We start from the raw sequence: 57174 nt of genomic DNA, 5'->3' as shown, positions 1-57174 counted from the left end.
CGATCCCGATCGCCAGCTTCGCGATGATGCGGGCGATGAGTACCCGCAACGACGAACCCGGCCTGGCCTCACGGCCGTTCGACCGCGATCGCGACGGATTCGTCTTCGGAGAAGCGGGTGCGCTGCTGGTCCTGGAATCGGAGGAGTTCGCCAGAGCCCGCGGGGCCACCGTGCACGGCCGAATTCTCGGCGCGGGAATCACTTCCGACGGCTACCACATCACCGGCACCGACCCCGACGGCGCGGGCGCGGCCCGGGCGATGCGCAAGGCCATCGCCACCGCGGAGCTGACCGCTGCCGATATCGACCACATCGACGCGCACGCCACCTCGACACCGATCGGTGATGCCTCGGAGGCCAATGCCATTGCGGCCGTGGCCGAGCACGCCTCGGTGTACGCACCGAAATCCGCGCTCGGCCATTCCATCGGTGCGGTGGGTGCGCTCGAGGCCATCCTCACCCTGTGCACACTGCGCGACCAGACCGTGCCTCCCACACTGAATTTCGACAATCCGGACCCCGGTGTGGAACTCGACATCGTGCACGGGATCGCTCGTCCACAGCGAATCTCACAGGCGTTGAGCAATTCCTTCGGCTTCGGAGGACACAACGTCACACTCGCATTCGGACGCGCTTGAGGCCTTCGAACCGGGCAGCTCCGGCGATGTGGAACAACCGCTGTTCACGCTTGTCCACCGGTTGTTGTGGATGACACGCCGACTGTGGAAAACCACTCCGGAACTGCGGTAACGGCAGGACATTTCGCCCATACGGCGACGGAAAACCTTGACCGGCAGCGTCTTCGAGCGAGGTTCGGCGAAGGGATGGTTCGGGGCCGGTCGGCCGTGATGCCGCCGACTGCTTCACCATGGGCCGGCGAGTGCGCCCGGCGAGATCGGCGTGCCGACAGCACTGGGTCGCGCCGCCGGCGCGTGCCGCCGAGGTGTCCCGCAGACGTTGTCACTGCGGTCCGCGCCGGGCGGTGGCCGACGCCATCACTGCGCTGCGCGCCGACGGGTACAGACGGCCACTCGCTGCGCCCACATGCCGGGTCGCGACGAGCGCCACAGGGGGAGTCGGACCCCCTGCCGCCGTGCACGCGGTGCACGTTTGCACACACTGCCGTTGTCAGGAGTGCTCACGACCGCCGGCGGCAGCCAGGGGATCGGATCCGGGCGAGGGTAAACCTGGTGCGGGCCGATGGCCTCTGATTCGCTACCGTTTGAGGGGTAGCAGGGTCGAGTGGTGAGGGTTGTGCGCGGAATGGGTGAAAGTTCGATCACGTGGGTCGACGGTGCCGTGGTGACGATCGATCAGCGCGCGCTGCCGCACGAGGTGCGCACGCTGCGGCTGACGACGGTCGACCAGGTGATCGACGCGATCGCGACCCTGGCCGTGCGCGGCGCCCCCGCGATCGGCGTGACCGGGGCCTTCGGAGTCGCCCTCGCCGCGCTCGCCCATCCCGGCGATCCCGAACGGGTCCGAGCCGAGGCCGTCCGGATCGAGGCCGCCCGGCCCACCGCGGTGAATCTGTCCTGGGGCGTGCGACGAGCCCTGGCGAAATTCGACGACGGCGGCCAGGCGGGGGTGCTCGCCGAGGCGCAGGCTCTGCTCGCCGAAGACGGCCGGGTCAACCGGGCCGCCGCCGAACACGCCGCCGACCTGGTGCAACGGCTGTGCCCGGACCGTCCACTGCGGATGCTCACCCACTGCAACACCGGCCGCCTGGCCACCACCGCGTTCGGCACGGCGATCGGGGCGCTGCGGGTGCTGCACGCGCGCGGCGTGATCGACAGCGTTCTGGTCGACGAAACCCGCCCGCTGCTGCAGGGCGCGCGCCTGACCACGTGGGAACTGGCCGAGGCCGGCATTCCGCATCGGCTCACGGTCGACTCCGCCGCCGCCTGGGCGATGGCGACCGGGCAGGTGGACTGCGTGATCGTCGGAGCGGACCGCATCACCGCCGACGGCTCGGTGGCCAACAAGATCGGCACATACGGACTGGCACTGGCCGCTCGCCATCACGGCATCCCGTTCATCGTGGTGGCCCCCGAATCCACGCGCGACGCGGCGACCGCGACCGGCGCCGGCATCGTCGTCGAACAGCGCGGGTCGGCCGAGATCACCCACGTCGGCGACTACGCCGCCGCCCCCGAGGGCACCGCGGTCTTCAACCCGGCCTTCGACGTCACACCGCCCGAACTGGTGACGGCCGTGGTCACCGAGAACGGCTTGATCGACGAGGCGAATCCGCTTGCGGCGCAGGCGATCGTGGCCCCCGATCCCCGCGCCGCCGATTCCGGTGCCCAGGACCCCGCCGATTCGCCGAACGCCGCCGCGATCGCGACTCTGGCGCGCGACCTCTACGCCCGCGGCTGGATGCCGGGCACCGCCGGCAACATCTCCGTCCGTGACGGCGCTTCCGGAGTGGTATCCAACACGGCCTCGGATTCCACCGCGGTCGTCACCGGTAGCGGCCTGTCCAAAGGCGAGTTGACCGCCGCGGATATGGTCCGGGTGCGGATCGAGAACTCCGAACCGATCGCCGGAGACCGCCGTCCCTCCGCGGAGACCGCGATCCACACCGCGATCTACCGCACGACCGAGGCCGCGGCGGTGGTGCACGTACATTCACCGCGGGCCACCGCGGCCTCCGTCGGCGCCCCGAACCCGATGCGGTTCACCGGTTTCGAACTGATCAAGGGTCTGCGCTCCGGCGACACCATCGACATTCCAGTATTTCCCAACCACGCCGACGTGTCGCTGATCGGCGCGGAGATCGACCGGTATCTGCGCGCACATCCGGCGGCCCCGCCGGTGCTGTTCATCGCCGGGCACGGCATCACCGCCTGGGGCGCCGATCTCGCACAGGCCCGCGACCGCGCGGAATGCCTGGAAGCCCTGTGCGAACTGGTGTCGCTCACCGGGCGCCGCGACATCTCCACCGACCGCATCCTCGAGGAGCAACCGCAATGACCCTGTTGCATATCGCGGCCGATACCGATCCGGCCGACGTGCGCCTGCACACCACCGACCCGGATCGCATCGCGGCCGAGCTCGCCACGCGCGGAATCGTTTTCGACCGCTGGCCCGCTCAGGCCGTGACCGCCGACATCGCGTCCGAGGAGATTCTCGGCCACTACCGCGATCGGATCGGCGATCTCAACGCCGACGGCCGGTACCGCCACATCGACCTGGCCCGGCTGCATCCCGACGACAGCGATCCGCAGTGGCCCGAACAGGCGCGCGCGGCGCGGCAGAAGTTCCTGTCCGAGCATCGCCACGCCGAGGACGAGGTGCGCTTCTTCGTCTCCGGTCGCGGCTGCTTCTACCTGCACCTGGAACCGGAAGTTGTCGCGGTGGTCTGCGAGGGCGGTGATCTGGTGTCGGTGCCCGCGGGGACGCGACACTGGTTCGATATGGGAACCCAGCCGGACTTCGTGGCGATCCGGTTCTTCGAAGAGGCCGACGGGTGGATCGGCGATTTCACCGGCGACCCCATCGCACAGGGCTTTCCGACGCTGGACGAGCTCGTCGCCGCATGAGCGACGAGCAGCGAGACGACAGCCAGGCACGGCCGATCCGGGCGGTCGTCGTGGATATCGAGGGCACCACCAGCCCCACCAGCTCGGTCCGCGAAGATCTGTACGGCTACACCCGCCGCCGACTGCCGCAGTGGCTGGCCGAGGACGCCGACGGCACCGCGAAGACCGTAATCGAGCAGACCCGTGACCTGGCCGGGCGGCCCGACGCCGACCTCGACGAGATCGCCGGAATCTTGCGCGGCTGGCTCGATTCCGACGTCAAGGCGGCGCCGCTGAAGACCGCGCAAGGGGTGATCTGCGCTCGGGGATTCCGCGAGGGCGCCCTATTCGGCGAGTTCTTCCCCGACGCACCCGTGGCGCTGCGTGCCTGGCACGGCGCCGGACTCACCCTCTGGGTGTATTCGTCGGGTTCGGTGCGCAATCAACAGGATTGGTTCGCGTACGCGCGCGGGGGCGAGCTGGCGTCGCTGATCAGCGGCTGGTTCGACCTGGCCAATGCCGGGCCGAAGCGCGAGGAGCAGTCCTACCGCCGCATCGCGGCGGAGATCGGCATGCCGACGCGGGAGATCCTGTTCCTGTCCGACCATCCCGACGAGTTGGACGCCGCGGTGGCCGCGGGCTGGCAAGCGGTCGGCGTCACCCGTGCCGGGGAGCCGAATGCGCCGCGGCCGCCGCACAGGTGGATCGGCAGCTTCGCCGAGCTGGATCCGGTCGCGGCCGCCCGCTGAGCGGCCGCGCCGATCCGACACTCGGGACGCTCAGGCCACCGAGCTGGTGGCTCGCGCGATGAGATGTTCGACCAGCGTCATCAGCACCGTCTTGCAGGAGCTGCGGTCGCGCGCATCGCAGAGCACCACGGGAATGTGGGCGTCGAGATCGAGCGCGTCGCGCACCTCCTCGGTGGTGTAGACCGGGGCGTTGTCGAAGCAGTTCACCGCGACCGCGAACGAGAGCCCGCGCCGTTCGAAGAAATCGATGGCGGCGAAGGAGTTCTCCAGCCGGCGGGTGTCGGCGATGACCACCGCGCCGAGAGCGCCGCGCGCCAATTCGTCCCACAGGAACCAGAATCTGTCCTGGCCGGGTGTGCCGAACAGGTACAGCACCAGGTTCTGGTCGATGGTGATGCGACCGAAGTCCAGCGCCACGGTGGTGGTGGTCTTGCCCTCCACGCCCGACAGATCGTCGATGCCGGTGGACAATTCGGTGATCAATTCCTCGGTGCGCAGCGGCGTGATCTCGCTGATCGAGGACACCATGGTGGTCTTCCCGACGCCGAAACCGCCGGCTACGAGGATTTTGACCGAGGCAGCCAGGTCGGCCGAGGACGAAATATCAGGCACGGTGTTCTACAGCTTTCGGATTCCATCGAGTACTGCTCGCAAAATGTTCAGTTCGCCGGTCCCGCCGGTATCGGTGTCGGTCCGGGCGGGGGCCCGGAAATTCAGCAGACCCTCGCCGATGAGATCACCGACGAGGATCTTGGTCACCGCCAACGGTAGCTTGAGTCTCGCCGAGACTTCGGCTACCGATTGCGGGGTCCGGCACAGCCGAACGATTTCCGCGTATTCGGGTTCGACGCGCCGCAGCGGCGGACCCGGTGACACGGTCACCACCAGGGTGAGCATGTCCAGATCGTGTCCCGCCCCCATGGTGCGGCCCCGCGTCACGGCGTACGGTCGGACCAGAGGGCCGGCCGCATCGTCGAACCACGGTTGACCGAAGCGCGTCATGACAATCTATGCTCCACGTGCTCGGCCAGACCGTTACGCGGATCGGTGGACAGGTAACCACCGACTCGCTGCACGGTCAGATTCATTTCGTAGGCCACCATACCCAGATTCGCGTTCTCGTTGGCCTGCAATGCGATACATGCGTTGTCACCGGCCGCGGTGACGAACAGTACCGCACGGTCGAGTTCGATGACGGCCTGGCGTACGCCGCCCCCGTCGAACCGGTTTCCGGCGCTGCGCGCCAGCCCGTACAGCGTGGCCGACATGGCGCCGAAGTGTTCGGCGTCCTCGCGGCTCATCGATGTGGAGCGGCCCAGCAGCAGCCCGTCGGTGGAATGGACCACCGCGTAGCGCACCCCGGCCAGGCGATCGACCAGATCGTCGAGCAGCCAGTTCAGATCACCTGCGTTGGAAGAAGTCACCTTCGCCTTCCTGTTCGTCCGGGGTGGGGCCGGGCTGCGATCGCCGCCCCTGCCTGGTTCCGTTCTCGATGGCGGACATCAGGTCTCGTGCCTGTTCCGCCGAGCGCGGCCGCTGCGGGGACGCAGCGTCGGGTTGGGGGTCGTGCGCCAATTCCGGTGCCAGACTGGCCTGTCGGCGACGGCGGGGCAACGGTGGGCGAGCATCGCTGCCAGTGTAGGACGGGCGCTGCGGACTGCGACGGGCCGGTTGGTCGGTGGGCGTCGCGGGCAGTTCGTGGCGCGGCGGAGCCTCGCGCCGGGCCGGGGTGTCGGCCCAGCTCCGGTCGTCGGTGCGTGGCGCGCTGTCGGTGCGCGGGTAATCGGACCAGGCCTGCGGTTGCGGCGGCGACAGGGTCGCCAGCGACGTTGCGGCCGAGGTCGTTTCGGCCGCGGGGATGGCCGGCATCTCACCGGTCATCGCGGGCTCGGGACGGCGGCCGGCGAAGCGTTCGGGCAGATGGTCGGCCAGCGGCGCATCGGCGGCGACGACGGCGGTCGGCACCAGCACGATGGCGCGGATGCCGCCGTAGTCGGATTCCGACAGCCGCACCGTGATGCCGTGGCGAGCACCCAGCTGGGCGACCACGAACAGGCCCAGGCGCGAATTGGCCGACAGTGTGGCCACACCGAAATCCGGTGGGTTGCGCAGCATCTCGTTGGCGCGTTCGAGTTCGTCGGCGGGCATGCCCATGCCCTGATCGCTGATCTCGATCGCCACGCCCTTGCCGACCACGTTGCTGCTCACCTCGACCCGCGATTGCGGCGGGGAGAAGGAGGTGGCGTTGTCGACCAGCTCGGCGAGCAGGTGGATGAGGTCGGCGACCACGTTGCCGACGATGAACACCTGCGGCATCCGATGCGCGCGAACCCGCGCGTAGTCGAGGGTTTCACCGATCGCACTGCGTACCAGCTCGACCAGCGGCACCGGGCGCCGCCACTGCCGGCCGGGTTCGCCGCCGCCGAGGATGATCAGATTCTCAGCGTTGCGGCGTTCGCGAGTGGCCAGGTGGTCGAGCCGGAAGAAGGTCTCGAGCAGCGCCGGATCCTCCTGGCGCTGTTCGGCTTCGTCGAGAATCTCGAGCTGGCGGTGCACCACGATCTGGCTGCGGTGCGCGATGTTGAGGAATACCGCGCGCACGCCCTCACGGGTGCGCGCCTCGGTGACCGCGGCGGCGACGGCCGCGGTGTGGGCGCGGTTGAACGCGTTGGCCACCGAACCGATCTCGTCGTGACCGAAGTCCAGCCGGGCCGCCTCGATCTCGGGATCGACGTTCTCGCCCTCGCTCAGGCGGCGCATCGTTTCGGGCAGACGCACCTCGGCCAGCGCGAGGGTTTCGGTGCGCAGCCGCTTGAGCCGCCCGATCAACCGGTTGGCCAGCCACAGCGAGAGCAGGAAGGCGATGATCGCAATCGCCAGCACGCCGGCGCCGGCCCACAGCGAGTTGGTCGCGGTGCGGTCGCCGTCGTCGACGGCGGTCTGGTTGGCGTGGTCGTTCTGATACTGCCAGGCGGCGAGCAGCTGGTCGCCGAGTTGTTCGGCCGAGCTGCGCCAATCGGCGAAACTCATCGGTGGCGGCGGCAATTCGCCGTTCTTGTTGGGCGCCGGCGGATGGATGAGGTAGTCCTCCATCGCGGCCAGCTGCTGCCAGGCCGGGGAGGCGATGACGGTCTTGATCTTGTCCGCCGGGGGCCCGGTGAGATCAGCGGCGAGCTGGGGGAGTTCGGTGCGGTAGTAGCCGACCAGGTTGCGGTAGTCATCGCGCATCTGCCCGGCCAAGATCTGGCCGTTGAGTTCGGCGGCGGTCAGGGCGGCGCTGCGCGACATGCCCTCCATCGCGTGCAGCGTGCGCAGACCGCCGGCGAGTTGCTGGGCGACCGCGGCGTCGGGCGCGGTCGGGATGGTGAGATTGGTGCCGACGACGACGGCATCCAGAATGCGGTTGTAGATGGCGTAGGTTTCGGGAATCGGCAGCGCGCCCGCGTCGATCCCGCCGCGAATGGCCGGAAGTTGCTTCTTGAGGGTTTCGAATCCGCCGGTGTCGTCACCCATCGGATTCGAACCGCTGGTCATCAGTTTGTTCTCGGTGGCGGCCAGGGCCTGCAGGGCATTGTCCACTCGCGTGCGCGCCGCGCCGAGAGCGGCGGGGTCGCCGTGCTCACCGGCCAGATGCCACAGCGACAGCATCCGTTCCTGTTCGACCGCGGCGATCATCTCGCGAGTGTGCACATTGGCATTGCCCAGGATCGATGCCCAGTCCTTGGCGTGTTGCCCCTCCCGTACCAGATAACCCGCTGTGCCCACACCGATTCCGAGCAACGTCAAGCTCGGAATCACGGCGATGGCCAGGATGCGGGTTCGGATACCGAGCCTCGCTCTCAACATCGGCACAACATAACGGGCGATGTTTCAAACTTCAGGGCGGATACCACTGAGCGAGACCTATATTGACTTTCGTTGTCCGGCATGAGTTCGCAGGTCAGGAGCGAATTAGCGAGTGTGGCGAAGATGACTGCCGCCGAGACATTGTGGCAAGTCACACGTTTGAACAGTGTTAGGTATATCAGTGCTCGAATCCAGCTGTGAGCCGGCGAGTTCTGCTATCGGCCCGCCGCTGGGCGTCGGCGGGCGGCGAGGGCGGACAGGACGACCACGGCCGCGCACTCGACCACGACGACGGTGGCGATCAATGCCGAATACGATGTGTCGGAGAGGAATCCGGTGATCGCGCCACCGGCGGCGGTAGCGGCGCCGAGGACGGCGGCGTAGATGCCGTAGGCGGTGGCGCGGCGATCGGCCGGAACCAGATCGGCCACCACGGCGCGCAACGTGGATTCCTGCACACCGACCGTCGCACCCCACAACAGCGCACCCGCCAGTACCGCGCCCATGCCACCCGCGAAACCGAAGACCGGCACCAGTGCCGTCGAAACTGGCAGGACGAGTAACGTTTTCGCGCCCACGCGGTCGTACAGCCAGCCGGAGGCCAGCGCGGCGACGGCATCGGCGCCCATGGCCGCGGCATAGACCACCGGCACTGTGGCCGCCGTGAACACCCCGGCCGCCACCATGTGCAGTGACAGCACGCCGTAGGTGGTGGCGCCGAGCATCGAGACGGCGGTGAACAGGCAATACAGCCAGAACCGGCGCGGCAGCGGAACTGTCGAGATTCCGGGCCGGGGCGCCGCGGCGGCCGGTTCGTATCGTGCCGGATCGGGAACGCGGATTCGGATGCGTACCAACAACAGCAGCGTCGCCACACCCGGGATTGCCAGCATGGTGAGGGCGGGAGTGAAATCGTCGCCGGTCGCGGACAGAACCGCCGCGACGGTCAGCGGCCCGGCGACCGCGCCCACCTGATCGAGCGCCTCGTGGACGGCGAAGCCGCGACCGCGCCCGGTGACCGCGGTCGCATGCGAGAGCAACGTGTCCTTGGCCGGACTTCGCACCGCCTTGCCGACCCGTTCGGCGATCACCAATGCGGCCGCCGCCCACAGCACCCCCGCGAGGCCCAGGAGCGGGACGCTGACCACGGTGAGCACATAGCCGGAGATGGTCCACGCCCAGAACCGCCGCGTCCGGTCGGTCAGCGGGCCGGAGACCAGGCGCAGTACCAGCGCGGCCGCCTCGCCCACTCCGGTCACCACGCCCACGACGAATCCGGACGCGCCCAATGACCCGAGGAGCGGCCCGGTGATCGACCGCGCCCCTTCGTACACGAAATCCGCCAGCAAGCTGACGATGCCGAACCGGACGACGAAGCCCCAGGCGCTCAGCGGCGCAGCCGCAGCCCGCGCCACCCGCCGAGCCGCCATGAACCGCCTCCGGTCGTCGCCGATCTGCCGCCGCCCCGAACGGCTCCATGATCGCATCGGAACGCGGCCGAGACAGCGGGAACGACCGGAAGTACGTCAGCGCGGGTCGGAGGGCAGCGAAGAACTCGGCGCGGCACCCAGATGGGTGGCCGTCCAGCTGGCTAGCAGGCTCAGCGAATCGGCGGGCGGGCTGCTCGGCTCGGCTACCGGCCTACGCGCCGTGCGCCTTCGGGCCACACCACGTCCACCGGCACACCTCTCTCCCGCGCGAACTTCACCACAGAACCAGTTCCGCTGCGCTCGCCAGGCTGACCGTCCCACACCGCCACGAGACGATCGCATGTCCCCACCACGGCCTCATTGGCGGCCCCATACGCTTCCGGTCCTGTGTCATCGAACGGCATCACGCTCACCACTTCGGCGCGCTTGGACAGCTCATCGAACACCGGCGCATGGTCGGGTTTGACCTTCTTCTCGCGATAGTTTCGCGACGGTATCACCACCTCGAGCTGGCCGCCCGAGTCCAAAACCGCCTCGGCAAATACGGAATCAGCGCCCCTCGCAATACAACTGATGCCCGTCACATCATCGTAGCGAGCCAGCAGGCTGGTGATCTCCCCGTACACCAGACGCCGTGTGTCGTCAGTGATGTCCATATGTCCGGTGACACCGATTCGAACCATGCAAGATTTCTACACCGTGTCGATGATCAGTGGACGCACTCGATCCCTCAGCTCGGCGACGCACCGTACCCCCGCGAGTTGGTCGGTGCGGCCGTACACGTTCCACAGCTTCTTTCGAACGCGATCGGACGCGGTCTGCTCAACCATGTTCAAAGCCTCGTGCCCGAGCCGTGCCGCCTCGTCCAACTCGCCCTGGAGTAGGCGCGCCTCCACGATCCCCAGTTTGTCCAGAGCCGAGCTGCGCAACCGTCCTGGCACCCTCAACTCGATCGCACGCTCGATTTCACACGCGGCCTCCGCAGCGAAACACGAGTCGTGGCGAGCCATCTCGAGCAGCCTTCCGCCCAACGTCCCAGAAAGCTCGGCCGCATCGAAGTACCGAATCCAGTACGGATCACTGGCGGTGTCGGCGCGGGCAAATGCCCGATAGACCTTATCGCATGTCCGGCGGAACGCCGACGGTCGTTCGAGTTTCCCGTACGCCCACGCCTCGCGGGCGTAAAGCATCGCCTGCACCCTTGGCGTCACCACATCACCGAATTCGTCCTGCGCCAGCCGGATTATCTCCAGCGCATCCATCGCGCGCTGATGTACGAGGTTCCTGCGCCTGGACACTGTGCCGTAATGGTCCAGAGACAGAAGCTGTCTGGCCATGCCTGCCATCGCGTTCGCGCACAGAGCTGGATCGCCCGCAGCTTTCGCCGCCCCCACGGCCAGCATGTAGTACTCCTGGGCCGCCGTCTGCAGCCCTGAATCCCAGGACATCGTCGCTGCCGTTTCGGCAAGCAAGGCCAATACACGCCGCAGTCGGCGCCGGATCTCTGCTGGATGGCTGTCTTGCAGCAGTTCATTGACCTCGCTCAATTGACCGATCACGGCCTTGCGGCGCAACCCGCCGCCGAATTGGTCGTCCCACTCGCGAAACATCTGCGCCGCGTTCTCCAGCTGCTCGACCTCTTGAAGGCCGATATTGCCGCGGCCGATAGCGGCCACCGGCTCGTCGCTTACGCGCTGTAGCCACTGTTCCAGCGGTTCGATCAGCTTCGCACCGACCACCACGCCGATCAGGGCGCGGGTTGCCTGGCGTCGGTCCAACATCAAATCTCTCCTGGTGAGTTCTGCCGTCACGGTGGCGCAATCGGTACTCCACGATGTCGGATCCCACTCGGCGACATCCAGACTCTTTTCGGCAACGCCAGGTTCAGGCGTTGCGACCTGTTGGCGTCTCGCATAGAAGTGCCCGCGTTGTTCCGGGGTAGCGCCGTCGAGCAGTGTCGTCATCAGACCCGCGTAAAACTCGTCCAGTCGGATTGTTGTCCCTCGGCTGGCCCATTTTTTCACTGTCTGTACATGAATCCCGAGCCGGTCGGCGAATCGCTTCTGGGGGAGTCCCAGGGCTTTCCGCAACGCGGTTGCGTCGGCACCTGTCCACGTGACATGCATACCCAATCCTGGCCCCTCGGTGCTGGGTGCGTATACCACCGTGAACCCAGCGTATACCGCCATGTACCGCGTGCACCTTCTGTCGCGGAATTCCCCGAGCCACGCTTGGTTCCAGCTTCCGATGCCCAATGCCTCAGCCCCACAGGGGTTTCCGGCACCGATCGAGTTTATAACTTCGAATTGGTCGGCGGGCCAGGCATCGGGAGAGTCCATCCGGCCGACACACAAACCGAAGGTTCCGATGCTGACGACATCGCTCTTGATCGGCGGTCTCGCCGCCGTACGGATAGGGCTGGCCGCCGCTGCCTACCTCATGCCGGCACGACCGCGTCCCACCACATTTGCCTGCGACAACCCGCAGGATCCGGAGTATCCACACCACGCACCGCTGATGCTGTTCACCGAGGCCCAAGCGCACCTGGAGATGCAACTCCACCGCGAGTGCCGCCGTGGTGATTGTGCGCGCAAAGACGCGGCCTGGATGGTCCTGGTCGACGCAGGTCGCATTCACCCGCGTGTGCCCCTCATCGGAGGCATCCGGTGAGCCCGAGTGTCGCGCATCAGCTCCCGCAGTCGGACATCATCCACCGGTTCTGCGAAGACTGCCTTGCTCCGATCAACAGTCTGGAAGAGGCTCGTCGCGTTCTGACAGTTCATGCCGATCACGGGGCGCGATGCCCCCAGTACCTGGCAGCCCTGTCGTGGGCATCGGAGGTGACGGCGTGAACGCCACAACCGACGACGACTGGTGCGACCGGTGCGCCCTCGAGATCCCCGGCGAACCGCTTCGCGCGGACGGTCGTGTCTTCTGCACCCCAACGTGTCTCGGCGCATACCGCAATCGTTCGGACTCGTCCTCCGTGATCGACATGCCGCAGCGTCGTGCCCCTGGTGCCGGCTCCGAAACCGCTGACAGGTTGGCACGGTCGGAAGCCGAGGGGCCGTCGCGATGACCGAGCAGCTTCCACGCCGCGAGCCCGGTGAATCCGGGTTCCTGCGCTACCCAACCACGCTGGCGTCCGCAGCGCTGCTGATCCGCGTCGCGCAAGGGCTCGATGAATGGAGCGAACGCGACCGCCACGAATCCAGGCCCCAGGAGCCGTAGCTCCGCTGAGAGATTCCCCTGCACAATTCTCAGTTCAGGAAGAACCGATGCCTACAGTGAATACGTTTGCCCATCAACAGAAATCGGATGCTGGTTACCTCGACATCGCCGCGAACGATCACGGCGACGAGAAAGGCGCACTCGTCCACCATGCCATCACACGTCTGCAGACGGCCGAACCTGACCTGGTCGAAATCGGACCTGGTGGGGGCGCAGCCGTGCGATACCTTGCCTCGAGACTCACCGCCGACAGTCGGGCACGGCTCACGTTGATCGAGGCCCCTGGGGTGACATCACATTCGCTGGGAGAAGCGATGGAAGCATTCGCGGCTGTGGGCACCTGTCATCTTGTCCAAGGCTGGGCGAAGGACCTTTCTACACTGATCGCCGACCCTGTAGATGTGATCAGCGCCTCGGCGCTCATGCACGAGGTGTACTCCTATGGGGGTGCGTACACGGGGCTTCACACGATGATGCGGGTGCTGCCGACCGTGATCCGGCATTACGGATTCTTCGTCTACCGCGACGTTTATGCCGTCGACGCGCCGACCCTGCACGAACGTGTCGTGCATTGCTACAGCTCGCAATCCTGGCTGCAGTTCCTGCGGATGTTCGTACCTCATTACCTCGTCGAAGGCGCGCATCCCTACCATCACCACGACGACGAGGTCGTCGCGCGACAGAACTCGCGGATAGTGCCCGTCGCAGAACTCGACACCAACGTCTGCGCCGTCATCGAGGCACCGGTTGGGGTGTTCCGGGAGGTGCAGCGCCACTACATCACCCTGCGCGACCATGTCTGGAGGTCCGGGATACTCGGGTTCACGCCGATACTGGACGGCGAGTTGTCGGTGGACTGGGTTGATTTCCGTTCCGGTCACAAGCGCGTTCACTACACCCTCACGGACTCGGAAATGGTCTCACCGCATCCGGACGCGCTGCTCGCGGTCAGTGAGCGGTACAGCGACCATTACGTGATCGACGGCGACATCTTCGATGCGGTCACCGACGCTGCTCTCATGGCATTCCTCTCTGGTGCCGAACTCGCCGACTCCCGATGTGAACCGACATGGCGTGGATGGCTGGCACGCGAAGGCCACGAGACCTACGCGTACCTGACCGCAGACGACCTACTCACCGCGTTCGCCGTGAACTCGCTGGAAGGTCGGCCGGATCAAGACACGGTGTTGATGCCGGTCTCCGTCGAGGACGTGTTCACGCGAGATCGCCTCTACTACAATCGTTTTCTTGCCAAGCAGCTTGCGAACCCTCTGGTCGACGCGAAACAGCTGATCTTGTTTCAAAACATCCCGACCCACGACATCCATACCATGCAACGAGCGCTGGCCACGCTGCAACAGCTGTGCTCCAAGCCCAACGTCGCCCGGCTGCATACTGCCATCCATTGGAAAGGCTGAACCCCAATGCATTTGATCGAGGTCGAGCGCAAACGCGTCCTGACCGACGCTCCCGCCCTGCGCGACCGGCTCATCGCGCTGGGCTACTGCGAGAACGCCCGAGTCACCGAGACCGACGTCTACTACAGCAGGCCCGATGTGGATTACATGCAGACCGTCGAATGCCTTCGAGTACGCCGCCGTGGCGACTTCTGCGAGATCACCTACAAACCGCCGTCGAATTCCGGCACTCATGGCGCGAGCCACATCATCGCCAAACGGGAAATCAATGTCGCTCTCGCGGGAGTCGCGGACAGCGACGCGGCACGCGCGCTGCTCGAGGCTGTCGGGATGCGAGAACTCGCGGTCGTGGAGAAGAATCGGTACGTATTCCGCCGTCCCGATCGCGAGGGCACAGTGGTCGCTCTCGACAGTGTCATCGGCGCGGGCGAATTCGTCGAAACCGAGGTCTGCGCGAGCGACCCGCACGACGCAGCCGCGCACCTCGAGCAGGTCGAGCTCGAGCTGAGTATCGATACACTGCCAATTGTCACGCTGCCATACCGCGACCTGGTGATGATGGCTGCGCGATGACGGTTGGCCCGGATAGTCCTCCCCATCGGCCGTCCACCGCTGTCGTTCGCATTTCCAGCGCACCGGCGGAAAGAGCACCCCGATGATCCTGGCCTCGAGCGGCGAGGAAGCACCTGCATGGTGAACCCGCCCCGGGGCGGCGCTTCCTGCCCGAACTGATCCGGCTGATCCGGGACCGCACCATCGACCCGGGCAAGGTCTTCGACCTCACGCTTCCGCTCGGGGACGCCGTCGAAGGCCACCGGGCCAGGACGAACGCCGCGCCGTCAAGGCCTTGCTGACCCTGTGAGCCGTCGGGCTCGAGGGCGTCGCACAATATCCGTCCCAGGGCGGAGATATGCCCGCGCAGCGCGCGGTAGATTATGTGTATCGGAGGGTTACATTACTCACAAGTAGGAGGCGACGATGCCCGTGCCGGAAGCTGCGGTGTTCGAGCGTCTGCGGGCGTTCGCGTCCGTCGACGGTTCCCGTGAACACGCGAACAAGACCATCGCCGAGACGTTCACCGGGCGGCCGCTGGGCGAGGTGCCGGTGGGTACCGCCGATGATGTGAGCGCCGCGTTCACCCGCGCCCGCGCCGCGCAGGCGGAATGGGCGAAACGCACGCCCAAGGAACGGGCGGCGGTGCTGGAGCGCTTCCGCGAACTGATCATCAGCGAGCGCGAATACCTGATGGACGTGATCCAGGCCGAAACCGGCAAGGCCCGGTGGGCGGCGCAGGAAGAAATTCTGGGCATGATGTTCGCGGCCCGCTACTTCTCGCGCGTCGCGCCGAAATTGCTGGCACCGCATTCGGTGCCCGGTGCGTTCCCGGTGCTCAACCGCGCGCAGGTACGCACCCAGCCCAAGGGTGTGGTCGGCGTCATCGCGCCGTGGAACTATCCGATGGTGCTGTCGATCGGCGATTCGATCCCGGCGCTGCTGGCCGGTAACGCGGTCGTGGTCAAACCCGACAGCCAGACACCGTACTCGTCGCTGGCCAGCGTGGAGTTGCTGCTGCGGGCGGGTCTGCCCCGCGATGTGCTGCAGGTGATTCCGGGCCCGGGCGGCGTGGTCGGCACCGCGATCGTCGACCGGTGCGACTACCTGATGTTCACCGGCTCCTCGGCGACCGGGCGCGAACTGGCCCAGCAGTGCGGCAAGCGGCTGATCGGATTCTCCGCCGAGCTCGGCGGTAAGAACCCGATGATCGTGACCCGCGGCGCGAATCTGGACAAGGTCGCCAAGGCGGCCGTGCGTGCCTGCTTCTCCAACGCCGGCCAGCTGTGCATCTCGATCGAGCGGATCTACGTCGAGGAGTCGATCGCGGCGGAGTTCAGCGAGAAGTTCGTCAAGGCGGTCGGCGCCGCGAAACTCGGTGCGGCCTACGACTTCTCGACCGATATCGGCAGCCTGATCTCACCGGCGCAGCTCGAGACCGTCACCAAGCATGTCGCCGACGCCACGTCCAAGGGCGCCGAAATTCTCGCCGGCGGCAACGCGCGCCCCGATCTGGGGCCGCTGTTCTTCGAGCCGACCGTCCTGAGCAAGGTCACCGACGAGATGGAATGCGGCCGCAACGAGACCTTCGGTCCGCTGGTCTCGATCTATCCGGTCGCCGATGTCGAGGAGGCGATCGCCCGCGCCAACGACACCGAATACGGGCTCAACGCCAGCGTATGGGCGAGCAGCGCGTCCGAGGGCCAGGCCATCGCGGCCCGGCTGCGCACCGGAACCGTCTGTGTCGACGAGGGTTACGCACCGGCGTGGGGGAGCACCGGCGCACCGATGGGAGGTATGGGCATCTCCGGTGTCGGTCGCCGCCACGGCCCCGACGGACTGCTGAAGTTCACCGAGCCGCAGACGGTGGTCGTCACCCGCGGAATGAATCTGGATGCGCCGCTGGGGATTCCGCAGTCGAAGTGGCAGGCGTTGCTGATGACGCTCGCGCGCAGCTTCCGCTACCTGCCCGGACGCTGAGTAACACCGGGTCGGTCACCGGAGCCCCCGGTGACCGACCCGGCGCGCACCTACTGGTTGAAGAAGATTCCGGTCAGATTCGCGTTCTTGATCGGTGTGTCGGCGTTGCGCTGGTTGGCGCACAGGAAGTCCACCGCCGCCATGGTGGCGTCGACCTGGGTGCCGGCGGGCTCGTGATCGTTGTTCGTCTGCTGTTTCACGAATTTGGTGATCGTGACCCGCTTGGTGTCGGCGTCCTGTTTGACGTAGTCGCTGCACGGGGTGTCGCCACCCTTGTTGATCGCGCGCTGCACGTCCGAGCATCCACTCAGCAGGCCCGCGGTCACCGCGGCCGCTGCGATGGTGCCGAACAGCGCGGCGATGCTGCGATGGGCCCTGGGTGTCATCTGGTCTCCTCGTCGAGGCCGCGTGCCGGGCCGATCCCGGCAATTCGACCGCAAGCCTAAGCGTTCACCGGCCGAATACCCCGTCGTATCCGGCCGAATCGGACGGACCGCTACCCTACGGCGGTGCAGCTGTCTCGAACGGCCGATGCGGTGTCGTCGGTAACCGATAAATTGACGACGATCTCTCCGCAGCCGCCGGTATGGGTGGTGCTGGCGACGGCAGCGGCGGCACTGGCGGTGGTGCTCTACCGGCCGGTGTGGCGAGTGCTGCGGACCTGTGTGACGATCGCCCACGAGATCGGCCACGCGGTGGTGGCGATCTGCACGGGCCGCACCCTCAGCGGTATCCGGCTGCATTCGGACACCTCGGGGGTGACCGTATCTCGGGGCAAGCCGCGAGGTTTCGGGATGGTGCTGACCACCCTGGCCGGCTATCCGGCCCCCTCGGCGGTGGGGCTGGGATTCGCGATCCTGCTCGGCACAGGACGCCAGACGATGATGCTGTGGATCCTCATCGTGGCGCTGGTGGTGCTGATCGTGGTGATCCGCAACCTGTTCGGCTTCCTCGCCGTGATCTGCGTGGGCGGGGCCGCCTTCGCGGTGTCCTGGTACGGAACCGCTGTGTGGCAGGGTGTCTTCGGTTATGTGGTCACGTGGTTCCTGCTGTTCGGCGGCGTGCGCGCGGTGATCGAACTGTGGCAGGTGTCGGTGCGCGGCGACGGATCCGATGCCGATCAGCTGGCCTGGCTCACCCGCATTCCCGCGCGGCTGTGGGTCGTCGTGTTCGGCCTGCTGACTCTCGCGGCGCTGGCGCTGGGTGCGGGGCAGCTACTGGGGATTCAGCCGTCCTGAGCCTGTGCACGCCACCGGCGGGCCGCATCCGAATCACCCCGGCGTTCGAGCACTTCCGCGAGACCGGCCATCGCGCGCGGGTCGCCCTGCTCGGCAGCGACACGCCACCAGCGTTGCGCCTCGTCGAATTCGCGTGTGCGGTAACCGAGTACGCCGAGATCGTAGGCCGCTCCGGTATGGCCGAGATCGGCCGCCTGCCGCCACAGCCGCCGGGCCTGGTCGAGGTCGCCGCGAGTGTGCGCCTCCACGCCGAGGTGGTAGAGCGCGGACCGGAAGCGGTCCTGATCGCCGGCGGCGTCGACGGTGGCGGTCACCGCCACCACCAGTTCGCCGAAATCGGGTTCTCCGACGCCGGTACTGCAGCGCAGCACCATGGTCGCACCCGAGCCGCGTTCGATGACGAGTCCGTAGTTGCCCGTCCACGATTCGACCGCGCCCGCGGCCGTCATCCACACCGGGGTGAGGGTGTAGGCGGCCGCCGGGCCGGTTCCCGACAGGCGTAGATCGATCCCCTCGGCGAGGGCATCGCTCCACACATCGACGCCCGGCAGCCTGCTCCCGCGCACCATCACAGAGCCGTCGATCACCGACAACCCGATGCCCAGGCCCAGCAATCCCGGCGGGGGCGCCGCGGCGCGCAGCGACAACCGCACCACCGTCGGTTCCGCTCCCAGGCGCTGCGAGTACATCGGATGGACCGTGACACCGCGCCACTCGACCGGCTCGGTGCCCGGATATCGCTCGGCCAGGGGGCGATTCGCCTCACCGGTACCGGCCATCGCGCCGCCTTTCGCCGCAGCTGTAGGGGGAATCGATGCGCTGCCGCGCACACCGTAGTCCCTGCGGCCGGAAAATGGCGCCGAACCGGCGGGTTCAGTCCTCGCTGCTGCCGCGCTGTCCGACGAACGCCCGCAGGGCCGGGTCCGCGGAGACGATGCGGTCCACCTCGTCTCCGCCGGTGCATTCGAACAATCCGACGGTCACATGCGTGCCGCGCCGGCCCAGCACGCGCCAGACGCCGCCGCTGTCCTGCCAGCGGATCAGCGCGGCGACGGCGGGGGAGATCTGCGAATCCGGCACTCCACCATTGTGACTGCCGAATCCGTCAGGCGAATTCGTCGTACAGCTCGGGCAGGAAGCGAGCCAGATGGTTCATCTCCTGCCCGCAGTGCACCAGCAGATCACGAGCGAGGTCGAGTCCTGGTACGAGGTCGTCGACGTCGGCGGCGGCACCGCGCTGCACCGCACGCGCGGTGTGCACCGGATCCAGGGTGTGGACTCCGTAGATGCGCAGATAGAAGCGGCTGCGCATCTCGCATCCACCGGCAACGGGGCGGACCTGGTGGGCCAGCCAGCCCAGGTCGACGGGCGCGACGCTGCTGCCGACCCGTCCGAGCACCACGGTGTGGTCGTCGGGGACGGTGAACCCGTAGGCGACCGGATCGTGGAAGGCGATGGCGAGCTGCTGCAACTTCGGGCCGATGTATTCATCGACGTAGGAGATATTGCCGACATACCGCTGCCGGTCCGGCATCGCCCCTCCCGTCCGGTCGGCCGCGACCTCCGCGTACATGTGCGCATCCGGATGCCACAGCTTGTACCGGGCGGATTCGGCCAGATGCCACCCGAACCACCAATCCCACATGGCGGCGGTCACGCGCGGCATCTCCGTGCGTACCGCCACCCAGATAATTCCGGAATCGGTGTGCCCGTATCCGGTTTCTATCGGCGCGTAGCCGGACGGGCCCAGTTCCGCGGTCAGCGCGGAGAAGGGCGGAATACGTTCCGCCGGGGTGGGTGGCCCTGCGTACGCGGCGGTGACCGCCGGTTGCGGTGGGGCGGTGTGCTCGGTCATGAAGTGGGCATAGGGCTGGGCGCGGTCCTGCGCGGAATACCCGCCGTAGCGGACGTTGTCGGGACCGTCGGCGTGAGCCGGTGACGACCGGACCACGGCGAACGCCCCCGCGCCGACGGCCGCGAGGGCCAATGCCCTGCGCCGCGAGAGAGCCGACGATTTCACCATGCGACGAGGCTACTGCCGGCCGCGCCGAGCGGGCGCGCCGATCATGGCGGCTCCCAACAGGATTCGTGAATGCCGGTGGGGTCACCGGCCCGGCGGCGACATGATCATGACATGTCCCAGTGTGGCCGCATATGGCAATCGGGCGGCCCGTCGCGGGCCGTGCGGGTTCGCCGGGCGAGGGACCGCACGGCCGCGCGAGGTGCCGGCTACGGCGTGGAGTAGCCGATCAGGGCTCCGATCCCGGCGCCGATCGGAATGGTGACCAGGGCGCCGACACCACCGAGGAAGAAGCCCAGGACCGCACCGATTCCGGCGCCGACCAGGGCGCCGACGCCCGCGTTGTACTGCTTGCGAGCGAGCGTGTCGGAGGCCTGGTCGATGGCCTGTGCGGTCCGATCGGTGGCCGACTGCGGTGTCAGTGTGAGGGTCCGGCCGGCGTTGTCGATGCGCGGTGTGAGGCCGACCGTTCCGGACGCCGTGCGCAGACCGAGCGGCACCGACGCGACGGCACGGCCGGCGGCATCGGTGAGGGTGACCGCATCACCGGTGACGGTGAAGGATCCGGCGTCCACGGTGGTTGTCAGACCGGTGTGGTCGGTGGTCGGCGCGGTGACGAAGCCGACGCCCTGTTCGACCCCGCGCACAGCGATCTCGGAGGCCGTGGCCGGTGCGGCCTGCGCGACGCCGGCGGCCGCGGTGGTGGCACCGACGGCCAGTAGCGCGGTAGCGGCGAATTTCTTGGCTCTCATGATCTTTCCCCACATTCCGTCGGCCCGGCCGGGCCGACATGTCCCCTGTGGCCGGATCTCGGCCGTTCTCATTCTTACCCAGATAGCGCGCCGGTGTTCGGTTTCCGATTCGCGGTTCCCGAAATCGCTTCGCGCACAGTGGGTTTGCCTGCTGTTCGCGGGGAATGTGAATCGTCGCGACCGGCCCGGAAGCAGACGTCCACCGGAAGCGCAGCCGGGCGAACGCCGCGGCCGGTCCGAACCGCGCATCCCGGCGATGCTCCCGGCTCCCGCGGCGTACCCCGACCGCTCCGGAATCCGCGCCACGTCCACACCGACACCGGATCGACTCGGCACCACCGATTCGATGTCGCGAAGGCCCGGGTACTGCGACAACGGATTCCTTCCGGCTCGGCGGCCCGACCGCGAACACCTTCGGTGCCGCACCCGCGCGCCGTATTGTCGATCGATGTGAGCGACGACGACGGTTCGACGCCCCTGCGATTGCCCCCCTCCGCGATCGGCGATTCCGTCGAGCTGGCCGACCACATCTGTACCCGGCTGCAGCGGGAGATTCCGGCGTACCGGGGGATTGCCGCCGCCAGCCTGACGCCGTCGATCGCCGCCGTGATCGATCGTCTGATCACCGCCACCGCGGCCGATCGGCCACTCGACGAGCAGGAGCTCGCGGAATTCCGAGCCTACGGCGCGTTGCGGGCCGAACTCGGTGTGCCGCTCGACGCGATGCTGCGCGGATGGCAGATCGTGGTGGGGGAGGTGATCGAACGCATCAGTGCCTCCGAACACTGGGCGACCCGGCGCGGCTCGGCGCTGCTGTCGGTCCTCGGTTCCCTGCTGCGCGCCTCGGACGCGGCCACCGTCGCATTCACCTCCGCCCACCGCGAAGCCGAAGCGCAGATCACCCGCCGCCTCGATATCCGGCGCGACGATATGGTGCGGGCGCTGACCGAGGGCGTCTTGCCCGCCGGTGAGTTGCGCCGCCGTGCCCAACACATCGGACTCCGCCTGGACGCGACGTATTCGGCTTTCCGCGCGATCACCGGGGAGCCGGAACAGACGGAGTGGGAGCTGCGGCAACGGCCGGGATTCCGGCCGCCAGGTGGTGTGGTGGCAATCCTGGAACGCGATGTGGTCGGCATCTGCGATCCGGGCGACGATTCCGCACCCTCGGCCGGAGTATTCCTCGGGGTGGGCCCGGCCTGTCCGCTCGAGCGGGTCCCCCATTCGCTGCATATCGCCGGCCGGGTCGCCGAGACCGCGCGCCTGTTCGGGCGCCCGGGGCGCCACACGCTCACCGACCTCGGCCTCCTACCGGCCGTCGTCGGCGACAGCGATGTCGGGGCCGCAATGGTCCGCCGCTACATCGACCCGCTCGTCGACGTCGACGCCGACGCGATCCTCGAGACCGTCGATGCGTATCTGGCGGCCGGCTGCAATGCCAGCGAGACCGGTCATCGGCTGTATCTGCATCACAACACGGTCCGCTATCGGCTGTCCCGGTTCGAGGAGCTCACGGCTGCGTCGCTGAAGGATCCGCACGTGATGCAGCAGGTGTGGTGGGCGTTGCGCTACCGGGAACTGTCTTCCGGTCACCCGGGCTCGTGAGTCGATTAATAAGGAGAATCGTCCACATTTTGTCAACTATTACGAAACTCTGCGCCCGGGCCGGCGGTTGATCGATACAAGCGAACGACGCGGGCCCGAGATCCGGGCGCCGCGCCCAGATGTCCGTGCGACGCTCGAAAGGAAAGGACCGGCACCATGACATTCGCCGATCCGGTCACCGCGGTATTCGCCGACGCCGTCGATATGGCCGTGCGCGCACCCTCGATGCACAACACCCAACCGTGGCGGTGGTCGGTGCGCGAGGACGCCGCCCACCTGTACGCCGACCGGTCGCGGCAGTTGGTCGTGACCGATCCCGCCCAGCGCGCACTGCTACTGAGCTGCGGTGCGGCACTGCATCATATGCGGACGGCGCTGGCCGTGCTCGGCTGGTCCGCGCAGGTCACCTACCTTCCCGACCACGCCGATCCCGACCACCTCGCGGCCATCACCGTGCGGCCGTACCGGCCGTCGCCGCGCGATATCGAGCTCGCCGCGGCGATCGGCCACCGGCAGTCGGATCGCCGCCGCTACAGCGCGCGACCGGTGCCGCAGGCGTTCGTGCGGGAGGTGTCCGCCGCCGCCCGGTCCTACGGCGCCGCCGCCCGGCAGGTGCCGCGGGAGTTGCGCCCGGAACTGGCCGAAGCTGCCCGGGTCGCCGCTCTGCGTCACGCCGCCGACCCCGCATATCTGCACGAGCTGGCGGTCTGGAGCGGTCGGCACGGGACCTCGGACGGTGTCCCGGCCGCGAATACGCCGGCCCCGCGTCCCGATGACGAGATCGCCAGGCGCCGGTTCGAGTCACCGGAGCTGGCAGATCCGGCCACCGAACCCGAGGCCGCCGAATGGCTGGTGGTGTGCACGACCGGCGATGATCGGCTCGCTCGGCTGCGAGCGGGGGAGGCGATCAGCGCGCTGCTGTTGTCGGCGACCACGCTGGGCCTGTCGTCCAGTCTGCAGTCCGAACCGCTGGCCCTGCCCGACCTGCGCGCCCAAATTCGCGACAGCGTGCTGTCGAAGTGCGCCTACCCGCAGACGATGGTGCGACTGGGCTGGTCGCCCGCCGGCGCCGCGGCGCTGCCGCAGACGCCGCGACGGCCCGTCACCGAGGTGCTCGCGACCCCTGTGGCGATCTGAGCGATCCGCGGCTAGAGCCCCGCGGCCGCCGCGATCTCGCGGGCGTGGGCGATGATCGCGTCGATGCGTTCGACGGTCGGCGTGCCCGCGGCGGCCTTGTTGCTCGGCGTATCGGCCGCGCGCCGCATCACGCCCTCGGCGATGATCGCGAGCTTCCACAAGCCCAGTACATGCCAGAAGGTGAGGGCGTCACGGTCGCGGCCGGTTTCGTCGAGGTAGGCGCGCGCCATCTCGGCTCGGTTCGGGAAACCCGGCAGTGCCGACGCCGGGAAGTCACCGCCGAGGTCTTCGCCGGGCTGGACCCAGTAGGCGAGCAGACTTCCCATATCCGCGAGGGGATCGCCGAGGGTGGACAATTCCCAGTCCAGCGCGGCCACCACCGCGCCGGTCTCCCGCGAGGTGATCACGTTGCGCAGGTGGAAGTCACCGTGCACCAATGTCGTTTCCCGTTGCGGCGGAATCGATCCGGCGAGCCGGCGGGTGAGATCGTCGAGTTCGGGCACCTCGCGGGTACGTGACTGCTCCCACTGCCGCGACCATCGATTCAGCTGCCGCTGCGCATAGGGTTTGTGACTGGCCAGATCCGCCAGCCCCACCGCCTCGAGATCGACCGCGTGAATACGCGCCAGCGTGCGGGTCAGGGACCGGGCGATGGCCAGGCGCCGCTGCGGAGTCAGCGACTCCGCGACCTCCATGGTGTCCACGACTTGTCCGTCGACGTATTCCATCAGTACCACCGGTGCGTCGCAAACTTCGGAATCCGTTGTGACGGAAAGGATTGCGGGCACCGGGACATCGGTTCCGGCCAGCGCGGACATGATCCGCGACTCGCGCACCACATCGTGCGCGGAGGCCAGCAGCCGGCCGAGGGGTGGCCTCCGCAGCACCCAGCGGTGGCCGGCGTCGTCGCGCACCAGGTAGGTGAGATTGGACTGGCCGAGACCGATCCGGGTGAAGGTCGGGGCGCCGGTCAGCCCGACCCCCAGACCGTCGATCCACCGGGTGACGGCGGCGGTGTCGATGCCCCCGGCCTGCTCCGGCGTGGCGGTCACGGCGCCGCCCGGAATGCCGCCGGGTGGCCGAGACGCTGCCCACCGTCGACGACCATCACCTCACCGGTGATCCAGCGCGCAGCGTCGGATACCAGGAACGCGATCGCCGACCCGATATCGTCGGGTTCGCCGATCCGGGCCAGTGCGGTCGCGTCGGCCACCAGATTCTCGTGCTCGCGCCACAGGGCCTCGGCGAGCTTGGTCCGCACCACGCCGGGCGCGACGGCGTTGACCCGGACCCGCGGCGACAGTTCCAGCGCCATCTGCTTGGTGAGGTGGATGAGCGCCGCCTTGGAGGCGTTGTAGAGACCGAGGTTCGCCTCGAAACCCATACCGCCGATCGAGGCGGTGTTCACGACCGCGCCGCCGTGCTCACCCATCCACGCCTTGGTCGCCAGCGACGTCCACAGGATCGGCGCCCACAGGTTGACGTCGAAGATCTTGGCGAACCGGCCGTGGTCCTGATCGATCACCGGGCCGAACGCCGGATTGGTGCCCGCGTTGTTGACCAGGATGTCGACGCTGCCGAACCGCTCGAGGGTGCGGTCGATGCAGCTGCGCGCGGCCTCCTCGTCGACGGCGTGCGCGGCGATGCCGAGCGCGTTGCCCTCCACCTGTGCGGCCGCCGCGTCTGCCGATTCCTGATCCCGCGAGGTCAGCACCACGTTGGCCCCGGCCGCGGCGAGGGCCTGCGCGGTCGCGAGGCCGATGCCGCGCGAGGCGCCGGTGACGATCGCGGTGTGGCCGGTCAGATCCGCGTTCGGCATATCAGTTGTCCGCCTTCACATCTCGATACTTGCGCAGTTCCTGCCGGGCCAGCGTGCGCTTGTGCACCTCGTCGGGTCCGTCGGCCAGCCGCAGCGTGCGTAGATGCGCCCAGGCCATGGCGAGCGGGAAGTCGTCGGTGACACCGGCGCCACCGTGGACCTGAATGGCCCGGTCGACGATCTTCAGGGCGATATTCGGCGCGGCCACCTTGATCGCGGCGATCTCGGTGCGCGCCTCCTTGTTGCCGACGGTGTCCATCAGATAGGCCGCCTTCAGGGTCAGCAGCCGGATCATCTCGATATCGATGCGCGCCTCGGCGATCCAGTCCTGGATATTGGCGTTGGCGGCGATCGGCTTGCCGAAGGTGATGCGCGTACTCGCGCGCCGGCACATCAGCTCCAGGGCGCGCTCGGCCATCCCGATGGCCCGCATACAGTGGTGGATGCGGCCGGGGCCGAGCCGGGCCTGGCTGATCGCGAAGCCCTCGCCCTCGCCCTTCAGCACGTCTTTCAGCGGTACCCGCACATTCTCGAAATCGATCTCGGCATGACCCTCCCGGTCCTGATAGCCGAAGACCGGCAGGCCGCGCATGACGGTCACGCCCGGTGCGTCGATGGGGACCACCATCATCGACTGCTGGCGGTGCGGCGCGGCATCGGGATCGGTCTTGCCCATCACGATCAGCACGGTGCAGTTCGGATGCAAAGCGTTGGAGGCGAACCACTTACGGCCGTTGAGCACGTACTCGTCGCCGTCACGCACCATCGACAGTTCCACATTGGTGGCGTCGGAACTGGCGACCGCGGGCTCGGTCATCGCGAACGCCGAGCGGATCGTGCCCGCCAGCAACGGCTTCAGGTACTTCTCCTTGTGCTCGTCGGTGCCGAAGAGCGTGAAGACTTCCATATTCCCCGTATCCGGGGCATTGCAGTTGCACGCCTCCGGCGCCAGGTGGCTGCGGCCCATGATCTCGGCCAGCGGCGCGTACTCGAGGTTGGTCAGACCCGGACCCCATTCCGGGTAGGGGTGGAACAGATTCCACAGGCCGCGCCGCTGCGCCTCGGCCTTGAGCTCTTCCAGGATCGGCGGCTGGAAGTGCGGATCGCCGGCGGCGCGCATCTGCTCGTCGTAGACGGCCTCGGCGGGGTAGACGTGCGAATCCATGAACTCCAGCAGCTGGGCCCGATACTTCTCGGCCCGCTCGGAGATGTCGAACATCGACATGTGATCTCCTGATCGTTGTGAAATCTGTTGTGATGCTTCAGTTCTCGTCGAGCAAGCTGCGCTGGTACCGGCGCATGCCGGCCAGCCAGCGGTCGTAGTCGGCCCCCTTGCGCCGATACATCTCGAGCACACTCGGATGCGGCAGGATCAAGAACTGCTCGGCGTCGATCGCGGCGAGCACGGCGTCGGCGACCTGCGGGGGTTCGAGCACCTCCCCGGCGGCGGTCACCGCCCGGGTGGAGGCCGCGCCGAGCCGGTCGCCGGAGTCGCGCCCGGCATACAGCAGGGGTGTGTCGACTCCCATGGGGCACAGGCAGCTGACCCGAATCCCCTGGTCGCCGTAGGTGACCGACAACCATTCGGCGAAGCCGACCGCGGCGTGCTTGGTGACCGAGTAGGTGGCCGACCCGATCTGGGTGAGAAGTCCCGCCGCGGAGGCGGTGCTGACGAAATACCCTTCGCCGCGCTCGAGCCATCGGGGTACGAGCTGGGTGGCGGCGCGGATGTGCGCGCGCACGTTCACGTCGAAGGACCGGTCCCAGTCGGCCTCGGCGACGTCGAGCCCGGCCGCACCGGCGATGCCGGCGTTCGCGAAGTACAGGTCCACCGGGCCGAACGTGTTCTCCGCCAGCGTGATCAGACCGGCGATCGCCTCCGGATCGCTGACGTCGGCCCCCGCGCTCACGCAGGCACCGGGATGGTCGGCGGCCACGGCGTCGGCGACGCTCTTCGCGGCGGCCTCGTCGAGATCGGCGACGACGACTCGCGCGCCCGCTTCGGCGAGGCGGGCGGCGAGAGCGCCGCCGATGCCGCCTCCGCCGCCGGTCACGATGGCCACCTTCTGCGCAACCTGCACTGCCGTACCCCTGTCCGTGTCCGTGATGTCACCCCACCGTAGTTGAGGTTGACGTCAAGTTCAATTTCGGGTGTGCGCGTGCGCCGCACTCCGCTGTTGTAGCAGGTCCGCGCCGCGCCGGAGGGCGAAACGGCGAGTCAGGGCTTGGCCGGAATACGCAGCGCGTTGACCCACAAGCGGGTCGCGGTATAGGTGAGCTCGTCCAGGTCGACCGGTCGATCGGTGTCGTCACCGGCCACGAAATGCCCGAAGGCCAGGCGGCTGACCATCCCGGAGAGCGCCCGCGAGGCGAGGAGCGGATCCAGCTCGGGATCGGCCAGCCCACGACGTTGCAGCGATTCGATACTGCGAGCGTTGCGGTCGATGAACGCCTCGGCGCGGCGCTGGCGCAGCACCCGGAATTCGGGGTCGATATTGGCCACCTGTTCCAGCAGTCCCATCAGTTTGGCGTTGCGCTGATAGGCCTCGAAGTAGGCGCGGTTGCTCGCGGCCACCACGGCGGCCGGATCGTCGGCCTCGGGAACATGCGGCATCCCCGGGTGCATCATGTCCTCCTGGGCGACCTCCAGGACCGCCGCGAAAATCTCCTCCTTGCTGGAGAAGTAGGTGTAGAAGGTGCCGGAGGAGCAGTGCGCCTCGGTCGTGATGTCGACCAGCCGGGTGTCGAGATAGCCGCTGGTCTCGAAGACGCGGCGCGCGGCGGCGATCAGCGTCGAGCGGGTACGCAGCCCGCGCTCGGTGGTGGGCAATTCCCGCAGCAGGGAAGTCCGGGCCATCGACGGCGCTGCGTCCGTGCTGCGACCATCCTCGCCGAACTTTCCCATGCAGCAGTTATAGCCGACGAGGCCGATGGCGGCACGTAGGGTCTGTTGATCTTGGAAGTCATCGGAGTGGAGAGTATGTCGATATTGAGGAAGCTGTTGACGCTCGGGGCGGCAACAGCGGCGGTTGCGCTCACCGCGGTTCCGGCGCACGCGCAACAGCAACCCGAGTACGCGCCCACCATGCTGGTGCTGGACGCCTCGGGATCCATGCGGGCTCCGGATCCCGCCGGCGGCACGAAACTGGATGCGGCCAAGGCCGCCGTGCACAGCTTCGTCGCCGCGGCCCCGGCGCGGTCGAAGGTGGGACTGACCGTGTACGGGACGGGAACGGGATCCTCGGATGCGGAAAAGACCGCCGGATGTGCGGACGTGCGCACGCTGCACGGCGCCGACATCATCGACAGAGCGGCTCTGAATACCGCCGTCGACGGTGTCGAGGCCAGTGGATATACGCCGATCGGCGCCGCGCTGCGCACGGCCGCCGACGCGCTTCCGAAGCAGGGCCCGCGGTCGGTCGTCCTCGTCTCCGACGGCGAAGACACCTGCGCGCCACCGGATCCGTGTGAGGTCGCCCGGGAACTCGAGCGTCAGGGCGCCAAGATCGTGGTGCATGCCATCGGATTCGGTGTGGACGGGCCCGCGCGCAAACAGCTCACGTGCATCGCACAGCAGACCGGCGGTACGTACACCGATGCCGCCGACGGCACATCGCTCGAACGTGTCCTGCCCCGGGTGAGTCAGGCGGCGTTGCGCACGTACACGCCGGTCGGCGCGCCGATTTCCGGCACCACGACCTATCGGGACGCGCCGGTCGCCGGGCCGGGCCGATATCTGGACACGATCGCCCAGCACGAGACGAAGTACTACGCCCTGGACGTGCCGCAGGGCGCGATGGCCTACTTCAGTGCGACGGTGGCCTTCCCGCACGTCCGGCAGAAACCGCCCGGCAACGACAACAGCGTTCTGTACCTGCGCGTCTACGGCGAGGATGGCAAGGACTGCAACGTATTCGAGTTCGAGCAGGTGGTGAACACCAGTGACGGCGTGGCACTGACCGTCACGAAGGCGTGGGACGGCGCGACGAAGACCGATTCCGGATCCGACAGCGCCGCGAACGCGTGCCGCGGCGGCGGTCGCTACTACTTCGCACCCGAGTGGCACGGCGTCGCCGACACCAGCCCGCAGCAGATGCCGATGGAGTTGCTGTTCGGAATCGAGCCCGCGGCCGGCGACCCCGGTCCGCCCGCGTCGGCCACACCGACGGCGTTCACGCCGCCGGCCGGTAGTGCCGTCGCGGTCTCCGGAGGTGGATCGTTCAACGCCGCAACGACATTGGAAGGTTCCGGTAGCTATTCCGACACCCTGCAGCGCGGCGAGTTCGTCTTCTATCGGATCGCGCTCGGATGGGGCCAGGGCCTCGCATACCGGGTGAATTTTCTCGATTCCGACAAGCGCGGACTCGACGGGCTGTCGCGGGTCACGACCACGCTGTACTCGCCGATTCGCACCGAGATCGACCACGACTTCGGCAGCTACAACGGAGAATCGGCGACGATGCCGGCCGGTGGTCCGCTGGCGACGCTGCCGGTGCGCTACAGCAATCGCACGGCCGGCGACGCCAAGAGCGCTGAACAGAGCCTGGCCGGTTGGTACTACATCGCCGTCTCGGTCAGCGCCTCGAATGTCGAAGGACTCGGTGCGCCCGTCCCGATTCGCCTGGATGTGACCGTCGGCGGGGCTGCCGAGCCCGGACCGCGGTACGAATCCGCCACGTCAGCAGGCATATTCGGCGAGCATGGTGCGCAGACGCCGGATGCGTCGTCCTCGTCGAACAACGGAGGGCAATCGCGGGCGTCGGCCGCATCGGAATCCGGCGACGGGGTATCGCCGGCGGTCCTCGCGGCTGTCATCGCCGGTGTCGTCCTGCTCGGACTGCTTCTCGGCGCGCTGGTGGTGATACGAAGCCGCCGCAAGGACACCCGTCCCTAGGGCACCGCTACCGAGGAGTCGGCGGAAATCGAGGGCCGGTCCGTGATCGCTTGCGAGTGATCACGGACCGGCTCACCTGTTCCGCCGGACCACCGCGTGAGCCAGGGTTTCGAGATCGCCCCGGGCGACGCCTGACGGCAGCCCGGCGAGCGCGGAACGCAATGCCCGGTCGGCGTAATCGCGGGTGAGTTCACGCCCACCGGCGGCGGCGACCAGTTCGGCGGCGCGCGCTACGTCGGCCGTCGTCATCGGACGTGGCTCGCTGTACAGCCGGGCCAATTCGCGGCCCGCGTCGGTGTCGGAGGCCAACGCGCACACCACCGGAAACGACCGCTTCCGGCCGGCCAGATCGCTGAGCGCGGGTTTACCGGTCACCGCCGGATCGCCCCAGATGTCGATGGCGTCGTCGACCAGTTGGAACGCCAGGCCGAGATTGCGGCCGAAGGTGTTGAACGCGGCCACCGTTCGCGAATCCGCACCCGCGCACAACGCTCCCAGGGCGCAGGAACAGCCCAGCAGCACAGCGGTTTTGCCGGCCGCCATGGACAGGTAATCCTCGACGCTCACATCCGGGCGGGTTTCGAAATCGCAGTCTTGGTATTGGCCGTGGCACAGGGTCGCGGCGGTGCGGGCCAGCCGGATCACCGCGGCGGCGCCGGCCTCCTCCGGCACACCGCCGTCGGAGAGCACCGCGAATGCCAAGGCCTGCAACGCGTCACCGAGCAAGGTGGCGTTGGTGGTGCCCCACACCCGCCAGACCGTGGGCCGGCCGTGGCGCAGTGGATCGGCGTCCATCACGTCGTCGTGGACGAGGGAGAAGTTGTGCAGCAGTTCGACCGCGGCGCCGGCGTGTACGGCATCGGCGGCCGGTGCGCCGCAGGCGGCCGCGGCGGCCAGGGTCAGTGCCGGGCGCAGCCCCTTGCCGTGGGAGCCGGCGCGCAGGTTGCCCTCGGCGTCGCACCAGCCGAAGTGGTAACCGGCCATTCGGTCGAGGGGGTGGCCGAGGGTGGCGACGGCGGCCCGCAGGACCGGCGCGATCGCCGTGCGGGCGTCGGCGAGCAGGGTGGCCGCGGTGCGCGCGCCCGGGGCGGCGTCGGTGGTGGCGCGTGGACGGCGCCCGGGTTCACGGGCGACCGCGCAGTCCTTGCGGTCCGCCGCGGGAAGATGTTGCGCCGGAGAGTAAGTGGTGGGTTTGGATGCTCGCATTACCGGCCCCGCTCGCTAGGGCACAGCCGCCGCGCCCGCTCCGCGTCGCGGTCGGCGGTGCGTGAAGTTTTCATCGTCGCACCGGAACCCGCGGGCCGGGCGATGGCCCGGGTTGCGTTTGCGCAACGCCTGCGCCCGCGGGTTCGTCGTCAGGCCAGGGGAGCGCCGTGCTCGAGTGCCTCGCGCGGCGCGCTGGTGTAGCGCGCGGCCTGATAGTGGTAGTCGAAGTTGGCTCGGACGTATCGGGTGTAGCAGGTCGCGATGGTGAGGATATCGGTGCGGTCGCGGCCGGACAGTCCCGCCGCGTCGAGTTCGGCCGGCAGCGCGTCGATGCCCGCGAGCATGCGGCGCACGCATGCGGTGAGCATGCGGTCGACCACATCGACCGCGCGCTCCCGGTCGAGACCGAGCTGACGTTCGGCCAGCAGCACCGAGTTGTACAGATAATCCGACGCCTCATCGGAATCGATGGACAGGATGTCGTTGAACAGGCCCATATGTTCGACGGATGCCTCCCGGATCGCGCGCAATGCCGGCAGAGCCCGCGCGCCCGCGCACAGGTCGACGCCCTCGGCGATCTCGCTGATATCGAGAAAGACGTACAGCGCCACCGAGTCCCGCCGGTGGGCGCGGTAGTCGTCCAGATCGGGATAGCGATCGGTGAGCCGCCCGATGCTCTCCGTGTAGTAGGTCCACAGCCATGCCGAGAGTTCGGTGCGCACCGCGTGACGCCACTGACTCGAGCGTCCCGCGCACAGTTCGCGCCACAGCTCCGCGAAGGCCACAGCGAGCACCCCCGTCGGTCGGGCGCCGGGTTCGAACACCTCCTCCAGTGCGGTGATGGTCGCCAATGTCCGTACCGGGTCGGGAATTTCGATGTCGAACTGATCGTCGACGATGAATGCCCATGCGGTGAATCTGCTCAGCAATCCCAGCGCGTCCGCCTCGGCATACGGGCACCACAGCGCGTACATGCGAGCCGGCCGGGTCCGGCGCATGCGCCGGCGGGTCGGCTCCGAGGGAACCAGATCACAACGTTCGAGCCAGGCCCACATGGCCTGCTCGGCCTCCGATTCGGCGGGATTGGCCCCCTCCGAATCGAACGGCATGAAGAACTCAGTTACATGCATCGAAACCGCCTATCTCCCAAGCAGTTTAACGCGAGTACGGCAATCCGGGCATTCGGTTTGCGATATCGGGTCGATCCCGGGTGACGACAAGGCGAAGTGCCACAACGGATTCGGATCGATACCGCTCATGCACCCCGGCTCCCGGCGGGTTCGACCGGACAGTGGACGGCTCGCCCGAGAGGAGCCGCGGATGCGCCGCCTGCCCGGGAGCATTCACCCGGCGATCGCCGACAGCCGGCACGGAAGACCACCGTGTCGCCCGGCAGGGATCGGCGCGGCGCCGTACCCGACGGGAGGATTCGGCGGACATTCGACGGCCGGATGCGCGCAAGCGTTTCGTGCTCGGCGTTGCGGCCGACGAGCGATGGCGGACACCGACCTCAGCACGATCGTGGCAATCGGGCACGACATGCCGATCGGGTCGTCGCCCTCGATACTGCGAACAACTCATGGCCCCCTCGTTTCGCCACCCCTCGCGGGCGCCGCCAAGCTTACGGCAGGCTACCCGGCCGGCGCAGCGCGAACCGGGCCGGCGAATGTTCCGGAACCTCCGGGAGACGGTCCGAAAACCTTGCAGTTCAGCAGGTTTCGCCGACAGTTCGCAGGGCGTCGATTCCGGTGTCCAGGGCGGCCTCCAGGAAACCGATGTCACCGGTCGCCAGCAGGATGCCGACACCACCCTGGATTCCGGCCAGCAGCGCGGCGGCGGCGCGGCCCGCGTCGAGTCGCACCGCGATCTCGCCCTGGCTCTGCATGCCGCGGATGCCGCGCTCGATGTCGCCGTGCCATCGGCGCAGCAGGGCGGCGCTCACCTGCTGGGCGCCGGGAGTGGTGCGGCCCAGCTCCGACATCAGCACCGACAGCGGACAGAACCGGCCCTGCTCCCGGTACCGTTCGACCACCACGTCGCGCCAGCGCTGCCACGCCGCCCAGGAGTCCAGCGCGCCGAGATAGGGCTGCTGATCGGCGAGCACCGCATCGGCCTCGTGCTGCGCGACCGCCAGCAGCAATTCCTCTTTGCCGTCGGGAAAGTAGTGGAAGAGCTGACTTTTCGATGTACGGGTGCGGGCCCGGATGTCATCGAGGGTGGCGACGGTGACTCCGCGGTCACGGATTTCCGCGGCGGCGCCCTCGATGATGCGTTGCCGGGTGGCCGCCCCCTTGGCCGTCAATGGACTCACGAGTCCATTCTATGTGTCCTCGAGTGCCAGCATGGCGACGAGCAGTTGATACCACGTGGACGCCGGCGGCTCGTGCCCGATGCCGGGCAGGGGAAGCAGATCGGCGTCCGGAATCTCCCGGGCCATGGCCTGTCCGTTGCCGTACGAAAAGAACGGGTCGTCGGTGCCGTGGACGACGAGGGTCGGCACGGTGAGCTCGCCCAGCCGCTCCCGCCAGCGCTCGCCCGCATCGACGATGGCCGGGTTGAGCATGCTGGAGCCCATATCGGTGGTGCGTTCGACCGTGGGCCGCGCCTGCCGTCGCGCTTGCTGTTCGTCGAAACCGTATGCGCCCGAGAGCATCCGGGCTTGTTCGACGCGGTAGTCGATCACCGCGGCCCGGTCGGACCAGTCCGGAGGCGGTGTCGCGGCGAAGAAGCCCATGATCCGGTCGGAATGGTCGGGCAGATCGGGGTCCGCGGGTCCGGGAGACGTCGGCCTGGTGTTGATCAACGTCAGGGCCCACACCCGGTCGTGGTGATCGAGCGCGGCGAGCTGACAGATCCATCCGGCCATCGAGAACCCCACCAGATGGGCGCGCTGGAGTTCGAAAAAGTCCATCAGCCCGAGCAGGTCGGAAGCCAAATCACGCAGGGGATCGCCGGGAGAGCCGGTCGGGTAGGCGGTCGACCGGCCGGTGTCACGGATGTCGTAGCGCAGGACGTACCGGCCGGCGGCGGCCAGCCGGTCGCAGAACTCGTCCTGCCAATCGAGGAGACTCATTCCGCGGCCGAAACTCATCGGTCCGGGAGCCGGTTCACCAACGGCGGCGCCGCCCTAGGCCGCGCGGAGCTGCGGTAGACCCCATTCGGAGGCGAGCAGTTCGTGCGAGCGCAGCCGGTCCTCGTGCCGGTAGGTGACACTGGTGACGACGAGTTCGTCGGCGCCGGTCAGCTGCTGCAGCGCCGAGAGTCGTTCGGCCACCACATTCGGTGCGCCGACGAACTGGGTGGTGACGCGATCGTGCACCAGGCGCTGCTGCTGTTCGGTCAGCGGGGGAGCGGTATCGGGATCGAGGTATTCGGCTGCGCCGGCGCCGCTGCGGATGCTGTAGACCCAATGTCCGTAGGTCGAGGCCAGATGGGTGGCGGTCGCGTCGTCGTCGGCGACCACCACGTCCGCCGACACCACCAGATACGGCCGGTCGAGAACCGCCGAGGGCCGGAAGGCGGCGCGATACGCCTCCACCGTCTCCACGATCGTGCCGGGGGAGACGTGGTAGTTGGCCGCGAACGGCAGTCCGAGCCGGCCCGCGAGCTGGGCGCTCTCACCGCCGGAACTACCGAACAGCCACAGCTGAACCTCCGCGCCCTCGCCCGGAACGGCGTGCAGGGCAACACCTTCGGAGCTGCGGTAGTTCCCGGAGAGCAGATCGCGGATCTCGCGGACCTGACGGCCGTAGTCCAGCGGCTGGGTCCCGGGCAGTTGCAGCGCCTCGAAACTCGCCGCCAGCCGGGTCGTGTCCAGTAGCCGCCCGGGGCTGAACGGCGGCGGGATCACCACACCGTCGCGCACCCGGGTTGGCCGGTCGGGCGCGGGCACCGGTTTCACCCCCGCCGAGCGCACCTCGGCGATTCGATGCGCCGAGCGCCCGAGCCCCAGATCCAGCCGTCCCGGATACAGCGCGTCGATGGTGCCGAACGCCTCGACCACCGCCGCGGAGGTGTATTGACCGGCCTGCACGGCGGCCGAGCCGACACGAATGCTGTCGGTGGCGGCCGCGATCAATGCGATGAGGGTGGTCGGGGCCGAGGAGGCCACCGCGACGAAATGATGTTCGGCTACCCAGAATCGGCGATACCCCCACGCCTCGGCGTGACGGGCCAGATCGATGGTGTTGCGCAGCGCCTGCCGCGGTGTGGATCCGGCGCTGACGGGGGAGAGATCCAGAATCGACAACGGCACGGTCATGACGCTCGCACTCCTTCGCTGCCGCGATGCGGATGGCGCAGACCCAGATGTTCGCGCAGGGTCACACCGGTGTATTCGGTTCGGAAACTGCCCAGCTCCTGAAGTTCGGGAACGACCTTGTCGACGAATTCGTCGAGACCGGCGGGCGTGAGATGCGGGACCAGCACGAATCCGTCGGCGGCGTCGGACTGCACGTACCGATCGATCTCCGCGGCGACCTGAACGGGCGTGCCGACGAACTGCTGGCGCGCGGTCACCTCGATGACCAGTTCGCGAATGCTCAGCTTCTCCGCGGCGGCCTTGGCGCGCCAGTCCTCGGCGATCGCGCGCGGATCCTTGGCGTGCCGGACGCGTCCGCGGGTGATGTTCGCGTTGTCGACCGGATCGATCTCGGGCAACGGACCGTCGGGATCGTAGCCGGAAAGGCCGCGGCCCCAGACCTGTTCGAGGAAGGCGATCGCCGTCTGCGGCCCCACCTGCTGCAGCCGAATCTCCCGGGCCCGCTCCTGCGCGTCGGCATCGCTGTCACCGAGCACGAAAGTGGCGGCGGGAAGGATCTTCAGATCGTCGCGGCGGCGGCCGTACTTCGCGAGCCGGGTTTTGATGTCGGTGTAGAACCGGCGCCCGTCCTCGAGTTCGCCGTGGCGGCTGAAGATCGCATCGGCCTTCGCAGCGGCGAATTCCCGGCCCTCCTCGGAATCACCGGCCTGGATCTGCACCGGATATCCCTGCGGGCTCGCCGGTAACCCGTAGACGCCTTCGATGTCGAATTGCGTTCCGCGATAGGCGAATCGGGGCGCCGGGCCGCCGAACACCCCGCGTTCGCGGTCGACGACCGGCGCCCCGCCGGCGCGACTGTCCCAGATCGCGCGGGTCGCGTCGACCACCTCCGCCGCGCGCACGTAACGCTGCGAGTGGTCCAGATAGCCGCCGCGGCGGAAATTCTCGCCGGTGAACGCGTCGGAGGAGGTGACCGCGTTCCAGGCGGCCCGTCCGCCCGAGAGGTGATCCAGGCTGCCGAATTGCCGTGCGAGTTCGTAGGGTTCGTTGAACGTGGTGTTGATCGTGCCGGCCAGGCCGAGGCGGGTCGTGACCCCGGCGAGCGCGTTGAGCACGGTGAAGGTGTCGGGACGACCGACCACGTCGAGGTCGAAGATGCGGCCGCGGTGTTCGCGCAGCCGCAGCCCCTCGGCGAGGAAGAAGAAGTCGAACAGGCCGCGCTCGGCGGTGCGCGCCAGGTGGACGAAGGAGTCGAACTCGATCTGGCTGCCCGATTCCGGCACGCTCCACACCGTGGTGTTGTTCACCCCCGGAAAGTGAGCGGCCAGGTGAATCTGCTTGCGTACCTGTTGTTTCGGCATCCTCATCCTCGGGCGAGTGCGTAGCGGTTGGCGGGACGCGTCAGGCCGATGCGGCCGCGCAGGCTGCGCGCCGGCCGGACGAGCGCGGCGCTGAACGCGGGCACCGCCAGTGGCCGCAACACCAGACCGTCGGCGGCGCACTCGCGCCGAGTCCGGTCGAGCAGTACGCGCAATCCGTCGGCGGTGCCGAGGTGGCGCACGGTCGCGGCCGGGGCCGCGGGTCCCCAGGCGTCGAGCTGGTCGAGCTCGGCGCGGGCCCGGTCCTCCGTCGCGGCGAGATGCACCTCGACGTCGAGCAGGATCCGCACCTCGTCGGGCGTCCGGCCGGCCGCGGCGACCGCGGAGCGCAGCCGGGTGCGCAGGGCGGCGGCCTCGTCGAGGTCGGCGGCGCTGATCCGGATCAGATCGGCACGGTTGACCGCGAGGCGGGTGCTCGCCGCCGACGCGGCGCGCACCGCGATCGGCGGCTGACCCTGCGGCGGCCGGGGTGTGATCGAGGGGCCCTTGACGGAAAAGTTCTCGCCCTCGAAGTCGATGTAGTGCAGCCGGTCACGGTCGACGAACCGGCCGGTCGCGAGATCGCGGATCTCGGCGTCGTCCTCCCAGCTGTCCCACAGCCGGGTCACCACCTCGATCGCCTCGTCGGCCTCCCGCCACAGCGAGGTGTCGTCCTGCGGTCGCTTGCGGCCGAACAGTGTCGTCTGCTCGGCCTCGGCGGAGACGGCGACCTCCCATCCCGACCGGCCGTAGGTGGCGTAGTCGAGGGCGGCGATCGCCTTGGAGACGTGGAACGGTTCGGTGTGGGTGACCGTCGCCTGCGGGATCAGGCCGATCGTCCGGGTCGCGGCGGCGGCACGGGCCGCGAGCGCGATCGCGTCGAACGGCCCGTAACCGCCGGCGCCCACACCGAAAGAGTCCGGGAGGAAGACGAAGTCGAATCCGGCCCGGTCGGCGGCGGTGATCGCGTCGATCCAGTAGCCGGGTGTGAACAGCTCTTCGGCGCGGGAGTCGGCCCGCCGCCACGACGCGGGGTGGGTACCCGTGCCGGACAATTCCACCCCGAGCAGGGGCGGCAACGACGACATGCGAAGGCGTCCTTTCGATCGACACGAGACAACACCGCCGCATCGCGGTAGGAGGGAAGCGGGGATGTCCCGCGATCGCCGGATGGGCAGAAGCTCAAACTAGGAGAAATCGCCTGCGGCGTCAGCACTCTCGATCGCGCTGAATTCTATTCTTGCGGCGGCGGCATCGGCGCCGACTCGAAGCGGCTTTCCTGCGGGGGCCACCGTTCCTGCCGGCAACGGTGCTGGTGTTCATCCTGGCGATCGCGGCCGGACTGTTCGCCGGCTCCTACACCTATATCCTCGCCAATCCCACACCGCACCGGATCCCGGTCGCCGTCGTCGACGCGGGGACCGCGGTGCCGGCGCCCGACCAGCGCTTCCTCGACACCATGGAGCGGGAACTGAACGGCTCGCTGCATCCGCTGCACGACGACACCCCGGAGGCGGCGCGCGAGGCCGTCGAATCGCAGCGGGTGTTCGCCATCCTGGACGTGCGCACCGCCGCGCGGATCCCGGTCGATGTGTCGGGTGCGTCCGGTTCGTCGGTGGCCCAGGTGGTCACCACCGCGGCCGCCGAGGCGAGCCGCCGGACCGGGATACCGATCGTGGTGACCGATATCAACCCGCTCCAGCCGGGCGATCCGCGCGGATCGGCGATCTTCTACATCACGCTGGCGGCGGTGATCATCGGCTTCGTCGGCGCCATCCAGCTCAGCGTGCACGCCGGGGCGTTGACCGCGGTGCAGCGGATCGGGTTCACCGTCGCCTACGCCTTGCTGGGCGGGTTCGCGATCGCGGCCCTGGTTGACTGGTGGCTGGGTGCGCTGACACTGCCGTTCGTGCAGTCGTGGGGAATTCTGGCGTTCACGATGTTCACCTCGGGCATGATCTTCTCGATGTTCAGCGTGCTGTTCGGGCGCTGGTCGCCTCGGCGGTGTTCTGGGTGTGGCGGGAGCGGCAGACCGATGCGAACGACCCCGACGAGCCGCCCGACCACGACGAATAGTTCCTTTTCAGGCGGACCGTTCGATCGCCGGCCGGACGAACCCGCCCGGCACCGCGGCCAGCAACTCGCGCGTGTACTCGTGCCTCGGATCGTCGAACAGCGTTGCGGTGGACGCTGTTTCGACGATCCTGCCCTGCCGCATCACCGCGACGCGGTCGCTGATGCGACGCACCACGGCCAGATCGTGGGAGATGAACAAGTAGCTCAGCTCCAGCTCGGATTGCAATCGCTCCAGCAACGCCAGAATCTGTGCCTGTACCCCGACATCGAGCGCCGACACCGGTTCGTCCAGCACCAGCACATTCGGCCGCAGTGCCAGCGCCCGCGCGATCGCGACGCGCTGCCGCTGCCCGCCCGACAGCCGCTCCGGGCGCCGGTCGGCGACCTCGCCGGGCAGGGCGACCTGCTCGAGCAGTTCGGCGACCCGGGCGCGGCGCTCGCGGCGATCGCCGATCCCGAAGGCCTGCAACGGTTCTCCCACGATCTTCGCGACGCTCAGGGTGGGATTCAGCGACGTGTACGGGTTCTGATACACCACCTGGACGCGCCGGCGAAATTCCCGCAGCGCGGCGCCGCGCAGACCGGCGACATCGCGCCCGTCGAAGCGGATGCTGCCCGCATCGGGTGTGGACAGCCGCGCGAGGATGCGAGCGGTGGTGGTCTTGCCGGAGCCGGATTCGCCGACCAGGGCGAGTGTTTCGCCGCGATCGAGATCCAGTGAGACGTCGTCGACCGCATCCGTGCGCATGCCCCGCGCGATCCGGAAACTCTTGCGCAGACCGGTCGCCACCAGCAAGGGTCGTTCGGCACGTGGGCGCGCTCGGCGCACCGGTGACTCCGCGCTCGGCGCGGCGGCGAGCAGTTCGGCGGTGTATTCGTGCTGCGGATCGGTGAGAACGGCTGCGGTTGTTCCGGTTTCGACGATCCGGCCGTGCCGCATGACCACGATCCGATCGGCGCGGTCGGCGGCCACCGCCAGGTCGTGGGTGATGAGCAGTACCGCCGTGCCGAGCTGCGCGGCGCGGTCGGCGAGGTGATCGAGGATGCGGCGCTGCACGGTGACGTCCAGGGCGCTGGTCGGTTCGTCGGCGATCACCAATTCCGGTTCGCAGGCCAGCGCGATCGCGATCAGTACCCGCTGGCGCTGCCCTCCGGACAGATCCTGCGGATACTGCCTGGCCCGCACCTCCGGCCGGTCCAGGCCCGCCTCGGTGAGCAACCGCACCGCCTCCAGCCGTGCCGTGCGGCGATCGGCCCGCCGATGGATGCGCAACACCTCGGCCACCTGATCGCCGATGCGCTGCACCGGATTCAGCGATGTCCCGGGATCCTGCGGGACGAGTCCGATGCGGGCACCCCGCAGGCCGCGCAGGATGCGGTCGGACGCGGTGTCGAGCCGGTGACCGTCGAAAACGATTCCGCCGCCGGAGACTTGCGCGGAATCGGGCAACAGGCCGATGACCGCATGGGCGAGTGTGGATTTGCCCGAACCGGATTCGCCGACCAGCGCGACGGTCTCTCCGCGAGCGATCTCCAGCGTCGCACCGGACACCGCGTCCACCGACGCGCTGCCATAGCGGACGTGCAGGTCATCAACCCGCAACAATGTATCGCCGCTCATCGGTCCTCCTGTATTTTGCGGGACACCCGCACCCGGTCGGACCGATCAGAAGCTGCGCGAGTATGTCTCATCGGTCGTCCTTGCTTCCGATCGAGCGGCCGATGCGTTGGGCGGCGAGCACCACCGCGACGATCACCAGACCGGGCAGGGTGGTCATCCACCAGGCGAGCACGAGGTAGTTGCGGCCCTCCGAGATCAGCGAACCCCATTCCGGGGTGGGTGGCGCGGCGCCGTAGCCGAGGAAGCTGAGCGACGAGATCGCCAGTACCGCAACACCGAATTCGACCGCGGCCAGGGCGGCGACCGGCGCGTAGGCCGTCCGCAGAATGTGACGCAGCAGCACGGTGTGCCAGCGCACTCCGGACGCGAACGCCGCCTCCACGTAGGGCGCGCGGCGCACTCGCAGCACTTCCGCGCGCATCACCCGCGCGAACCGGGCGATCAGCGCCACTCCCACCGCGATGGCCACGTTCCGGGTGCCCAGCCCGAGCACCGTGATGAGTACCAGCGCCGACAGCAGTTCGGGAATCGCCAGCAGCACATCGACTCCGCGCATGACGACGGCATCGACGGTGCCGCCGAGGGTGCCGGAGACGAGACCGATCGCCGACCCGACCACCAACCCCAGCAGCACGGCACAGACGGTCGCCGACAGCGTCAGCGCCGCCCCGTGCGCCACTCTGGTGTACAGATCGCGGCCGAGATTGTCGGTACCGAACCAGTGCTGCAGGCTCGGGCCGCGGAATTTCTCCTCCGGCACGCCCGCGCGTGGATCGTCGCCGGCGAGAAGCGAGGGCGCGACCGCCCAGCCGACAACCACGATCAGCACGAGGATCGACACCGCCGGTCCTGCGGTGGCACGCAGCCGCTTCGGCACCAACGCGTGCCGCAGTTCCGCCGTCCGGACGGACGGGGGGTCGGCGATGAGCAGTGTGTCAGACATGAGCACGCACCTTCTCGCGAGCGACGGCGACGCGGGGATCGAGCACCGGATAGATCAGATCCACCGCCAGGTTCACCACCACGAATGCCAGGGCGGCGATCAACACGATGCCCTGCACCACCGGAATGTCTTGATGCAGTACCGCGTTCTGGGTGAGCCGGCCCAGTCCGCCGCGGGAGAACACGGTTTCGACCACCACGGAACCTGCCAGTACCGTGCCGACCCACAGTCCGGCGACGGTGAGCGCCGGCCCGGCCGCGGCGCGCAGTACGTGCCGCCACTGCACCCACAGCCGCGAGGCGCCCTTGGCGAAGGCCACCTCGACGAACGGCTGCCGCCAGGTGGTGGCGAGACCGCTGTAGAGCACCTGCGCGATGACGGCGCCGACCGGCACGGACAGGGTGATCGCGGGCAGGATCGTGCCGCTGAAACCCGTCCCGCCGAATGCGGGCACGAGGCGAAGCCGGAACGAGAACAGTTGCAGCAGAAGCAATCCCACCCAGAACGTAGGCATCGCCGCGCCGATCGGCGGTAGCGCGGTGAGCAGATTCCGCAACCACGGCCGCCGAGTGTAGGACGCGGCCACGGCCAGCGCGGCGCCGAAGACGATCGCCAGCAGCAGCGCGAGACCGGCCAGCGCGAGAGTCGAGGGAATCGACTGTGCCAGGGCGCCGGTGACGGTTTGCCCGGTGTTCAGCGAGCGCCCGAGATCGCCCCGGACGGCATGGGTGAGCGCGGTCCAATATTGTTCCGGCACGGAGCGATCCAGGCCGTATTTGGCCCGCAGTTCCGCGATGGCGGCGGGATCGGGAGGCACGCCCGGATCCGCGTCGATGGCCATCTGCACCGGATCCGACGGCAGCAGGAACAGTACGGCGAAGGAGATGGTGAACGCCGCCCAGAGCACGCCGATCGCCTGCAGCACCCGCACGATCACATACCGGGTCATCGGATTCATCGCTTGCTCAACCAGGTGTCGTAGAACTGCAGACGGGCCGAGGCCTCGAACTTCAGATCGTGCACCGCACCCGACACGCCGATCGCCTGCGACAATTCGATGGTCGGCAACCACAGTCCGTTCTCGATCACCGATCGCTGTGCCTGCCCGATGATCCCCGCCCGCGCCGCCGGGTCGGTGGTCGAGAGCTGGTCGGCGAGCGCCTGGTCCAGCGCCGGAATCGGTCCGCGCTGGTTGAGGTTTCGCTGTCCGCGGCCGAAGGTGGTGCGCAGGATGTCGCCGTCGGCGCGGGTGGTGTTGAAGTAGGTGGCGTCGAAGTCACCGGAGTTCTGCCGCGCGGTGTACTCGGCGACGGGCGTCAACTCCAGCCGGATGTCCACCCCGACCTTGCGTAGTTGCTGCTGCACCAGTTCCAAGGTCGCCTGATTCGCGGCGAACTGCGCACCGAACAGCACACCGAACGACAGTCGCCGCCCGTCCTTGACGCGGATTCCGTCGCCGCCGGGCACCCACCCGGCCTGGTCCAGGAGGCGGCGCGCCTGCTCGGGGTCGAAGGCTATCGACTTTGAAAGATCTACGTACCCAGGCGTTTTCGAGGCCAGCGGGCCGGTGGCGGGCAGGAACTGCGGTCCGAGCACCGTATCCACCAGCTGTTTGCGGTCGATGGCGTGCAACAGGGCCTGGCGCACGGCGGAATCCGACAGCGGCGCACGACTCACATTCGGCTGCAGTCCGAAGGGAACGCCCGGATTCGAGTCGAACTGCACCTTGGCGCCGGCGGCCTCGAGTTGCGGGACATCCTGTGGCAGTGCGTCACTGACGGCGTCGAGCTGATTCGACGACAGGCTGCCGGTCCGCACTCCTGCCTCGGGGACGACCGTGAATTCGACGCGATCCAGATACGCCTCGCCGGAATGGGCGAACACCGCCGAACCCCACCGGTATCCGGGGCGCTTGACCAGTGTGGCGGAGGCGTCCTGGCGATAGCCGGCATAGACGAACGGACCGCTGCCGATGTTGTCGCCGAGGCAGCGCTGTTCGGCTGGTTTCGCGGTGGTCGCGTCGGCGAGGATGCCCAGCTGCGGGGTCGAGGAGGCCTGCAGGAATTGCGCGTTGGGCGCGTCGAATCGCACCTCGGCGGTGAATGGATCGATCGCCGTGGTGCCCGCGTAGCCGGACAGATAGCTCGCGCCCAGCGGCGCTTTCGCCGCGGTGAGCGTGTGCACGACGGCGTCGAAGTTCTTCTGCACCGACGTGGCGGTCAGCGGTGTGCCGTCGCTGAACGTGACGTCGGGCCGCAGATGGAAGGTGAAGGTCTTCGCGTCCGGGCTCACCTGCCAGGAGGTGGCCAGCCACGGCTTGATTTCACCGCTCGCGGGATCCTGGTCGGTGAGCGAATCCACGATCTGGCGTGCCACGTAGAGGGTTTGGTTGGTGCCGGCCTGGGCCGGATCCGAGCAGGTCGGCGCCTGCGACAGGCCGTAGCGCAGGGTTCCGCCCGACTGCGGCGGACCGGCGTCGCCGCCACCATCGGTGGTGTTCGCGCAGGCGGCGATCGCCAGCGTCGCGGTGAGTGCGAGCGCCGGCGAGAGAATTCGTTTCATTCGGTGACTCCGGGTGGATCGATGCGGTAGGTGCCGGGTGGACGGCTGGAAGTGGTCGGCCGGTCCCGGCGGTAGCACCCACACCCAGTCGGCGGGTTGCTGCGACTTCGTGGAGCCGGGTCTTTCGATCGCTCTGGATGGGCGAAACGTCACGCTAGGGGAATTCCGATGCGGGGTCAGCACTCTGGATCGCGATGAATCCAATCCTTGTCGCGACGACGGCCCGGCGGTCTGATTACCGGTGTCGCACGGACCCGGCGAGCCCACGCACCGCCACCTCCGGATCCCACACGCCCGGCCGCCCCAGGGTCAGCGGGTAGCAGGCCAGGCCGAGGACCATCGCACTGAAATGCCCTATGTCGGTGAAGGTTCGGTTCGCGAAGACCGGAATCGCGTAGAACACCACCACGCCGAGCAGATACACGTACCGCCACGGCTTCGCGATCCGATACACCAGCACGGCGATCACACCCGCCAAGGCGTAGCTCACGCCGTAATCGAGGGTGTTCACCGCGGATTCGGGTGCGTAACCGTGATGAATAGCCCAATACAGCACTCCCTCGCTGAGATAGGTCGCGCCGACGTGCGCGATCACCACCACCGCCAGCCAGCGCAGCGTTCCCAGCCAGCGTTCGGCCTGGGCGTGGAAGAGGGTGTAACTGACCGCGTAGCCCAACCAGCCGCCGCCCGCGAGCCAGAAGGCGCTGGAGATCAGCACGTGCACCGGATCCTCGCGCAGATGATGCAGATTGGTCGAGCGGTTGCCCAGCAGGATCTCGGCCTGATCGGGAGACAGGTGCCGGACCACGAGTGTGGACACCAGCAGGATGGTCAGCCAGATGTAGGTGCCGGGCGCGTGCCGGATGTAGTCGCCGACCGCACCCGCGGCGGTCGGCCACCGGAAGCGCTCTCGCCTGGGCATCGGTCACCTTCCTCGACGAATCGCGAAGATCGCTCCACTATGAGCCCGCACTGACCGCGCGCAATCACCCGTAACGGGTGAGCCCGCATCATCCGTCGCCGAATGCCACGAATGCGGCAAAACGCCTGGTCCGGCCATGCCCGGCGCGCGCGGGGCGGCGACGACACGTACTCTGCTGCTGCGGTGCGACACCGGATTGATGGTGTGGACTGGAGGGTGCTGTGTCCCGGGTGGGCGCTGTGCATGCGAGGGTGCGAGACAGAGGCGGTGAGGACGTGCGCAGGCGTCGATCTCTACTGGTGGTGGCGGCGGTGCTGACGGCGATCGTCGTGCTCGTCGGCGGATGTGGCGGCTCGAATGGCGGCACGTCGTCGGCGCCGGTGTCCAAGGGGCCCGATATCACCGCGCCCGCGACGATCGATGTGCCCACGGCCGACCACGGACCGCTCAATCCGGCGACGCCCCTCGTGGTGAACTCCGCCGACGGCATGCTGACCAAGGTCACCGTCACCGATGGGGACGGTAAAGCGGTCGCCGGCGATTTCGGTGCCGACCATCGCAGCTGGACCTCGAAGGATCCGCTGAGCTACGGGACCTCCTACCGCGTCGACGCCCAAGCGGTGAACCTCGCCCAGGTCGCGACGAACAAGACATTCACCGTGGCCACGATCGACGCCGGTCACAAGGCGTACGCGAATGTGGTGCCCGCGCCCGATCTGGTCGCCCAGACCGGGATCGGGGTCGGGCAGCCGATGGTGTTCCAGTTCACCGCGCCGGTGGCGAACAAGGCCGAGGTGCAGAAGCATCTGAAGGTCACCGTCACGCCGCCGCAGCCGGGCGCCTGGTACTGGGTCGACGACAAGGATGTGCACTACCGCGCCGCGCAGTACTGGCAGCCGGGCACCAAGATCCATATAGAAGCCGACGTCTTCGGTCTCGACCTCGGCGACGGGGTGTTCGGCGCCGAGAACAACAGCGCCGACTACACGGTCCACGACTCCTGGATCGCGCAGGCCGACGGCAACACCGAACAGCTGACGATCCTGCACAACGGCGCGCAGGTGAACCAGATGCCGATGAGTCTCGGCTCGCCCGGATTCCCGTCGCACGAAGGGCCGCATGTCATTTCGGAGAAATCGCCGTCGATCATCATGGACTCCTGCAGTTACGGGGTCTGCGCCGGCCAGCCCGGGTACTACCGCGAGAAGGTGGACCTGGACGAACGGATCTCCAACGACGGCGAATTCGTCCATTCGGCGCCCTGGTCGGTGGGGCAGCAGGGGGCCAGCAACGTGTCGCACGGCTGCGTGAACCTCTCACCCGACAACGCCCAGTGGTTCTTCGACCACTTCGGCGTCGGCGACGTCGTGGAGATCACGAACTCGGGCGGGCAGCCGCTGCCCGTATGGGACACCTACGGCGACTGGGAGGTCCCGTGGACCACGTGGCAGGCCGGTAACGCGAGCAGCTGATCCGCCCCACCCTGCGGCTACCATCGGAGCATGTCGGCGAATATCCTGCGACTCGCTCCGGTCCTGGCCGTGCTGACGGCGGGAGTCGCCTGCTCCTCCGGAAACAATTCCACCCCAACGGATTCCGCACCCGCCACTCCCGTCGGCCACACCTACGTCTCCACCGGCGTCCAAGGCCCGCGAATCCCCGGCGACGGCCCGCTCCGCCTGACCTTCACCGAGGGTCACCTCAGCGCCACCGCCGGCTGCAACACCCTCATGGGCTCCGCCGACCTGACCGGGAACACCCTGCACACCGGCCCTCTCGCCGCAACCCGCATGGCGTGCGTAGGCGACCGCGCCGGAGCCGACGAATGGGCGACCTCACTCCTGCAAGCAAGCCCGACATGGAGTCTCGACGGCGCGACATTGACGTTGAAAACCGCCGGCCGCACCGTGACTCTGCACGAGTCGGAACCCGCCGGCTAAGCTCCACGATCCGATCAGCACATCGTGGATTCCGGTTCCCGCCCAGCCGGTCCAGCAGTCCTCCGAACCTCCCGCAGCCGTACGCGAGCACCATTCGCGCTTCCCGACTTGCAGGTATGACCGCCGCACGCTCTGCGCCATCACGCTCGGCCGACGGAGCCGCCAACGGCCACAAGCGATTTCGAGTCGCAGACAGTGGATGGCGCTCACCGGTATAGGACAGGCATCACCGGATTGAATTAGGCAGGTGAATACCTGCATAATTCAGCTATGCTCGACACCACCGCGCTGGGCGACGCCTACCGCGCGCTTCTGGAAGCCGCTGACACCGTGGCCGATTCACAGACGATCGCCCCCGCACCAGGCGAATGGAATGCCGACCAGATCCTGGGGCACGTCTGCCTGATCACCGCCGCCACCATCGCTGCCGCGTCGGCCGTCGCCGCGGGCCGGCACACCACCTACGACAACCGCACTGCGCTCGACATCTGGACCATCGACCGTGTCGTAGAGCTTGCCGGCGGCAGCACCGGCCTGCGGGACCGCCTGCGCCGGCAAGCCGAGGTCCTCTGCAGCCTCTCCGGCCCGGCCCTGAGCGACACCGAACTCGACACCCCGGTCCCGACTCGTCTGCTCTCCAACGACACCGTGCTGGTCGATCAGCCACTACCTCTGCGGGATCTGATCATCGGCCTGACCGAGGTGGAGCTACCGGGCCACACCAAGCAACTGCAGGCCTTGCTGCACGGTCGGCCCACCGAAGCCCCGGTCTGACCACGTTCGAGGCGCCTGGCCGGTGCCACAATCGTGCGATGACAAATGCCAGAACCGCCCGCTACCAAGTAATCTCGGCATTCCTGGCGTCTTGCAGCCATCTCCAGCTCGCCGAGTTGGTAGGCACCGGTCGAGTCGTCAACGTGGGTGTGGGTGGTGGCGCGGCGCTGGTCGACGTCGACGGCGTGCCGGTCTTCACCAAGCGGATCCCGCTGACCGACCGGGAGGTCGCCAACTCTGGTTCCACGGCGAACCTGTTCAACCTGCCGATGTTCTGCCAATATGGTATCGGCGGCCCGAGTGTCAACGCCTGGCGCGAGCTGGCGGCGAACATTATCGTCACGGATGCCGTTCTGGCCGGCGAGACACAGTCCTTCCCGATCCTCTACCACTGGCGGGTGCTCCCCGGCCGGTCGCCGGTCACAGCCGAACACGCCGACATCGACACCGTGGTCACCGCCCAGGGTGGCAGCCGAGCCGTGCGGGCCCGTCTCGAAGCGCTAGCCGCCGCTCAGTGCAGCCTTGTGCTGTTCTGCGAGTACATCCCCCATCCGTTGGCGGACTGGCTGGGGGAGGGCCCGGTTGACAGGGCCGTCGCACTCGAGCGGCAGCTTTCGGAGATCGTGACGTTTCTGCGGGATCGGGAGTTGCTGCACATGGACGGGCATTTCGGCAACATTCGCACCGATATGGAACGGATCTATCTCAGCGACTTCGGGCTGGCCATATCGCCACGATTCAACCTGTCGGCCGCTGAGCACGGCTTCACGAGAAAACACGTCGCACATGACGCCGGCTACGCCGCCATGCGACTGGTCAACTGGATGGTGACCGAAGTCTGCGGTGTACCGACACCCTCCAGCGGCGGTCCGGTCGCCCGCAACGAGTACGTACTCGAGTGTGCCGCCGGGCGCATACCGGATGACGTGCCACCGGTGATCGCTCCGGTCTTGACCCGGCACGCACCCGTTGCCGCGAAGATGAACGCCTTCTACTGGAAGCTGTTCGGCGGCGACCTCCACGCGGAGTACCCCGATATCCGAGGGCGATGGGCCGATGCGCGCGGCCGGTAGTCGGCGGCCGGGAACCTGCGGGTAGGGAGGCGGCGTGCGAGCATGATCGTTATGGCGATTGCTACGGGATCTGTTGCTCACGTCCGTCTCACGGTGTGCGATATCGGCCGTTCGCGGGCCTTCTACGAGCAGGTATTCGGCTGGCCTGTGGCGCTGGAGGTTCCGGCCGATGCGGATGAGGAGACGCGTGAGCGTCTCGGTTTTCTCTTCGGCGGGGTGATCTACAAGATGGAACACGGTTTGATCGGGCTGCGGCCGGTTGGTTCCGACCGTTTCGACGAGAATCGTGTCGGTCTCGACCATCTTGCTTTCACTGTCGCGTCGCTCGCCGAATTGGAAGCCGCCGCAGCGCATCTGGACGCGTGCGGGATAGCGCATGAGGACATCAAGGACATCGGTGTCAGTTACATACTGGAGTTTCGGGATCCGGACAATATCGCGCTGGAGCTGGTCGCGCCCAAGTAGTCGTCGGGTGAGGAGACTGCGGCGTCGGTAGGGCGATATCCGGGCTCGGTGTTGCCGCCGAGCCCGGACGCTCGGCTCCCATCGATCCGGCGTCGCACCCAGCCGCGGGTCCGTGTTCTCGACCTACCGGCGCAGGTTGCGGTCGAACAGGGCCAGGAGTTCGCGGTAGTGGCGTTCGGCGGCTTCGGCGTCGTAGGCGGAGGTGTCGGCCTGGGTGAACCCGTGGTGGGCACCTTCGTAGACCTCGGTGCGGTGGCGGACACCGGCGTCGGCGAGTGCTTTGTCGAAGGCACTGATGTGTTCGGGGGTCATGTGGTCGTCCTCGCCGGCGTGGGCGAAATACAGTTCGCCCGTGATGTTTCCGGCGTTGCGGTGCGGACTGTCGGCGGCGTCGGTGACGAGCGGTCCGCCGTGGAATCCGGCCACCGCCGCGATCCGGTCGGGGAACATGCCGGCGGTCAGTACCGCCAGGCGGGCGCCCATGCAATAGCCGGTGACGCCGGCCTTGCCCGCGGCGACCTTCGGCGACGCCGCGAGCCAGTCGAGGTAGGCGGCGGCATCGGAGCGCCAGACCTCCGCTGTGAGGTCGCGGATCATCGGGAAGACCTGCTGGAAGATCTCGGGTCGCCGCGCCGGGTCGATGTAGTCCGGCAACTCGATCACCGGTACGCGCCCGTGACGGTAGTAGGCGTTGGGAAGCAGGACGGTATAGCCGTGGGCGGCGATCCGGTCGGCCAGCGCCCGCAGGCTGGGCCGTAGCCCGAAACCGTCCTGGACCACCAGCACTCCCGGATGGGCGGCGCCGTCGGCAGGGGAGGTGAGGTAGGCGTCGGCGACACCGTCGGGTGTCTGCACGTCTACCGAGATGCCGTGTGTTTCGGTCATTATCGAATCCTTCTGTCGTCGTTGAGGTTTGTGATCAACACGACGAAGGCGGAGCCCGCGCGATACCGCAGCAGTCGATATGCGAGCCCGTATCGGCTCGCAGGGCGCTCAGCAGAGCACCGGGTAACCCATCCGTGTGTGGCGTGAAGCCGTCCCGGTAGTCATCGCCTCACACCGTAGCTCACCGCGCCGCGCCACCGTCAAATCCTCGACGCCCGGGAAACGGCAGATCCCGGTAGGCGGAATACCGGTCCGCCCGGGACCCGGCGGTTGGTAGGACGAGACTCGCGATTCTCGGTACGGCACGACTGATAGGGACTTCGATGCGGGATCTGTTCGACACCACCGACATGACAGGACTGGCCGCGGCGCTCGAGGCCGGCGACGTGTCGGCCGAGGAGGTGCTCGAATTCAGCCTGAGCCGGCTCGCGGAGCGCAATCCCGCGATCAACGCGGTGGTGAGCGAGCGCGGTGACGAAGCGCGTCGTGAGGTGGCCGCGGGGCTACCCGATGGGCCACTGCGCGGGATCCCCTTCGTGATCAAGGATCTGCACATGGACGTCGCGGGGCTGCCCACGACCAACGGTTCCCGACTGTTCGCCGACGCTGTCGCCGCCGCGGATTCCGAACTGGTGCAACGGTATCGGCGCGCCGGCATGGTAATCATCGGCAAGACGAATTCACCGGAATTCGGGTTGAACGCGAGCACCGAACCGCTGCTGTTCGGGCCGACGCGCAATCCGCACCGCCTCGATCACTCCGCTGGGGGCTCCTCGGGCGGCTCGGCGGCGGCGGTGGCCGCCGGAATCGTGCCCGCGGGTCAGGCCAGTGACGGCGGCGGTTCGATCCGCATCCCGGCATCGTCGTGTGGGCTGGTGGGTCTCAAACCCAGCCGCGGCCGGGTGCCCGCCTATCCGGCACGGAATCTGCTGGCCGCGCCGATGAGCGTCAACCACGCCGTCACCCGCAGCGTGCGCGATACGGCGATGTTGCTCGATATCGGCGCCGGTGCCGTCCCCGGCGATCCGTACGTCATCGCCGCGCCGTCGATGCGCTACGTCGACGCCATGCGCATCGATCCGGGGCACCTGCGCATCGGGATCGCGACGACGCTGCCTTCGGGCGCCGCCATACATCCCGATTGTGTTGCGGCGACGCGAGATATCGCCGGCGTCCTTACCGATCTCGGCCACGACGTGGTGGACGAGGCGCCCGACTTTCCCTTCGAGGAAATCATGAGCGGTTTGCAGTATCTGATGGCGGTGCCGGTCGCGGTGGATGTGAAGGCGCGGCTGGCAGCGCTCGGCCGCGATGTGCGCGACGACGACCTCGAACCGATGACCCGGATGATGTACGACGCCGCGAACCAGGACAGTGCGGGCGATTACGTCCGCGCACTGCGCGACCTCGAGACTGCGGCCACCACGCTGGGCGGCTATTTCGCGGACCACGACCTGCTGCTCACGCCGACGCTGGGGACGGTCGTCGCGCCGCTCGGCCTGCTCGACACCACGGACCCGGCGTCGTTGTGGGAGCACGCGATGTCGTTCAGCGGCATGACGAGCCCGTTCAATGTGACCGGGCAGCCGGCGATCTCGCTCCCGCTGGGCACCGACAGTGCCGGAATGCCGGTCGGCATTCAACTGGTCGCCGCCTTCGGCCGCGAAGATCTGCTGCTGCAGGTCGCGGCACAACTCGAGCAGGCACGCCCGTGGCGCACGGCTCCCGTCCGGCCGCCCGTCGGCTGACCGCTGGACGCCCCGAACGGCCGTTTCGCTCAGTGGGAGTGAAGGATTGGCAACCCACGGGACCGCCGGTATCGTGCGCACATGCCGGACATGTCTGTCTTTCGTGAGATCGCGGCGCGCGTGAACAACTGGGGACGCTGGGGCGCCGACGACGAAATCGGCACCCTGAACTTCGTCACCGACGAGGTGGTCCGGGCCGCCGCCGCGACCGTGCGCACGGGACGGCGAGTCGGGCTGGCACTGCCGCTGCACCAGCGTGGCGTGCAGACCGGACTCGTGCCGGGACGAGTGAATCCGCTGCACACCATGGTTGCCCTGAACTGGGAGATGTTCGGGCCCGGCGCGATTGCGACCAGCGACGATTCGATCACCATGGGGTTGCAGGCGGGCACGCACTGGGACGGCCTCGGACATGTCTCCTATGCCGGGCGTCTCTACAACGGCCGCCCCGCTGAATCGATCACCGCTCACCGTGGTGCCCGATTCAGCGGTATCGAGAAGGTGCCGCATCTGGTGTCGCGCGGGGTGCTGCTCGACGTCGCCCGCGCCCGCGGAGTCGACCGGCTGGCCGGCGATCACGCCGTCTCGCCGGAGGATCTCGACGCCGCCGCGGCGATGGCGCAGGTGCGGGTGCGGGCCGGGGATGTGGTGCTGGTGCGCACCGGGCATATACGGCTCTATCTGGCGGGCGACCGCGAGGGCTACGGGACGCCGTCACCGGGGTTGTCGGTGCGCTGCCCGGAATGGTTCCATGCCCGCGACGTCGCCGCCGTCGCCACCGACACCCTCACCTTCGAGATCTGCCCGCCCGAAGCCGACGGCCCATGGCTGGCGGTGCATGCCCTGCACCTGGTCGAGATGGGCATGCTGCAGGGCCAGAACTGGAACCTCGAGGACCTCTCCCGGGTGTGTGCAGAGGAAGGCCGCTACGACTTCCTGCTGTCGGCGATGCCGGAACCGTTCGTCGGTGCCACCGGCAGTCCGGTCGCCCCGGTCGCGATCTTCTGACCGCTGCGCAGCGCGCCGGGGCGCGGTGGCTACGGTTGAGGATGCGACATCGGTGGCGGCAGGTGAGTGAGGTGATCATGACGAACCGCGCTGCGGAGTCGATCGTTCCGGGCAGTTTCGCGACCACGCCGGAGTCGTACACGGACCACGCGATCAGCGACATCGTTCGCATCTGGGCGCAGCGGATTCCGCACCGGGCCGCATTCGTCACTACCGGTGGGTCGACCAGTTGGAGCGAATACGACCGGTCGGCGGACGCGATCTGTGCGGCGTTGCGTTCTACTTCCGGCGGTCCCCGTTCGCGGGTCGCGCTGCTCCTCCCCGATACCGCGGCCGTCCACGCGGCGCTGTGCGGGTGCTACCGCGCGGGACGCATCGCCGCGGCCGTCGGGGTGCGATCCGGCGTGCGCGAGATCGGGCACGTGATGCGCCGGACCGAGGCGTCGACGCTGGTCACCGTGCCCGAGATCCGAGGCCGATCCTGGCAGGCGCTGGTCCGGGAACTCGAGGCCGAGGGTGTGATGCCGGGCGACGTTCTCGTCGTCGACGAGCAGTCCGGCGCCGTCGCGCGCCACCGTTCCGGCACGGCGCCCACGACCGAAACGTATTCCGCCACAGCGACTTTCACACCATCGCAGGTGACCATCCTCAACTCGACGTCGGGGACGACCGGGACACCGAAGATCGTCGCGCACACCGAGCGCCGATGGACGGCCTTCGCGCGCGAGGCGATGCTGGGTGCCCGGATCGGATCGCGGGACATCGTTTGCTCGGTGGTCCCGGCGCCGTACGGATTCGGCCTGTGGTCGGCGCACTTCCTGCCCGCCCTGCTGGGCATACCGGTCGTCGTCGGCGCGCGCTTCGACGCCGAGGAGACCGCGATGCTCATCGAGCGCGAGCGAGTCACCGTATTGTGCTGTGTCAGTACGCAATTCAAGATGCTGTTGCGTTCCGGGACGCTGGAACGCCACGACCTGTCCAGCCTGCGGGTGCTGTACACCGGCGGTGAGCCCGTTCCCTATCGCGATGCCCGCGCGTTCGAGGAACGGACCGGCGCGAAGGTCCTGCAGTTCTACGGCTCCAACGAGAGCGGCGCGGTGAGCCGGACCACCCTCGACGACGACATCGACACCAGACTGCGCACCTGCGGCCGGACTCTCGCCGCGATGAACGTGCGCGTGCTCGACGATGCCGGCGCCGACGTGGCCGGTGCGGTCCGCCGCGGCCGGCCGGCGGTGCGCGGCCCACTGGTGTCGGCCGGATACTGGGACGACCCGGCCGCCGACGCCGAGCTCTACACACCCGACGGGTGGACACTGCTCGGCGATATCGTCGAGATCGACGAGACCGACCGGGTGCGGGTGGTCGGGCGGACATCGGATTTCGTCATCCGGGGCGGCAAGAACGTCTCGATCCCCGAAATCGAGGAGCTGGTGCGCGAGCACGAGTCGGTCACCGACGTCGCTGTCGTCGGTGTTCCCGACGACGTCTACGGCGAACGCGTCTGCGCCGTGGTCGTGCTCGCCGACGGCGCGACCCTGGACGCGTCCGGTCTGTCGACCCGGCTGGCATCGCGCGGGGTGACCAAGGAATACACGCCCGAATATGTCGTGGTGGTGGACCGGCTCGACCTCGGCCCGGGCGGCAAGACCGACCGCGCGGCCGCGCGCGACACCGCGATGCGCATGCTGGGGCTGCGGTGATCGCACTCGAACTTCCCGATCTGCCCGTCCGGGCAGTTCTCGATCATCTCGTCGCGACGTTGGCCGACCGCGAGACCGCGGTCCTGGTCGCGCCACCGGGCACCGGAAAGACGACGTTGGTGCCGTTGGCGCTGGCGGCGAACAACTCCGGCCGGGTGCTCGTAGCCGAGCCGCGGCGGCTGGCGGCACGGGCCGCGGCCGCGCGGATGGCTACGCTGCTCGGCGAGCAAGTGGGCGAAACCGTCGGCTACTCGGTCCGCGGGGATCGACGGGTCGGGCGGCGGACCCGCATCGAGGTCGTGACCGCCGGCTTGCTGGTGCGCCGCCTGCAGGACGATCCGGAGCTGGCGGGGGTCGACGTGCTCGTCCTCGACGAATGTCACGAGCGCCATCTGGACGCGGATCTGCTGCTGGCGCTGCTGCTGGACGCCCGGGCCGGATTGCGGCCGGACCTGCGGGTACTCGCCACCTCGGCCACCGTTGCCGCCGAACGCCTTTCGGCGCTGCTGGGCGCGGACGACGCGGCGCCGGTGGTGCGGGTCGAGGCGCAGACCTTTCCCGTGGCCACAACCCACGTCCCGCCCTTGCCCCGGGAGCGAATCGACGCACAGGTCGCACGCGCTACCCGCACCGCACTGGCCGAAATCGACGGCGACGTGCTGGTCTTCCTTCCCGGTGCGGCCGAAATCCGAAGAGTCGCCGCCCTTCTGGACGGCCACGACGGCGTGGATATCGTTCCGCTGCACGGCAGATTATCCGCGGCGAGCCAGGACACGGCCTTGCGTCCCGGACCTCGGCGGCGCGTGGTGCTCGCCACGGCGGTGGCGGAGTCGAGCCTGACGGTGCCGGGCGTGCGTGCCGTGGTGGATTCAGGCCTTGCCCGCGTGCCACGCATCGATCGGGCACGGGGGCTGTCCGGGCTCGCCACGGTCCGCGTCTCGGCGGCCGTCGCCGACCAGCGTGCCGGGCGGGCCGGGCGCGAGGCGCCGGGCCGGGTGTGGCGATGCTGGCCGGAGCACGAGCACGCCACCCTGCCCGCCTATCCCGAGCCGGAGATCCGCACCGCCGACCTGACCCGGCTCGCACTGGAACTGGCCTGCTGGGGCACGGCGGACGGTCACGGTCTCGGCTGGTGGGATCCGCCGCCCGCCGGTGGGCTGACCGCCGGCCGGAATGTGCTGCACGCCTTGGGTGCCGTGGACTCCGGCGGTGCGGTGACCGACCGCGGGCGGCGCATGGCCCGCATCGGGCTGCATCCGCGGCTGGCGCGCGCGTTACTCGACGGAGCGGCCGAGGTGGGGGCGCGACCGGCCGCGGAAGTCGTCGCCGTCCTCGACGACGACAGCCTCATCTCGGGTGTCGATCTCACCGCGGGCCTGCGCCGGCTCCGGCGTGAGCAGCCGGTGCGCTGGCGGCGCGAGGCCGAGCGGCTGGCCCGAACGGTCGACGGGCCGGACGGGGCCGATGATCCCGCTTATATTGTGGCGCTGGCATATCCGGAACGGTTGGCGCGCCGACGCGCCCCCGGCTCCGCGAGCTATCTCATGGCCGGTGGAACCGCGGTCACGCTTGCGCCCGGCTCGGGAACCGGCGATCCGGAATGGCTGGCGGTCGGTGTCGCCACCCGCGACCCCGGGCGTTCCGAGGGTTACATCCGGCTGGCCGCGGTCGCGGACAAGCGCCTGGCCCGCCGCGCAGCCTCGGAACTGCTGACGACCACCGACGAGGTCGAGTGGGTCGACGGCGATGTGGTGGCGCGGCGTGTCGAACGACTGGGTGCGATCACCTTGTCGGAGAAGCCCATTCGCGATCCGGATCCGGGTTTGCTCGGCGCCGCCGTGCGCCGCGGGCTGGCGTCGTCGGGGCTCGGCCTGCTGACCTGGTCCGCCGAGGCGACCGCCCTGCGTCAGCGCCTCGACTTCCTGCACCGAACCCTGGGCGACCCGTGGCCTGCGGTCGACGACGAGGCGCTGCTCGCCGCCGCCGATACCTGGCTCGGCCCCGAACTCGCCGCCGCACGCCGCCGCGCCGATCTCGAACGCATCGATACCGCACAAGCCTTGCGCCGCTTGCTGCCCTGGCCGGATGCTGCGCGCATCGATGAACTAGCACCGGAACGGGTGCAGGTTCCATCCGGCAGCCGCGCCCGCATCGACTATTCCGCCGATCCGCCGGTGCTCGCGATCAAGGTGCAGGAGATCTTCGGCTGGACCGACGCACCGCGCCTCGCGGACGGCCGCGTCCCGATCGTGCTGCATCTGCTCTCACCCGCTCAGCGCCCCGTCGCGGTCACCGCGGATCTCGCCTCGTTCTGGCGCACCGGCTGGCCCCGCGTTCGCGCGGACCTGCGCGGCCGCTATCCCAAACACGCCTGGCCGGAAGACCCCACCACGGTGCCCGCCCACCGCGGCACGGCCCGCAACGCCGGCCGCGG

Annotated in this window: 54 protein-coding genes and 1 pseudogene (1 of these 55 only partly in view); 23 read left to right on the top strand and 32 right to left on the bottom strand. The window is 68.3% G+C overall.

Translation table 11 applies throughout. The annotated features are described in order from the left end of the window. The 4 genes from NE2_RS26900 to mtnC form a co-directional block, all read left to right on the top strand. Positions 1–638: the 3' portion of a KasA/KasB family beta-ketoacyl-ACP synthase gene (locus NE2_RS26900; RefSeq protein WP_063030571.1), read on the top strand. Its footprint begins 607 nt before the window's first position; 638 of the gene's 1245 nt are visible here — the last part of the coding sequence; its start codon lies beyond the left edge, outside the window; its stop codon occupies positions 636–638. A 625-nt stretch (positions 639–1263) separates the two neighbouring features. Beyond that, positions 1264–2976: a bifunctional S-methyl-5-thioribose-1-phosphate isomerase/methylthioribulose 1-phosphate dehydratase gene (locus NE2_RS26895; protein ID WP_063030567.1), complete on the top strand. Its 1713-nt coding sequence runs from the start codon at positions 1264–1266 to the stop codon at positions 2974–2976. Continuing rightward, positions 2973–3545 carry a 1,2-dihydroxy-3-keto-5-methylthiopentene dioxygenase gene (locus NE2_RS26890; RefSeq protein ID WP_063030565.1) on the top strand — a complete coding sequence of 191 codons (573 nt, stop codon included), beginning with the start codon at positions 2973–2975 and terminating at the stop codon, positions 3543–3545. The genes NE2_RS26895 and NE2_RS26890 overlap by 4 nt, the downstream gene beginning before the upstream one ends. After that, complete coding sequence (gene mtnC, locus NE2_RS26885; RefSeq protein WP_063030563.1) at positions 3542–4273, top strand: acireductone synthase; 732 nt, start codon at positions 3542–3544, stop codon at positions 4271–4273. Before NE2_RS26890 ends, mtnC begins: the two co-directional genes overlap by 4 nt. Positions 4274–4303: 30 nt before the next feature. Here mtnC and NE2_RS26880 read toward each other — a convergent pair whose 3' ends face one another. The 7 genes from NE2_RS26880 to NE2_RS35990 all read right to left on the bottom strand — a co-directional run bounded on the left by NE2_RS26880 (position 4304) and on the right by NE2_RS35990 (position 11675). Further along, entirely contained in the window at positions 4304–4885 is a 582-nt protein-coding gene (locus tag NE2_RS26880; RefSeq protein ID WP_030514367.1) for a GTP-binding protein, read from the bottom strand. 6 nt (positions 4886–4891) lie between these two features. Beyond that, complete coding sequence (locus tag NE2_RS26875) at positions 4892–5275, bottom strand: DUF742 domain-containing protein (RefSeq protein ID WP_030514366.1); 384 nt, start codon at positions 5273–5275, stop codon at positions 4892–4894. Beyond that, positions 5272–5697, bottom strand: a complete 426-nt coding sequence (locus tag NE2_RS26870) for a roadblock/LC7 domain-containing protein (RefSeq protein ID WP_030514365.1) — start codon at positions 5695–5697, stop codon at positions 5272–5274. The genes NE2_RS26875 and NE2_RS26870 overlap by 4 nt, the downstream gene beginning before the upstream one ends. Continuing rightward, on the bottom strand, positions 5675–8119 hold the full coding sequence (locus NE2_RS26865) for a sensor histidine kinase (protein ID WP_063030561.1): 2445 nt from the start codon (positions 8117–8119) through the stop codon (positions 5675–5677). Before NE2_RS26865 ends, NE2_RS26870 begins: the two co-directional genes overlap by 23 nt. Positions 8120–8334: 215 nt before the next feature. After that, on the bottom strand, positions 8335–9549 hold the full coding sequence (locus NE2_RS26860) for an MFS transporter (protein WP_063030559.1): 1215 nt from the start codon (positions 9547–9549) through the stop codon (positions 8335–8337). Between the two features lie 203 nt (positions 9550–9752). Continuing rightward, positions 9753–10232 carry a hypothetical protein gene (locus NE2_RS26855; RefSeq protein WP_063030557.1) on the bottom strand — a complete coding sequence of 160 codons (480 nt, stop codon included), beginning with the start codon at positions 10230–10232 and terminating at the stop codon, positions 9753–9755. Positions 10233–10241: 9 nt separating this feature from the next. Beyond that, on the bottom strand, positions 10242–11675 hold the full coding sequence (locus tag NE2_RS35990; protein WP_167356786.1) for a helix-turn-helix domain-containing protein: 1434 nt from the start codon (positions 11673–11675) through the stop codon (positions 10242–10244). Between the two features lie 241 nt (positions 11676–11916). On the opposite strand from NE2_RS35990, the gene NE2_RS26845 reads away from it, so the two are divergent. From NE2_RS26845 to NE2_RS26830, 6 genes and pseudogenes are all read left to right on the top strand, one after another. Beyond that, positions 11917–12219: a hypothetical protein gene (locus tag NE2_RS26845; RefSeq protein WP_063030555.1), complete on the top strand. Its 303-nt coding sequence runs from the start codon at positions 11917–11919 to the stop codon at positions 12217–12219. 405 nt (positions 12220–12624) lie between these two features. Continuing rightward, the gene (locus NE2_RS35985) at positions 12625–12780 is read left to right on the top strand and encodes a hypothetical protein (RefSeq protein ID WP_157110970.1); all 156 of its coding nucleotides are present in this window, start codon (positions 12625–12627) and stop codon (positions 12778–12780) included. A 47-nt stretch (positions 12781–12827) separates the two neighbouring features. After that, positions 12828–14198, top strand: a complete 1371-nt coding sequence (locus NE2_RS26840) for a hypothetical protein (protein ID WP_063030553.1) — start codon at positions 12828–12830, stop codon at positions 14196–14198. A gap of 6 nt (positions 14199–14204) precedes the next feature. Further along, the gene (gene cyaB / locus NE2_RS26835; protein ID WP_063030551.1) at positions 14205–14771 is read left to right on the top strand and encodes a class IV adenylate cyclase; all 567 of its coding nucleotides are present in this window, start codon (positions 14205–14207) and stop codon (positions 14769–14771) included. A gap of 110 nt (positions 14772–14881) precedes the next feature. Then, positions 14882–15060, top strand: a pseudogene (locus tag NE2_RS37295) (IMP dehydrogenase); the annotation flags it as partial. A gap of 116 nt (positions 15061–15176) precedes the next feature. Then, positions 15177–16730 carry a succinic semialdehyde dehydrogenase gene (locus NE2_RS26830; RefSeq protein ID WP_063030549.1) on the top strand — a complete coding sequence of 518 codons (1554 nt, stop codon included), beginning with the start codon at positions 15177–15179 and terminating at the stop codon, positions 16728–16730. Between the two features lie 50 nt (positions 16731–16780). On the opposite strand, the gene NE2_RS26825 is transcribed toward NE2_RS26830, so the two are convergent. Then, positions 16781–17116 (bottom strand): hypothetical protein, encoded by a 336-nt coding sequence (locus NE2_RS26825; protein WP_051755615.1) that lies wholly within the window; start codon positions 17114–17116, stop codon positions 16781–16783. Positions 17117–17239: 123 nt separating this feature from the next. Between NE2_RS26825 and NE2_RS26820 the strand changes: the two genes are divergently transcribed. Next, a complete protein-coding gene (locus NE2_RS26820) occupies positions 17240–17968 on the top strand; it encodes a M50 family metallopeptidase (protein ID WP_218018670.1) in 729 nt (242 codons plus the stop codon). Here NE2_RS26820 and NE2_RS26815 read toward each other — a convergent pair. From NE2_RS26815 to NE2_RS26800, 4 genes are all read right to left on the bottom strand, one after another. Further along, entirely contained in the window at positions 17956–18747 is a 792-nt protein-coding gene (locus NE2_RS26815; protein ID WP_063030547.1) for a tetratricopeptide repeat protein, read from the bottom strand. The two genes, NE2_RS26820 and NE2_RS26815, sit on opposite strands and share 13 nt — an antisense overlap. A 94-nt stretch (positions 18748–18841) precedes the next feature. Next, on the bottom strand, positions 18842–19048 hold the full coding sequence (locus NE2_RS26810) for a hypothetical protein (RefSeq protein WP_233429886.1): 207 nt from the start codon (positions 19046–19048) through the stop codon (positions 18842–18844). A 25-nt stretch (positions 19049–19073) separates the two neighbouring features. Continuing rightward, entirely contained in the window at positions 19074–19991 is a 918-nt protein-coding gene (locus NE2_RS26805) for a DAPG hydrolase family protein (RefSeq protein ID WP_233429885.1), read from the bottom strand. A 206-nt stretch (positions 19992–20197) separates the two neighbouring features. After that, on the bottom strand, positions 20198–20740 hold the full coding sequence (locus tag NE2_RS26800) for a DUF8020 domain-containing protein (protein WP_063030605.1): 543 nt from the start codon (positions 20738–20740) through the stop codon (positions 20198–20200). A 450-nt stretch (positions 20741–21190) separates the two neighbouring features. Between NE2_RS26800 and NE2_RS26795 the strand changes: the two genes are divergently transcribed. Together NE2_RS26795 and NE2_RS26790 are read left to right on the top strand one after the other, a co-directional pair. Beyond that, complete coding sequence (locus tag NE2_RS26795) at positions 21191–22345, top strand: PucR family transcriptional regulator (protein WP_146165164.1); 1155 nt, start codon at positions 21191–21193, stop codon at positions 22343–22345. A 156-nt stretch (positions 22346–22501) separates the two neighbouring features. Then, a complete protein-coding gene (locus tag NE2_RS26790) occupies positions 22502–23482 on the top strand; it encodes an Acg family FMN-binding oxidoreductase (protein WP_063030543.1) in 981 nt (326 codons plus the stop codon). Positions 23483–23493: 11 nt separating this feature from the next. On the opposite strand, the gene NE2_RS26785 is transcribed toward NE2_RS26790, so the two are convergent. The 5 genes from NE2_RS26785 to NE2_RS26765 all read right to left on the bottom strand — a co-directional run bounded on the left by NE2_RS26785 (position 23494) and on the right by NE2_RS26765 (position 28206). Beyond that, on the bottom strand, positions 23494–24534 hold the full coding sequence (locus tag NE2_RS26785; protein WP_063030541.1) for a phosphotransferase family protein: 1041 nt from the start codon (positions 24532–24534) through the stop codon (positions 23494–23496). Next, positions 24531–25301 (bottom strand): SDR family oxidoreductase, encoded by a 771-nt coding sequence (locus NE2_RS26780; protein WP_063030539.1) that lies wholly within the window; start codon positions 25299–25301, stop codon positions 24531–24533. Before NE2_RS26780 ends, NE2_RS26785 begins: the two co-directional genes overlap by 4 nt. A 1-nt stretch (position 25302) precedes the next feature. Continuing rightward, complete coding sequence (locus NE2_RS26775; protein ID WP_063014823.1) at positions 25303–26526, bottom strand: acyl-CoA dehydrogenase family protein; 1224 nt, start codon at positions 26524–26526, stop codon at positions 25303–25305. Positions 26527–26563: 37 nt separating this feature from the next. Next, a complete protein-coding gene (locus NE2_RS26770) occupies positions 26564–27382 on the bottom strand; it encodes an SDR family oxidoreductase (RefSeq protein WP_063030532.1) in 819 nt (272 codons plus the stop codon). Positions 27383–27519: 137 nt separating this feature from the next. Beyond that, complete coding sequence (locus tag NE2_RS26765; protein ID WP_063030530.1) at positions 27520–28206, bottom strand: TetR/AcrR family transcriptional regulator; 687 nt, start codon at positions 28204–28206, stop codon at positions 27520–27522. 75 nt (positions 28207–28281) lie between these two features. Here NE2_RS26765 and NE2_RS26760 point away from each other — a divergent pair, with 75 nt between their 5' ends. Continuing rightward, positions 28282–30195: a vWA domain-containing protein gene (locus NE2_RS26760; protein ID WP_063909497.1), complete on the top strand. Its 1914-nt coding sequence runs from the start codon at positions 28282–28284 to the stop codon at positions 30193–30195. A gap of 72 nt (positions 30196–30267) precedes the next feature. On the opposite strand, the gene NE2_RS26755 is transcribed toward NE2_RS26760, so the two are convergent. The 14 genes from NE2_RS26755 to NE2_RS26690 form a co-directional block, all read right to left on the bottom strand. Continuing rightward, a complete protein-coding gene (locus NE2_RS26755; protein WP_084494354.1) occupies positions 30268–31401 on the bottom strand; it encodes a polyprenyl synthetase family protein in 1134 nt (377 codons plus the stop codon). A 149-nt stretch (positions 31402–31550) separates the two neighbouring features. Then, positions 31551–32531, bottom strand: a complete 981-nt coding sequence (locus NE2_RS26750) for a terpene synthase family protein (RefSeq protein WP_063909496.1) — start codon at positions 32529–32531, stop codon at positions 31551–31553. A gap of 578 nt (positions 32532–33109) precedes the next feature. Continuing rightward, positions 33110–33712 carry a TetR/AcrR family transcriptional regulator gene (locus tag NE2_RS26745; RefSeq protein WP_063030526.1) on the bottom strand — a complete coding sequence of 201 codons (603 nt, stop codon included), beginning with the start codon at positions 33710–33712 and terminating at the stop codon, positions 33110–33112. Between the two features lie 9 nt (positions 33713–33721). Continuing rightward, entirely contained in the window at positions 33722–34474 is a 753-nt protein-coding gene (locus tag NE2_RS26740) for an alpha/beta fold hydrolase (protein ID WP_063030524.1), read from the bottom strand. Between the two features lie 54 nt (positions 34475–34528). Further along, entirely contained in the window at positions 34529–35662 is a 1134-nt protein-coding gene (locus NE2_RS26735; protein WP_063030522.1) for an LLM class flavin-dependent oxidoreductase, read from the bottom strand. Continuing rightward, positions 35659–37023, bottom strand: a complete 1365-nt coding sequence (locus tag NE2_RS26730; protein ID WP_063030520.1) for an NtaA/DmoA family FMN-dependent monooxygenase — start codon at positions 37021–37023, stop codon at positions 35659–35661. The genes NE2_RS26735 and NE2_RS26730 overlap by 4 nt, the downstream gene beginning before the upstream one ends. A gap of 2 nt (positions 37024–37025) precedes the next feature. Then, a complete protein-coding gene (locus tag NE2_RS26725; RefSeq protein ID WP_106958391.1) occupies positions 37026–38108 on the bottom strand; it encodes a beta family protein in 1083 nt (360 codons plus the stop codon). Positions 38109–38254: 146 nt separating this feature from the next. Then, a complete protein-coding gene (locus NE2_RS26720; RefSeq protein ID WP_063030518.1) occupies positions 38255–38812 on the bottom strand; it encodes a hypothetical protein in 558 nt (185 codons plus the stop codon). 44 nt (positions 38813–38856) lie between these two features. After that, the gene (locus tag NE2_RS26715; protein WP_063030515.1) at positions 38857–39087 is read right to left on the bottom strand and encodes a hypothetical protein; all 231 of its coding nucleotides are present in this window, start codon (positions 39085–39087) and stop codon (positions 38857–38859) included. Between the two features lie 16 nt (positions 39088–39103). Continuing rightward, entirely contained in the window at positions 39104–40717 is a 1614-nt protein-coding gene (locus NE2_RS26710; RefSeq protein WP_063030513.1) for a dipeptide ABC transporter ATP-binding protein, read from the bottom strand. A 67-nt stretch (positions 40718–40784) separates the two neighbouring features. Continuing rightward, complete coding sequence (locus NE2_RS26705) at positions 40785–41660, bottom strand: ABC transporter permease (protein ID WP_084494356.1); 876 nt, start codon at positions 41658–41660, stop codon at positions 40785–40787. Next, positions 41653–42609 (bottom strand): ABC transporter permease, encoded by a 957-nt coding sequence (locus NE2_RS26700; RefSeq protein WP_063030597.1) that lies wholly within the window; start codon positions 42607–42609, stop codon positions 41653–41655. Before NE2_RS26700 ends, NE2_RS26705 begins: the two co-directional genes overlap by 8 nt. A 5-nt stretch (positions 42610–42614) precedes the next feature. After that, positions 42615–44222: an ABC transporter substrate-binding protein gene (locus NE2_RS26695; protein ID WP_063030511.1), complete on the bottom strand. Its 1608-nt coding sequence runs from the start codon at positions 44220–44222 to the stop codon at positions 42615–42617. Positions 44223–44457: 235 nt separating this feature from the next. Then, entirely contained in the window at positions 44458–45144 is a 687-nt protein-coding gene (locus tag NE2_RS26690) for a rhomboid-like protein (RefSeq protein ID WP_063030509.1), read from the bottom strand. Between the two features lie 275 nt (positions 45145–45419). Here NE2_RS26690 and NE2_RS26685 point away from each other — a divergent pair, with 275 nt between their 5' ends. The 5 genes from NE2_RS26685 to NE2_RS26665 all read left to right on the top strand — a co-directional run bounded on the left by NE2_RS26685 (position 45420) and on the right by NE2_RS26665 (position 49396). Beyond that, the gene (locus tag NE2_RS26685; protein ID WP_063030508.1) at positions 45420–46616 is read left to right on the top strand and encodes a L,D-transpeptidase; all 1197 of its coding nucleotides are present in this window, start codon (positions 45420–45422) and stop codon (positions 46614–46616) included. A gap of 30 nt (positions 46617–46646) precedes the next feature. Next, entirely contained in the window at positions 46647–47084 is a 438-nt protein-coding gene (locus NE2_RS26680) for an META domain-containing protein (protein ID WP_063030506.1), read from the top strand. Positions 47085–47354: 270 nt separating this feature from the next. Next, positions 47355–47858 carry a hypothetical protein gene (locus tag NE2_RS26675; RefSeq protein ID WP_063030504.1) on the top strand — a complete coding sequence of 168 codons (504 nt, stop codon included), beginning with the start codon at positions 47355–47357 and terminating at the stop codon, positions 47856–47858. Between the two features lie 38 nt (positions 47859–47896). Continuing rightward, positions 47897–48931 carry a BUD32 family EKC/KEOPS complex subunit gene (locus NE2_RS26670; RefSeq protein WP_063030502.1) on the top strand — a complete coding sequence of 345 codons (1035 nt, stop codon included), beginning with the start codon at positions 47897–47899 and terminating at the stop codon, positions 48929–48931. Positions 48932–48982: 51 nt separating this feature from the next. Next, complete coding sequence (locus NE2_RS26665; protein ID WP_030514336.1) at positions 48983–49396, top strand: VOC family protein; 414 nt, start codon at positions 48983–48985, stop codon at positions 49394–49396. Between the two features lie 123 nt (positions 49397–49519). Here the strand turns inward: NE2_RS26665 and NE2_RS26660 are convergent, their stop codons facing one another. Beyond that, positions 49520–50281 (bottom strand): dienelactone hydrolase family protein, encoded by a 762-nt coding sequence (locus tag NE2_RS26660; RefSeq protein ID WP_063030500.1) that lies wholly within the window; start codon positions 50279–50281, stop codon positions 49520–49522. A gap of 323 nt (positions 50282–50604) precedes the next feature. On the opposite strand from NE2_RS26660, the gene NE2_RS26655 reads away from it, so the two are divergent. From NE2_RS26655 to hrpB, 4 genes are all read left to right on the top strand, one after another. Further along, on the top strand, positions 50605–52029 hold the full coding sequence (locus tag NE2_RS26655) for an amidase (protein WP_063030498.1): 1425 nt from the start codon (positions 50605–50607) through the stop codon (positions 52027–52029). An 81-nt stretch (positions 52030–52110) separates the two neighbouring features. After that, positions 52111–53037, top strand: coding sequence for a cyclase family protein (locus tag NE2_RS26650; RefSeq protein WP_063030496.1), 927 nt, complete (start codon positions 52111–52113; stop codon positions 53035–53037). A gap of 77 nt (positions 53038–53114) precedes the next feature. After that, positions 53115–54740, top strand: coding sequence for a class I adenylate-forming enzyme family protein (locus NE2_RS26645; RefSeq protein WP_063030593.1), 1626 nt, complete (start codon positions 53115–53117; stop codon positions 54738–54740). Further along, a partial coding sequence (gene hrpB / locus NE2_RS26640) for an ATP-dependent helicase HrpB (protein ID WP_063909495.1) occupies positions 54737–57174 on the top strand: 2438 nt, incomplete at its 3' end. The genes NE2_RS26645 and hrpB, both read left to right, overlap by 4 nt.

The sequence above is a fragment of the Nocardia elegans NBRC 108235 genome, assembly GCF_001612845.1.
Taxonomy (GTDB): domain Bacteria; phylum Actinomycetota; class Actinomycetes; order Mycobacteriales; family Mycobacteriaceae; genus Nocardia; species Nocardia nova.
This window is presented reverse-complemented; position numbering and strand designations above follow the sequence as displayed.

Excerpts from the sequence above, each read along its gene's own strand:
- NE2_RS26895 (WP_063030567.1), top strand. The coding sequence starts at position 1,264 with ATGGGTGAAAGTTCGATCACGTGGGTCGACGGTGCCGTGGTGACGATC.
- NE2_RS26890 (WP_063030565.1), top strand. The coding sequence starts at position 2,973 with ATGACCCTGTTGCATATCGCGGCCGATACCGATCCGGCCGACGTGCGC.
- mtnC (WP_063030563.1), top strand. The coding sequence starts at position 3,542 with ATGAGCGACGAGCAGCGAGACGACAGCCAGGCACGGCCGATCCGGGCG.
- NE2_RS26875 (WP_030514366.1), bottom strand. The coding sequence starts at position 5,275 with ATGACGCGCTTCGGTCAACCGTGGTTCGACGATGCGGCCGGCCCTCTG.
- NE2_RS26865 (WP_063030561.1), bottom strand. The coding sequence starts at position 8,119 with ATGTTGAGAGCGAGGCTCGGTATCCGAACCCGCATCCTGGCCATCGCC.
- NE2_RS26860 (WP_063030559.1), bottom strand. The coding sequence starts at position 9,549 with ATGGCGGCTCGGCGGGTGGCGCGGGCTGCGGCTGCGCCGCTGAGCGCC.
- NE2_RS26855 (WP_063030557.1), bottom strand. The coding sequence starts at position 10,232 with ATGGTTCGAATCGGTGTCACCGGACATATGGACATCACTGACGACACA.
- NE2_RS35990 (WP_167356786.1), bottom strand. The coding sequence starts at position 11,675 with ATGCATGTCACGTGGACAGGTGCCGACGCAACCGCGTTGCGGAAAGCC.
- NE2_RS26845 (WP_063030555.1), top strand. The coding sequence starts at position 11,917 with ATGCTGACGACATCGCTCTTGATCGGCGGTCTCGCCGCCGTACGGATA.
- NE2_RS35985 (WP_157110970.1), top strand. The coding sequence starts at position 12,625 with ATGACCGAGCAGCTTCCACGCCGCGAGCCCGGTGAATCCGGGTTCCTG.
- NE2_RS26840 (WP_063030553.1), top strand. The coding sequence starts at position 12,828 with ATGCCTACAGTGAATACGTTTGCCCATCAACAGAAATCGGATGCTGGT.
- cyaB (WP_063030551.1), top strand. The coding sequence starts at position 14,205 with ATGCATTTGATCGAGGTCGAGCGCAAACGCGTCCTGACCGACGCTCCC.
- NE2_RS26830 (WP_063030549.1), top strand. The coding sequence starts at position 15,177 with ATGCCCGTGCCGGAAGCTGCGGTGTTCGAGCGTCTGCGGGCGTTCGCG.
- NE2_RS26825 (WP_051755615.1), bottom strand. The coding sequence starts at position 17,116 with ATGACACCCAGGGCCCATCGCAGCATCGCCGCGCTGTTCGGCACCATC.
- NE2_RS26815 (WP_063030547.1), bottom strand. The coding sequence starts at position 18,747 with ATGGCCGGTACCGGTGAGGCGAATCGCCCCCTGGCCGAGCGATATCCG.
- NE2_RS26805 (WP_233429885.1), bottom strand. The coding sequence starts at position 19,991 with ATGGTGAAATCGTCGGCTCTCTCGCGGCGCAGGGCATTGGCCCTCGCG.
- NE2_RS26800 (WP_063030605.1), bottom strand. The coding sequence starts at position 20,740 with ATGAGAGCCAAGAAATTCGCCGCTACCGCGCTACTGGCCGTCGGTGCC.
- NE2_RS26790 (WP_063030543.1), top strand. The coding sequence starts at position 22,502 with ATGACATTCGCCGATCCGGTCACCGCGGTATTCGCCGACGCCGTCGAT.
- NE2_RS26780 (WP_063030539.1), bottom strand. The coding sequence starts at position 25,301 with ATGCCGAACGCGGATCTGACCGGCCACACCGCGATCGTCACCGGCGCC.
- NE2_RS26775 (WP_063014823.1), bottom strand. The coding sequence starts at position 26,526 with ATGTCGATGTTCGACATCTCCGAGCGGGCCGAGAAGTATCGGGCCCAG.
- NE2_RS26765 (WP_063030530.1), bottom strand. The coding sequence starts at position 28,206 with ATGGGAAAGTTCGGCGAGGATGGTCGCAGCACGGACGCAGCGCCGTCG.
- NE2_RS26760 (WP_063909497.1), top strand. The coding sequence starts at position 28,282 with ATGTCGATATTGAGGAAGCTGTTGACGCTCGGGGCGGCAACAGCGGCG.
- NE2_RS26755 (WP_084494354.1), bottom strand. The coding sequence starts at position 31,401 with ATGCGAGCATCCAAACCCACCACTTACTCTCCGGCGCAACATCTTCCC.
- NE2_RS26750 (WP_063909496.1), bottom strand. The coding sequence starts at position 32,531 with ATGCATGTAACTGAGTTCTTCATGCCGTTCGATTCGGAGGGGGCCAAT.
- NE2_RS26740 (WP_063030524.1), bottom strand. The coding sequence starts at position 34,474 with ATGAGTCTCCTCGATTGGCAGGACGAGTTCTGCGACCGGCTGGCCGCC.
- NE2_RS26735 (WP_063030522.1), bottom strand. The coding sequence starts at position 35,662 with ATGACCGTGCCGTTGTCGATTCTGGATCTCTCCCCCGTCAGCGCCGGA.
- NE2_RS26730 (WP_063030520.1), bottom strand. The coding sequence starts at position 37,023 with ATGCCGAAACAACAGGTACGCAAGCAGATTCACCTGGCCGCTCACTTT.
- NE2_RS26725 (WP_106958391.1), bottom strand. The coding sequence starts at position 38,108 with ATGTCGTCGTTGCCGCCCCTGCTCGGGGTGGAATTGTCCGGCACGGGT.
- NE2_RS26710 (WP_063030513.1), bottom strand. The coding sequence starts at position 40,717 with ATGAGCGGCGATACATTGTTGCGGGTTGATGACCTGCACGTCCGCTAT.
- NE2_RS26705 (WP_084494356.1), bottom strand. The coding sequence starts at position 41,660 with ATGTCTGACACACTGCTCATCGCCGACCCCCCGTCCGTCCGGACGGCG.
- NE2_RS26700 (WP_063030597.1), bottom strand. The coding sequence starts at position 42,609 with ATGACCCGGTATGTGATCGTGCGGGTGCTGCAGGCGATCGGCGTGCTC.
- NE2_RS26695 (WP_063030511.1), bottom strand. The coding sequence starts at position 44,222 with ATGAAACGAATTCTCTCGCCGGCGCTCGCACTCACCGCGACGCTGGCG.
- NE2_RS26690 (WP_063030509.1), bottom strand. The coding sequence starts at position 45,144 with ATGCCCAGGCGAGAGCGCTTCCGGTGGCCGACCGCCGCGGGTGCGGTC.
- NE2_RS26680 (WP_063030506.1), top strand. The coding sequence starts at position 46,647 with ATGTCGGCGAATATCCTGCGACTCGCTCCGGTCCTGGCCGTGCTGACG.
- NE2_RS26675 (WP_063030504.1), top strand. The coding sequence starts at position 47,355 with ATGCTCGACACCACCGCGCTGGGCGACGCCTACCGCGCGCTTCTGGAA.
- NE2_RS26670 (WP_063030502.1), top strand. The coding sequence starts at position 47,897 with ATGACAAATGCCAGAACCGCCCGCTACCAAGTAATCTCGGCATTCCTG.
- NE2_RS26665 (WP_030514336.1), top strand. The coding sequence starts at position 48,983 with ATGGCGATTGCTACGGGATCTGTTGCTCACGTCCGTCTCACGGTGTGC.
- NE2_RS26660 (WP_063030500.1), bottom strand. The coding sequence starts at position 50,281 with ATGACCGAAACACACGGCATCTCGGTAGACGTGCAGACACCCGACGGT.
- NE2_RS26655 (WP_063030498.1), top strand. The coding sequence starts at position 50,605 with ATGCGGGATCTGTTCGACACCACCGACATGACAGGACTGGCCGCGGCG.
- NE2_RS26650 (WP_063030496.1), top strand. The coding sequence starts at position 52,111 with ATGCCGGACATGTCTGTCTTTCGTGAGATCGCGGCGCGCGTGAACAAC.
- NE2_RS26645 (WP_063030593.1), top strand. The coding sequence starts at position 53,115 with ATGACGAACCGCGCTGCGGAGTCGATCGTTCCGGGCAGTTTCGCGACC.